The organism is Streptomyces thermoviolaceus (assembly GCF_045209695.1).
Taxonomy (GTDB): domain Bacteria; phylum Actinomycetota; class Actinomycetes; order Streptomycetales; family Streptomycetaceae; genus Streptomyces; species Streptomyces thermoviolaceus.
Map to the genome: position 1 here is coordinate 3,069,376 of NZ_CP109280.1, position 57,671 is coordinate 3,127,046.

The 57,671-nt window shown below is 70.0% G+C and carries 50 protein-coding genes and 1 pseudogene (2 of these 51 only partly in view); 23 read left to right on the forward strand and 28 right to left on the reverse strand.

What is annotated here, in order from left to right:
• From gyrA to dnaA, 7 genes are all read right to left on the reverse strand, one after another.
• A protein-coding gene (gyrA, locus tag OG899_RS13430; protein ID WP_125496676.1) for a DNA gyrase subunit A crosses the window boundary here: on the reverse strand, positions 1 to 1,817 show its 5' portion. Its footprint begins 790 nt before the window's first position; 1,817 of the gene's 2,607 nt are visible here — the first part of the coding sequence; its start codon is at positions 1,815 to 1,817; its stop codon lies beyond the left edge, outside the window.
• Between the two features lie 42 nt (positions 1,818 to 1,859).
• Entirely contained in the window at positions 1,860 to 3,938 is a 2,079-nt protein-coding gene (gene gyrB / locus OG899_RS13435; protein WP_125496677.1) for a DNA topoisomerase (ATP-hydrolyzing) subunit B, read from the reverse strand.
• Positions 3,939 to 4,327: 389 nt separating this feature from the next.
• The gene (locus OG899_RS13440) at positions 4,328 to 4,909 is read right to left on the reverse strand and encodes a DUF721 domain-containing protein (protein ID WP_189427938.1); all 582 of its coding nucleotides are present in this window, start codon (positions 4,907 to 4,909) and stop codon (positions 4,328 to 4,330) included.
• On the reverse strand, positions 4,906 to 6,027 hold the full coding sequence (gene recF / locus OG899_RS13445; protein ID WP_125496679.1) for a DNA replication/repair protein RecF: 1,122 nt from the start codon (positions 6,025 to 6,027) through the stop codon (positions 4,906 to 4,908). Before recF ends, OG899_RS13440 begins: the two co-directional genes overlap by 4 nt.
• A gap of 80 nt (positions 6,028 to 6,107) precedes the next feature.
• Complete coding sequence (gene gnd, locus OG899_RS13450) at positions 6,108 to 6,986, reverse strand: phosphogluconate dehydrogenase (NAD(+)-dependent, decarboxylating) (protein WP_125496680.1); 879 nt, start codon at positions 6,984 to 6,986, stop codon at positions 6,108 to 6,110.
• 171 nt (positions 6,987 to 7,157) lie between these two features.
• Entirely contained in the window at positions 7,158 to 8,288 is a 1,131-nt protein-coding gene (gene dnaN, locus OG899_RS13455) for a DNA polymerase III subunit beta (RefSeq protein ID WP_125496681.1), read from the reverse strand.
• A 1,290-nt stretch (positions 8,289 to 9,578) separates the two neighbouring features.
• A complete protein-coding gene (gene dnaA, locus OG899_RS13460) occupies positions 9,579 to 11,618 on the reverse strand; it encodes a chromosomal replication initiator protein DnaA (RefSeq protein ID WP_168131841.1) in 2,040 nt (679 codons plus the stop codon).
• Between the two features lie 364 nt (positions 11,619 to 11,982).
• On the opposite strand from dnaA, the gene rpmH reads away from it, so the two are divergent.
• From rpmH to OG899_RS13505, 9 genes are all read left to right on the forward strand, one after another.
• Positions 11,983 to 12,120, forward strand: coding sequence for a 50S ribosomal protein L34 (gene rpmH / locus OG899_RS13465; RefSeq protein WP_003956500.1), 138 nt, complete (start codon positions 11,983 to 11,985; stop codon positions 12,118 to 12,120).
• 21 nt (positions 12,121 to 12,141) lie between these two features.
• Complete coding sequence (rnpA, locus tag OG899_RS13470) at positions 12,142 to 12,513, forward strand: ribonuclease P protein component (RefSeq protein WP_125496683.1); 372 nt, start codon at positions 12,142 to 12,144, stop codon at positions 12,511 to 12,513.
• The gene (yidD, locus tag OG899_RS13475) at positions 12,510 to 12,863 is read left to right on the forward strand and encodes a membrane protein insertion efficiency factor YidD (protein WP_406311042.1); all 354 of its coding nucleotides are present in this window, start codon (positions 12,510 to 12,512) and stop codon (positions 12,861 to 12,863) included. Before rnpA ends, yidD begins: the two co-directional genes overlap by 4 nt.
• A 3-nt stretch (positions 12,864 to 12,866) precedes the next feature.
• A complete protein-coding gene (gene yidC, locus OG899_RS13480; protein ID WP_125496685.1) occupies positions 12,867 to 14,147 on the forward strand; it encodes a membrane protein insertase YidC in 1,281 nt (426 codons plus the stop codon).
• Positions 14,148 to 14,162: 15 nt separating this feature from the next.
• Complete coding sequence (locus OG899_RS13485) at positions 14,163 to 14,675, forward strand: R3H domain-containing nucleic acid-binding protein (protein WP_125496686.1); 513 nt, start codon at positions 14,163 to 14,165, stop codon at positions 14,673 to 14,675.
• A 121-nt stretch (positions 14,676 to 14,796) separates the two neighbouring features.
• A complete protein-coding gene (rsmG, locus tag OG899_RS13490; protein ID WP_168131840.1) occupies positions 14,797 to 15,513 on the forward strand; it encodes a 16S rRNA (guanine(527)-N(7))-methyltransferase RsmG in 717 nt (238 codons plus the stop codon).
• 265 nt (positions 15,514 to 15,778) lie between these two features.
• Positions 15,779 to 16,846 carry a ParA family protein gene (locus tag OG899_RS13495; protein WP_125496688.1) on the forward strand — a complete coding sequence of 356 codons (1,068 nt, stop codon included), beginning with the start codon at positions 15,779 to 15,781 and terminating at the stop codon, positions 16,844 to 16,846.
• Entirely contained in the window at positions 16,843 to 17,940 is a 1,098-nt protein-coding gene (locus tag OG899_RS13500) for a ParB/RepB/Spo0J family partition protein (RefSeq protein WP_125496689.1), read from the forward strand. Before OG899_RS13495 ends, OG899_RS13500 begins: the two co-directional genes overlap by 4 nt.
• A 219-nt stretch (positions 17,941 to 18,159) precedes the next feature.
• Positions 18,160 to 18,777 (forward strand): GNAT family N-acetyltransferase, encoded by a 618-nt coding sequence (locus tag OG899_RS13505; protein ID WP_125496690.1) that lies wholly within the window; start codon positions 18,160 to 18,162, stop codon positions 18,775 to 18,777.
• A gap of 141 nt (positions 18,778 to 18,918) precedes the next feature.
• Here OG899_RS13505 and trxA read toward each other — a convergent pair whose 3' ends face one another.
• The 7 genes from trxA to OG899_RS13540 form a co-directional block, all read right to left on the reverse strand.
• Entirely contained in the window at positions 18,919 to 19,251 is a 333-nt protein-coding gene (gene trxA, locus OG899_RS13510; RefSeq protein WP_168131839.1) for a thioredoxin, read from the reverse strand.
• A gap of 44 nt (positions 19,252 to 19,295) precedes the next feature.
• A complete protein-coding gene (gene trxB, locus OG899_RS13515; RefSeq protein ID WP_125496692.1) occupies positions 19,296 to 20,267 on the reverse strand; it encodes a thioredoxin-disulfide reductase in 972 nt (323 codons plus the stop codon).
• Positions 20,268 to 20,590: 323 nt separating this feature from the next.
• Complete coding sequence (locus OG899_RS13520; protein ID WP_168131838.1) at positions 20,591 to 21,535, reverse strand: hypothetical protein; 945 nt, start codon at positions 21,533 to 21,535, stop codon at positions 20,591 to 20,593.
• Positions 21,532 to 22,272: an RNA polymerase sigma factor SigM gene (gene sigM, locus OG899_RS13525; protein ID WP_168131837.1), complete on the reverse strand. Its 741-nt coding sequence runs from the start codon at positions 22,270 to 22,272 to the stop codon at positions 21,532 to 21,534. The genes OG899_RS13520 and sigM overlap by 4 nt, the downstream gene beginning before the upstream one ends.
• A gap of 23 nt (positions 22,273 to 22,295) precedes the next feature.
• A complete protein-coding gene (locus OG899_RS13530; protein ID WP_125496695.1) occupies positions 22,296 to 24,026 on the reverse strand; it encodes a protein kinase family protein in 1,731 nt (576 codons plus the stop codon).
• A gap of 125 nt (positions 24,027 to 24,151) precedes the next feature.
• Positions 24,152 to 26,608, reverse strand: coding sequence for a murein biosynthesis integral membrane protein MurJ (gene murJ / locus OG899_RS13535; protein WP_168131836.1), 2,457 nt, complete (start codon positions 26,606 to 26,608; stop codon positions 24,152 to 24,154).
• Positions 26,609 to 26,653: 45 nt separating this feature from the next.
• Entirely contained in the window at positions 26,654 to 29,131 is a 2,478-nt protein-coding gene (locus OG899_RS13540; protein ID WP_125496697.1) for a DUF6049 family protein, read from the reverse strand.
• Positions 29,132 to 29,493: 362 nt separating this feature from the next.
• On the opposite strand from OG899_RS13540, the gene OG899_RS13545 reads away from it, so the two are divergent.
• Positions 29,494 to 30,936 (forward strand): CCA tRNA nucleotidyltransferase, encoded by a 1,443-nt coding sequence (locus OG899_RS13545; RefSeq protein WP_125496698.1) that lies wholly within the window; start codon positions 29,494 to 29,496, stop codon positions 30,934 to 30,936.
• Positions 30,937 to 31,062: 126 nt separating this feature from the next.
• Here the strand turns inward: OG899_RS13545 and OG899_RS13550 are convergent, their stop codons facing one another.
• From OG899_RS13550 to OG899_RS13560, 3 genes are all read right to left on the reverse strand, one after another.
• Positions 31,063 to 32,337, reverse strand: coding sequence for an MFS transporter (locus OG899_RS13550; protein WP_168131835.1), 1,275 nt, complete (start codon positions 32,335 to 32,337; stop codon positions 31,063 to 31,065).
• A gap of 84 nt (positions 32,338 to 32,421) precedes the next feature.
• The gene (locus tag OG899_RS13555) at positions 32,422 to 33,504 is read right to left on the reverse strand and encodes an inositol-3-phosphate synthase (RefSeq protein WP_125496700.1); all 1,083 of its coding nucleotides are present in this window, start codon (positions 33,502 to 33,504) and stop codon (positions 32,422 to 32,424) included.
• Positions 33,505 to 33,548: 44 nt separating this feature from the next.
• Positions 33,549 to 34,232 carry a PadR family transcriptional regulator gene (locus OG899_RS13560; protein WP_125496701.1) on the reverse strand — a complete coding sequence of 228 codons (684 nt, stop codon included), beginning with the start codon at positions 34,230 to 34,232 and terminating at the stop codon, positions 33,549 to 33,551.
• A 399-nt stretch (positions 34,233 to 34,631) separates the two neighbouring features.
• On the opposite strand from OG899_RS13560, the gene OG899_RS13565 reads away from it, so the two are divergent.
• Positions 34,632 to 37,301 carry a transglycosylase domain-containing protein gene (locus OG899_RS13565; protein WP_125496702.1) on the forward strand — a complete coding sequence of 890 codons (2,670 nt, stop codon included), beginning with the start codon at positions 34,632 to 34,634 and terminating at the stop codon, positions 37,299 to 37,301.
• Between the two features lie 129 nt (positions 37,302 to 37,430).
• A complete protein-coding gene (locus OG899_RS13570) occupies positions 37,431 to 38,957 on the forward strand; it encodes a glycosyltransferase family 87 protein (protein WP_125496703.1) in 1,527 nt (508 codons plus the stop codon).
• A 106-nt stretch (positions 38,958 to 39,063) separates the two neighbouring features.
• On the opposite strand, the gene OG899_RS13575 is transcribed toward OG899_RS13570, so the two are convergent.
• The 3 genes from OG899_RS13575 to OG899_RS13585 form a co-directional block, all read right to left on the reverse strand.
• On the reverse strand, positions 39,064 to 40,095 hold the full coding sequence (locus OG899_RS13575) for an alanine racemase (protein WP_125496704.1): 1,032 nt from the start codon (positions 40,093 to 40,095) through the stop codon (positions 39,064 to 39,066).
• A gap of 82 nt (positions 40,096 to 40,177) precedes the next feature.
• On the reverse strand, positions 40,178 to 41,299 hold the full coding sequence (gene femX / locus OG899_RS13580) for a peptidoglycan bridge formation glycyltransferase FemX (RefSeq protein WP_125496705.1): 1,122 nt from the start codon (positions 41,297 to 41,299) through the stop codon (positions 40,178 to 40,180).
• A gap of 145 nt (positions 41,300 to 41,444) precedes the next feature.
• Positions 41,445 to 41,765 carry a hypothetical protein gene (locus tag OG899_RS13585; protein ID WP_125496706.1) on the reverse strand — a complete coding sequence of 107 codons (321 nt, stop codon included), beginning with the start codon at positions 41,763 to 41,765 and terminating at the stop codon, positions 41,445 to 41,447.
• A 266-nt stretch (positions 41,766 to 42,031) separates the two neighbouring features.
• On the opposite strand from OG899_RS13585, the gene rpsF reads away from it, so the two are divergent.
• The 4 genes from rpsF (at position 42,032) to rplI (ending at position 43,733) form a co-directional block, all read left to right on the forward strand.
• Complete coding sequence (rpsF, locus tag OG899_RS13590; RefSeq protein ID WP_125496707.1) at positions 42,032 to 42,322, forward strand: 30S ribosomal protein S6; 291 nt, start codon at positions 42,032 to 42,034, stop codon at positions 42,320 to 42,322.
• An 80-nt stretch (positions 42,323 to 42,402) separates the two neighbouring features.
• A complete protein-coding gene (locus tag OG899_RS13595; RefSeq protein WP_125496708.1) occupies positions 42,403 to 42,951 on the forward strand; it encodes a single-stranded DNA-binding protein in 549 nt (182 codons plus the stop codon).
• Positions 42,952 to 43,031: 80 nt separating this feature from the next.
• Positions 43,032 to 43,268 (forward strand): 30S ribosomal protein S18, encoded by a 237-nt coding sequence (gene rpsR / locus OG899_RS13600; RefSeq protein WP_003949403.1) that lies wholly within the window; start codon positions 43,032 to 43,034, stop codon positions 43,266 to 43,268.
• An 18-nt stretch (positions 43,269 to 43,286) separates the two neighbouring features.
• Entirely contained in the window at positions 43,287 to 43,733 is a 447-nt protein-coding gene (gene rplI / locus OG899_RS13605; RefSeq protein ID WP_125496709.1) for a 50S ribosomal protein L9, read from the forward strand.
• A 266-nt stretch (positions 43,734 to 43,999) separates the two neighbouring features.
• Here rplI and OG899_RS13610 read toward each other — a convergent pair whose 3' ends face one another.
• Positions 44,000 to 45,337, reverse strand: a complete 1,338-nt coding sequence (locus OG899_RS13610) for an MATE family efflux transporter (RefSeq protein WP_125496710.1) — start codon at positions 45,335 to 45,337, stop codon at positions 44,000 to 44,002.
• Positions 45,338 to 45,798: 461 nt separating this feature from the next.
• On the opposite strand from OG899_RS13610, the gene dnaB reads away from it, so the two are divergent.
• From dnaB to OG899_RS13625, 3 genes and pseudogenes are all read left to right on the forward strand, one after another.
• Positions 45,799 to 47,274, forward strand: a complete 1,476-nt coding sequence (gene dnaB, locus OG899_RS13615) for a replicative DNA helicase (RefSeq protein WP_168131834.1) — start codon at positions 45,799 to 45,801, stop codon at positions 47,272 to 47,274.
• A 22-nt stretch (positions 47,275 to 47,296) separates the two neighbouring features.
• Positions 47,297 to 47,419 (forward strand): annotated as a pseudogene (locus OG899_RS13620) (alpha/beta hydrolase); the annotation flags it as partial.
• 172 nt (positions 47,420 to 47,591) lie between these two features.
• Positions 47,592 to 48,977 carry a serine hydrolase gene (locus tag OG899_RS13625; RefSeq protein ID WP_168131833.1) on the forward strand — a complete coding sequence of 462 codons (1,386 nt, stop codon included), beginning with the start codon at positions 47,592 to 47,594 and terminating at the stop codon, positions 48,975 to 48,977.
• Positions 48,978 to 49,036: 59 nt separating this feature from the next.
• Here the strand turns inward: OG899_RS13625 and OG899_RS13630 are convergent, their stop codons facing one another.
• The 6 genes from OG899_RS13630 to OG899_RS13655 form a co-directional block, all read right to left on the reverse strand.
• Positions 49,037 to 49,492 (reverse strand): GNAT family N-acetyltransferase, encoded by a 456-nt coding sequence (locus tag OG899_RS13630; RefSeq protein ID WP_125496713.1) that lies wholly within the window; start codon positions 49,490 to 49,492, stop codon positions 49,037 to 49,039.
• A gap of 50 nt (positions 49,493 to 49,542) precedes the next feature.
• Positions 49,543 to 50,034 (reverse strand): MarR family winged helix-turn-helix transcriptional regulator, encoded by a 492-nt coding sequence (locus OG899_RS13635; protein WP_125496714.1) that lies wholly within the window; start codon positions 50,032 to 50,034, stop codon positions 49,543 to 49,545.
• A gap of 298 nt (positions 50,035 to 50,332) precedes the next feature.
• Complete coding sequence (locus OG899_RS13640; RefSeq protein WP_125496715.1) at positions 50,333 to 51,199, reverse strand: GNAT family N-acetyltransferase; 867 nt, start codon at positions 51,197 to 51,199, stop codon at positions 50,333 to 50,335.
• 183 nt (positions 51,200 to 51,382) lie between these two features.
• Positions 51,383 to 51,865, reverse strand: a complete 483-nt coding sequence (locus OG899_RS13645; protein ID WP_168131832.1) for an NUDIX domain-containing protein — start codon at positions 51,863 to 51,865, stop codon at positions 51,383 to 51,385.
• A gap of 87 nt (positions 51,866 to 51,952) precedes the next feature.
• Positions 51,953 to 52,858, reverse strand: a complete 906-nt coding sequence (locus OG899_RS13650) for a LysR family transcriptional regulator (protein ID WP_125496717.1) — start codon at positions 52,856 to 52,858, stop codon at positions 51,953 to 51,955.
• 232 nt (positions 52,859 to 53,090) lie between these two features.
• Entirely contained in the window at positions 53,091 to 54,269 is a 1,179-nt protein-coding gene (locus OG899_RS13655; protein WP_125496718.1) for a cystathionine gamma-lyase, read from the reverse strand.
• A gap of 312 nt (positions 54,270 to 54,581) precedes the next feature.
• Between OG899_RS13655 and OG899_RS13660 the strand changes: the two genes are divergently transcribed.
• The 4 genes from OG899_RS13660 (at position 54,582) to OG899_RS13675 (ending at position 56,930) form a co-directional block, all read left to right on the forward strand.
• Positions 54,582 to 54,899 carry a cupin domain-containing protein gene (locus OG899_RS13660; RefSeq protein WP_168131831.1) on the forward strand — a complete coding sequence of 106 codons (318 nt, stop codon included), beginning with the start codon at positions 54,582 to 54,584 and terminating at the stop codon, positions 54,897 to 54,899.
• Positions 54,900 to 55,079: 180 nt separating this feature from the next.
• Positions 55,080 to 55,292 carry a DUF5326 family protein gene (locus OG899_RS13665; protein WP_125496720.1) on the forward strand — a complete coding sequence of 71 codons (213 nt, stop codon included), beginning with the start codon at positions 55,080 to 55,082 and terminating at the stop codon, positions 55,290 to 55,292.
• A gap of 364 nt (positions 55,293 to 55,656) precedes the next feature.
• Positions 55,657 to 56,394, forward strand: a complete 738-nt coding sequence (locus OG899_RS13670) for an IclR family transcriptional regulator (protein ID WP_125496756.1) — start codon at positions 55,657 to 55,659, stop codon at positions 56,392 to 56,394.
• Positions 56,395 to 56,492: 98 nt separating this feature from the next.
• Positions 56,493 to 56,930 carry an SsgA family sporulation/cell division regulator gene (locus OG899_RS13675; RefSeq protein ID WP_125496721.1) on the forward strand — a complete coding sequence of 146 codons (438 nt, stop codon included), beginning with the start codon at positions 56,493 to 56,495 and terminating at the stop codon, positions 56,928 to 56,930.
• A 96-nt stretch (positions 56,931 to 57,026) separates the two neighbouring features.
• On the opposite strand, the gene OG899_RS13680 is transcribed toward OG899_RS13675, so the two are convergent.
• A protein-coding gene (locus OG899_RS13680) for a YibE/F family protein (protein WP_125496722.1) crosses the window boundary here: on the reverse strand, positions 57,027 to 57,671 show its 3' end. 852 nt of this gene lie beyond the right edge of the window; only the last 645 of its 1,497 coding nucleotides appear in the window; its start codon lies off the right edge, out of view — the gene reads right to left on this strand; its stop codon occupies positions 57,027 to 57,029.

Here is a 57,671-nt window from a genome sequence, read left to right on the forward strand (position 1 = left end):
TTCGCCACGTGCTGGCCGCGCGCGTCCCGGCCGCCCTCGGGCAGCTCGTAGGCCTTCGCCCGGTACACCCGGCCCTTGTTGGTGAAGAACAGCAGCCAGTGGTGCGTGGTGGAGACGAAGAAGTGGTCGACGATGTCGTCTTCCTTCAGCTTCGTCCCGCGGACGCCCTTGCCGCCGCGCTTCTGGGCCCGGTAGTCGTCGGTCCGGGTCCGCTTGATGTAGCCGCCGCGGGTGACCGTGACGACGATGTCCTCCTCGGCGATCAGGTCCTCGATGGACATGTCGCCCTCGTAGGGCACCAGCTTGGTCTTGCGGTCGTCGCCGTACTTCTCGACGAGCGCGGCCAGCTCCTCGCTGACGATGCCCCGCTGGCGGGCCGGGGAGGCCAGGATCTCGTTGTACTCGTCGATCTTGGCCTGGAGCTCGTCGTGCTCCTGGACGATCTTCTGGCGCTCCAGGGCGGCCAGCCGGCGCAGCTGCATCTCGAGGATGGCGTTGGCCTGGATGTCGTCGATGTCCAGCAGGCCCATCAGGCCGTCGCGCGCGACCTCGACGGTCTCGCTGCGCCGGATCAGCGCGATGACCTCGTCGATGGCGTCCAGGGCCTTGAGCAGGCCGCGCAGGATGTGGGCGCGCTCCTCGGCCTTGCGCAGCCGGAAGCGGGTCCGGCGGACGATGACCTCGATCTGGTGGCCCACCCAGTGCCGGATGAACGCGTCCAGCGACAGGGTGCGCGGCACGCCGTCGACCAGCGCCAGCATGTTGGCGCCGAAGTTGGTCTGCAGGTCGGTGTGCTTGTACAGGTTGTTCAGGACGACCTTGGCGACCGCGTCCCGCTTGAGGACGATCACCAGGCGCTGGCCGGTGCGGGAGGAGGTCTCGTCCCGCACGTCCGCGATGCCGGCGATCTTGCCGTCCTTGACCAGGTCGGCGATCTTCTGCGCGAGGTTGTCCGGGTTGACCTGGTAGGGCAGCTCGGTGACGACCAGGCACTGGCGGCCCTGGATCTCCTCGACCTCCACCACCGCGCGCATGGTGATGGAGCCGCGGCCCGTGCGGTAGGCCTCCTCGATGCCCTTGCGGCCCACGACCAGCGCACCGGTCGGGAAGTCCGGGCCCTTGATCCGCTCGATGAGCGCGTCCAGCAGCTCCTCGTGGGAGGCGTCCGGGTTCTCCAGGTACCACTGGGCGCCGGCGGCGACCTCGCGCAGGTTGTGCGGCGGGATGTTGGTCGCCATGCCGACCGCGATGCCCGCCGAGCCGTTGATCAGCAGGTTCGGGAAGCGGGAGGGCAGGACGGTCGGCTCCTGGGAGCGCCCGTCGTAGTTGTCCGTGAAGTCGACGGTCTCCTCGTCGATGTCACGGACCATCTCCATCGACAGCGGCGCCATCTTGCACTCGGTGTAGCGCATGGCCGCCGCCGGGTCGTTGCCCGGCGAACCGAAGTTGCCGTTGGAGTCGACGAGCGGCATCCGCATCGCCCAGGGCTGGGCGAGGCGGACCAGCGCGTCGTAGATGGAGGAGTCGCCGTGGGGGTGGTAGTTGCCCATGACGTCGCCGACCACGCGGGCGCACTTGTAGAAGCCGCGCTCGGGGCGGTAGCCGCCGTCGTACATGGCGTACAGCACCCGGCGGTGGACGGGCTTGAGACCGTCCCGGACGTCCGGCAGCGCACGCGAGACGATGACGGACATCGCGTAGTCGAGGTAGGAGCGCTGCATCTCCGTCTCGAGCCCGACGGGCTCGACGCGCAATGCGATGTCGCCGCCCTCGTCTTCCGGGTTCTGAGGCGTCACGGGAGTGTTCTCGTCGGCCATTGCTGGTGAGGATCCTTCCTGGTGCGGTCAGCTGAGACCGACTCAGATGTCGAGGAAGCGCACGTCCTTGGCGTTGCGCTGGATGAACTGGCGGCGGGCCTCCACGTCCTCGCCCATCAGCACCGAGAACAGGTCGTCGGCCTGGGCGGCGTCGTCGAGAGTGACCTGGCCGAGCACCCGGTGGTCCGGGTCCATGGTGGTCACCCGCAGCTCCTCGGCGTTCATCTCGCCGAGACCCTTGAAGCGCTGGATCGAGTCCTCCTTGATCCGCTTGCCGCGCTGGCGGCCCAGCTCGATCAGCGCGTCGCGCTCGCGGTCGGAGTACGCGTACTCGACGTCCTCCCGGCCCCACTTGATCTTGTACAGCGGGGGACGGGACAGGAACACGTGCCCGGCCTCCACCAGCGGCCGCATGAAGCGGAACAGGAAGGTCAGCAGCAGCGTGTTGATGTGCTGGCCGTCGACGTCGGCGTCCGCCATCAGGATGATCTTGTGGTAGCGGAGCTTGCTGATGTCGAAGTCCTCGTGCACACCGGTGCCGAACGCCGAGATCAGCGCCTGGATCTCCGCGTTCTGCAGGATCTTGTCGATGCGCGCCTTCTCGACATTGAGGATCTTGCCGCGGATCGGGAGGATCGCCTGGTACTGCGGGTTGCGGCCGGACTTGGCCGAGCCGCCCGCGGAGTCGCCCTCGACGATGAAGATCTCGCACTTGGACGGGTCGTTGGACTGGCAGTCGGCCAGCTTGCCCGGCAGCGACGCGGTCTCCAGCAGGCCCTTGCGGCGGGTCAGGTCGCGCGCCTTGCGCGCCGCGACGCGCGCGGTGGCCGCCTGGATGGCCTTGCGGACGATGTCCGCGGCCTCGTTCGGGTTGCGGTCCAGCCAGTCGGCGAGGTGCTCGTAGACCGCCTTCTGCACGAAGGTCTTGGCCTCCGTGTTGCCCAGCTTGGTCTTGGTCTGGCCCTCGAACTGCGGCTCGCTCAGCTTGACCGAGATGATCGCGGTCAGACCCTCGCGGATGTCGTCACCGGTGAGGTTGTCGTCCTTCTCCCGCAGCAGCTTCCGGTCGCGCGCGTACTTGTTGATCAGCGAGGTCAGCGCGGCGCGGAAGCCCTCCTCGTGGGTACCGCCCTCGTGGGTGTGGATGATGTTGGCGAACGAGTACACGCCCTCGCTGTAGCCGGTGTTCCACTGCATCGCGACCTCGAGGGACAGGCTCTTGTCCTTGTCCTCGGCCTCGAGGGCGATGACGGAGGGGTGCACCACCTCTCCCTTGCGGGAGTTGAGGTACTTCACGAAGTCGACGATGCCGCCCTCGTAGTGGTACGTGACCGACTTGACCTCGTCCTTCTGGTCGGCGCCCGCCTCGTCGGCGCCGCTGGTGGCCTTCGCCGACTCGCGCTCGTCGGTGAGCCGGATGGTCAGGCCCTTGTTGAGGAAGGCCATCTCCTGGAAACGCCGGGAGAGCGTCTCGAAGGAGTAGTCGGTGGTCTCGAAGATGTCCGGGTCGGCCCAGAAGGTGACCGAGGTGCCGGTCTCGTCCGTGGGCTCGTGGCGGGCCAGCGGGGCCGTGGGCACGCCCATCTTGTAGTCCTGCGTCCACCGGTAGCCGTCGGTCTTGACCTCGACGGACACCTTGGTCGACAGGGCGTTCACCACGGAGACGCCGACACCGTGCAGACCACCGGAGACCGCGTAGCCGCCCCCGCCGAACTTGCCGCCCGCGTGCAGCACGGTCAGCACGACCTCGACGGCCGGCTTGCCCTCGGAGGGGACGATGCCGACCGGGATGCCGCGGCCGTTGTCGACGACGCGGACCCCGCCGTCGGGCAGGATCGTCACGTCGATGGTGTCGGCATGCCCGGCCAGGGCCTCGTCGACGGAGTTGTCGACCACCTCGTAGACGAGGTGGTGCAGACCGCGCTCACCGGTGGAGCCGATGTACATGCCGGGTCGCTTGCGGACCGCGTCCAGCCCCTCGAGGACGGTGATGGCGCTGGCGTCGTACGAAGCCGCGGTGCCGCCCGCCGGGGCGGAACCGCTGACGTCGGCGTCGGTGGACGGGATGTTCTCGTTGGGGTTGCCGGAATCGGCCACGAAGCGCCCTTTCTGGCACAGCACGAGCCGAGCTCCGTGAGTGCCCCCTTTGGGGGAGAGTGCCGGAGCGGCTGCGGCATGGTGCGTTGGTCAGCCTTGATTCAGCGTTGCTCAGCTTTTCCCGGACGGTCCCCACGTTCGGGGCGGGATTGTCGTCCAGTCTACCGGTAGCGCTGACAGTGATGGGGGTTTGCGGGTCCCTGAGGCCGCATGTGCCGCCCTGAACCGGACTCGGGCGGGTCCCGATATGCGGATGGGGGTTCCAAGAGGCTCACAGCGGCACTCAGAGCTTCGAGCCGTCAACCCTTCGCTACCCACGGGTCAGGGGGTGTGCACACAGACGTACGGACAGGTCGCGCACCGCACAGGCAGGGGCGCGCACGGCCCTTCGTCACGGTGTGATGTGAAGTGTGTCACCCATAGGTGTCGCCGGGGCCCGTGCTGCCCGGAGCGCGCAGCGGGCCGTGGCGCCGGGGGGCTCCGCCGGGGTTGAGCACACGGATCATCCGCACCGTGCCGTGCCCGAGCGCCTCGTTGAGCCGGGCCACGAGCGAGGGGGCGAGCACCCGCAGCTGGGTCGCCCAGGCCGTGGAGTCGCACTGGACCGTCAGCACCCGCTCGTCCTCGTCGTAGCGCTGCGGCACACAGTGCTTGGCCAGATCGTCGCCGACGATCTGCGGCCAGCGCCCCATCACCCCGCCGACGGCGGCCGGGGTCTCCCAGCCCCGCTCGGTGATCAGCCGGTTGATCGCCGCGCCCAGCGCCATCGGTTCGCGGCCGTCGGTGCGCACCACGGGCCGCGATCCGGTGCGCCGCCCCCGCCGCTGGGACTGTGCCGCCTGGCCTCGTGCGCGGGCCGCCTCCTTGGCCGCGCGCAGCGCCACCCGTGCCAGGTCGACGCCGGAGGGGGTGGACGGCTGCGCGCCGGGCGGCGGGGACTGCCGGGGCACGGGGGCCGTGCCGCGCCGGCCCGCCGGATCCGCCTCGCCGCTCATACCCGCTCCACCGTCCCGCCGGACACCGCGAATCTGCTGCCGGCCAGCATCCGCGGCACGTCCTCGTCGACCGCCGCGGTCACCAGTACCTGTTCGCCGGGCGCGACCAGCTCGGCGAGCCGCTCGCGGCGCCGGGCGTCCAGCTCGGCGAAGACGTCGTCGAGGATCAGCACCGGCTCGTTGCCCTCCGCGCGCAGCAGGTCGTACGAGGCCAGCCGCAGGGCCAGGGCGAACGACCAGGACTCGCCGTGGGAGGCGTAACCCTTGGCGGGCAGCCGGCCGAGCTTGAGCACCAGGTCGTCGCGGTGCGGGCCGACGAGCGTGACGCCCCGTTCGATCTCCTGCTTGCGGACGTCCGTGAGCGCGGCCATCAGCTGGGCGTACAGGTCCTCGCGGGTGTGCGCCTCGCCGGGCGCGGACGGCTTGTACTCCAGGGCGACCGGGCCGCCCTGCGGGGCCAGCTGGTCGTAGGCCTTCGCGGCCAGCGGCTCGAGCGCGGTGATCAGATCCAGGCGCCGGGCGAGGAGTTCGGCGCCCGCCCGGGCCAGGTGCTGGTCCCAGACGTCCAGCGTGGACAGATCCAGCGTGCGGCCGCCGTGCCGGCGGGCCAGCGCCGCGGTCTTCAGCAGGGTGTTGCGCTGTTTCAGGACGCGTTCGTAGTCGGCCCTCACGCCCGCCATCCGCGGGGAGCGGGCCGTGATCAGCTCGTCCAGGAAGCGGCGCCGCTCGCCCGGGTCGCCCTTGACCAGGGCGAGGTCCTCGGGCGCGAACAGCACGGTGCGCACGATGCCCAGCACGTCGCGCGGTCTGACCTGGGAGGAGCGGTTGATGCGGGCGCGGTTGGCCTTGCCCGGGTTGAGTTCCAGTTCGACCAGCTGCTGCCGGTCGCCCTGCCTGACCTGCGCCCGGATCACCGCCCGCTCGGCTCCCATGCGGACCAGGGGGGCGTCGGAGGCGACCCGGTGGCTGCCGAGGGTGGCGAGATAGCCGACGGCCTCGACGAGGTTGGTCTTGCCCTGTCCGTTGGGACCGACGAAGGCGGTGACGCCCGGGCCGAGCGGGACCTCGGCCCGGGCGTAGGAACGGAAGTCGGCCAGCGACAGATGCGTCACGTGCATGGCTGGTGCCGGCCTCCTTGCGCGTCGTGGACCGTGCCGCACGGTCCGGTGGGACTGCTTGCCTGTGACGGCGGAGCCGCTCAGGCCTTCTTCTCGACGGCGTGGCCGCCGAACTGGTTGCGCAGCGCCGCGATCATCTTCATCTGCGGCGAGTCCTCCTGGCGGGAGGAGAAGCGCGCGAACAGCGAGGCGGTGATCGCGGGCAGCGGCACGGCGTTGTCGATGGCGGCCTCCACGGTCCACCGGCCCTCGCCGGAGTCCTGGGCGTAGCCGCGCAGGGCGTCGAGGTGCTCGTCCTCGTCGAGGGCGTTGACCGCGAGGTCGAGCAGCCAGGAGCGGATGACGGTGCCGCGCTGCCAGGAGCGGAAGATCTCCCGGACGTTGTCGACGCTGTCGACCTTCTCCAGCAGCTCCCAGCCCTCGGCGTAGGCCTGCATCATCGCGTACTCGATGCCGTTGTGGACCATCTTCGCGAAGTGGCCCGCGCCGACCTTGCCGGCGTGCACCGAGCCGAACTCGCCCTCCGGCTTGAGCGCGTCGAAGATCGGCTGCACCTTGGCGATGTGCTCGGCGTCACCGCCGTACATCAGGGCGTAGCCGTTCTCCAGGCCCCACACACCGCCGGAGACGCCGCAGTCGACGAAGCCTATGCCCTTGGCGGCCAGCTGCTCGGCGTGCTTCTCGTCGTCGGTCCAGCGGGAGTTGCCGCCGTCGACGACCACGTCACCGGGCTCGAGCAGCTCGGCGAGTTCGTCGATGGTCGACTGGGTCGGGGCACCGGCCGGCACCATCACCCAGACGACGCGCGGGCCCTGCAGCTTGTCCACGAGTTCCTTGAGGCTGTGGACGTCCGCGAGGTCCGGGTTGCGGTCGTATCCGATGACGGTGTGGCCCGCGCGGCGGATCCGCTCGCGCATGTTGCCGCCCATCTTGCCGAGGCCGACGAGACCGAGCTCCATCAGTTGTGTTCCTTAGTGGTGTCCGACGTGGCGTGAGGGCACATTCGTACCCGCGTCCGAGCCTAAACCCGGATCTTCACGCACATCCGTGGGCATAGGCGCTCAAACGCACACGCCCGAGGCCGTCGTGCGGTGGCCCCACGGGGGGTGAGGACCACCGCCGCGCAGGGCTCAGCCGCTCAGCCGCACCGGCATGATCAGGTACTTGTACGACTCGTCCGCCTCGGCGTCCACCGCCGGCTTGCCGTTGAGCAGCGCCGGCTTGGTGGAGGTGGTGAAGGACAGCTGGGCCACCGGGGAGTCGATGGCGCTCAGGCCGTCCAGCAGGAACGTCGGGTTGAAGGCGATCGAGATGTCGTCGCCGTCCAGCTGGGCGTCGATCCGCTCCACAGCCTGTGCGTCGTCGCTGCTTCCGGCCTCCAGCACCAGCACGCCCTGCTCGAAGCTCAGCCGCACCGGGGTGTTGCGCTCCGCGACCAGGGACACACGCTTGACGGCCTCGACGAACGGAGCGGTCTCGATGGTGGCCACCGAGTTGAACTCCGTCGGGAACAGCGTGCGGTACTTCGGCAGGTCGCCCTCGAGCAGGCGGGTGGTCGTCCGGCGCCCGGAGCCCTCGAAACCGATCAGGCCCTCGCCGGCGCCCGAGCCGGACAGCGCGAGCGTGACGCTGTCCCCGCCGGTCAGCGACTTGGCGGTGTCCAGCAGGGTCTTCGCCGGGACCAGGGCGACCGCGGAGGCGTCCGGGTTCTCCGGCTTCCACAGGAACTCCCGGACCGCGAAGCGGTAGCGGTCGGTGGAGGCCAGCGTCACGGTGTCGCCCTCGATCTCGATGCGGACACCGGTCAGGACGGGAAGCGTGTCGTCCCGGCCGGCCGCGATCGCGACCTGCTGCACCGCGGCGGAGAAGACCTCGCCGGGGACGGTGCCCGTGGCGTTCGGCATCTGCGGCAGGGCCGGGTACTCCTCCACCGGCAGGGTGTGGAGGGTGAACCGCGAGGAGCCGCAGACCACGGTCGCCCGCACCCCGTCGGTGGAGATCTCCACCGGGCGGTTGGGCAGCGCGCGGGAGATGTCGGCGAGCAGGCGGCCGGAGACCAGGACCGTGCCCTCCTCCTCGACCTCGGCCTCCACCGACACGCGCGCGGAGACCTCGTAGTCGAAGCTGGACAGGCTCAGCTGGCCGTCCTCGGCCTTGAGCAGCAGGCCGGCGAGGACAGGCGCCGGCGGACGGGCCGGGAGGCTGCGTGCCGCCCAGGCCACTGCCTCCGCGAGTACGTCGCGTTCCACCCGGATCTTCACCGTAAGCCGCCTCCTGCTGCTGTTGCCTTCGGGTGCTCCTGAGTCCTGTGCGGTGTCACCGCCCTACGGGACGGGAAGGACTCCCGGGACCAGTCTGACGTACCGCACCGACAGTAGGGGCCCGTCGCGGTCGGCTCGTCGCCCGGGGCAGCCGGGCTCGCGGCGGGCAGTTGTGCACAGGGCCCACCTCGAAACGAATCCCGCGCTCTCTCTCGTCGGGGGTAGTAGTAGGCCCTGTGGATACCGTGGATAACCACGTTTCCGCAGGTCGGCGCCGCGATTTTGTCCACGGACCCTGTGGGCGCCCGTCGTGGACAACTCGGGGGCTCTGTGGAGAACAGGAAGTTCTGCACATCCCACCCACAGGCCGAGGCGGGTTCTCCCCAGCTGCGTCCCCAGTTTTGCGCTCGTTTCCCACATCCCGGTCCGGCAGCTCCGTGTGACGGCTTTCACTCGACGCAGTGAGCGGGGGTGGCGTCTTGCCGAACAGTGGACAGGGGTGTGGAGAAGACGCCGATCGCTGGGGACAACCGCCCACAACCTGTGGGTCACCGGTGGACAACGTACGGCACGGACTGTGGACCGACCCGTCGTCCACAGCCTGTGGAAGGTGTTCGTCCACGAGTCCACAGGCCCGTGAGCTGGGAGGACGACTCTCGCACAGCACAGCTGTGGATGCTGATCGGGACAACTTCCCGGTCCCCAGCGTGTGGACGGAAAAAAGTCGCCGAATCTGTGGAGAAGAGCCGTAACCAAGCCGGTATTCGAACAGCGGGGCCGGCCGGGCCTGTTGGCGCGATCGGCTTGCCGGGGCCGGGACCGTGTGGCGGGGCTGCGGACGTGCTGAGGGCTGCGGACGTGCCAGAGGCTGTGGGCCGTGTGCCGGTGGACCGTGGGGCGCTGCCGGCCGGTTGGTCGCCGGACGGCGTGACGCGAGCTCGTCGGGTGCCGCCGGCCGCTTCCGGAGCGCGTGAGGTGGGGCGCGGGACACGGCCTTGTGGGGCGCTTCCCGGTTGCGTGGTGCGCGTCCGTGGACCGCCCGGGACGGCTGCCGGGCCGGCGCCGGCCCGGGTCCGGACCGTGTCCGCAACCCGGCCTGTGAGCCGCGCTCCCGGCCGTTGCGTGGCACGGGCCCGGGAACGGGACGATCCAGGGCTGCCCGCGGTACCGCTCCCGCCGCCCCCGGATACGCGCAGGGTGCCCCCGGATACGTGCAGGGTGCCTGCGGACACGCGAAGGGCGCCCGCGGGATCGCTCCCGGGGCGCCCTGCACATGCGCTGCGGCGGTCGTCAGCCGTTCTTGATCCGGTTCGTCAGCTCGGTGACCTGGTTGTAGATGGAGCGCCGCTCGGCCATCAGCGCGCGGATCTTGCGGTCGGCGTGCATGACGGTCGTGTGGTCGCGGCCGCCGAACTGAGCGCCGATCTTCGGCAGGGACAGGTCGGTCAGCTCCCGGCACAGGTACATCGCGATCTGCCGTGCCGTGACCAGCGCACGCCCGCGCGAGGTGCCGCACAGGTCCTCCACCGTCAGCCCGAAGTAGTCGGCGGTGGCTGCCATGATCGCCGTCGCCGTGATCTCCGGGGCGGTGTCCTCCCCGCCGGGGATCAGGTCCTTCAGGACGATCTCCGTCAGACCCAGGTCCACCGGCTGCCGGTTCAGCGACGCGAACGCCGTGACCCGGATCAGCGCGCCCTCCAGCTCGCGGATGTTGCGCGAGATGCGGGAGGCGATGAACTCCAGCACCTCCGGCGGGGCGTTCAGCTGCTCCTGCACCGCCTTCTTGCGCAGGATCGCGATGCGCGTCTCCAGCTCCGGCGGCTGGACGTCGGTGATCAGTCCCCACTCGAAGCGGTTGCGCAGCCGGTCCTCCAGCGTGACCAGCTGCTTGGGCGGCCGGTCACTGCTGAGCACGATCTGCTTGTTGGCGTTGTGCAGGGTGTTGAACGTGTGGAAGAACTCCTCCTGCGTCGACTCCTTGTCCGCGAGGAACTGGATGTCGTCGACGAGCAGGATGTCCATCTCGCGGTAGCGCTTGCGGAAGCTGTCGCCCTTGCCGTCGCGGATGGAGTTGATGAACTCGTTGGTGAACTCCTCCGAGCTGACGTACCGCACCCGCGTGCCCGGGTACAGGCTGCGCGCGTAGTGCCCGATGGCGTGCAGCAGGTGCGTCTTGCCGAGCCCGGACTCGCCGTAGATGAACAGCGGGTTGTACGCCTTCGCGGGAGCCTCGGCGACGGCGACCGCGGCCGCGTGCGCGAACCGGTTGGAGGCGCCGATCACGAACGTGTCGAACAGGTACTTCGGGTTCAGTCGCGCCGTCGGCTCGCCGGGATGGCCGCCCGAGGACGGCTGGCCGCCCGACGGGCCGTGGACACCCGCGCCCGAGCCGGCTGGCCCCGTCCGGTGCACGGGCCCCGAGCCGGCGGACGGCTCACGGCGCCCCGGCTCGTGCTGCTCGTAGTCGCGTGCCTCGTACTCGCGTGTCTCGAAGTCGCGTGTCTCGAAGTCCCGCTGCTCGTACTCGCCGCGGGCGGAGTCGTAGTCCGCGCGGGACGGGTCGTACGACGGGCGGTCCACCGGACGCGCACGGTAGTCCTGCGGTGCCGCGGTGTAGGAGTCCGCTCCGCTGCCGTACGCGTCCGCGGCGCCGTAGCCGTCGCGGGAGCCGTACGGGGGCTCCTGCGCGGGCTGGGCGTACGGGTCGCGTTCGGGGTAGCCGAGCCGACGCTGCTGCCAGCCGTAGTCGTCCTGGCCGTGGCGCGGCCAGGCACCGGGCTCGGTGCGCTGGTACTCGGCGTAGTCGGTGTACTCCGCGGGGTAGGCCGGGCGGGCGGTGGGCAGCGAGTCGCCGTCGGACGGGCCGGTGCGCGGCGGCGGCAGCTGCTCGCCGGGCGCGCCCGGATGCTGGTCGGCGCGGGAGGGGCGCGGGCTGTCGGACAGATGGTCGGCGCGGTGCCGGCCGTAGCCCTCGTAGCCGCCCTGACCGGTGGGCAGCTCCTGCTCCTCGTAGCGCGGCGCAGGGGTCGGCGAGGCAGGCGGGCGGGACTCGCCCACGGAGCTGTCGACGGTGATCGCGATCCGGATCGGCCGGCCGCACTCCCGGGTCAGGGTCTCGCTGACGACCGGGGCGAGGCGGCCTTCGAGCACGCCCTTGGCGAACTCGTTCGGCACGGCGAGCAGGGCGGTGTCCGCGACCAGCGCGAGCGGCTGGCACCGGCGGATCCAGTGTTCGTCCTTCGCCTCGACGCCCTGTCCGCGGCCCTCCCCGAGGAGCTGCTCCAGTACTCGCGGCCACACTGCGGCAAGATCGGCGGGTACGTCAGCCACAGGGCACGCTCTCTCACGGGTCCCACGAACGTGTGGTTCGGGACGGGTCGGGATGTAAACGGGGGACAGGAACGAATGGGAGTCCAGCCACGGTAGTCAGCGCGGCGGGTGCGGTTCAAGTTGTTGTCCCCAGCCTGTGGACAAGCCGGTCGCGAGCCGGGCTGGTTTGACCGGATGCCGCGAGCCCGCGTACCGTAACCAGGTCGAGTTGTCGATGGCTGCTGCCGCCTGCCTCCGAAGGGCACGGATCACGTCAGGTGATCGGGAAGCGGTGCACTCGGGCGTCACTGCGAGCTACTCGTGGGCGCACGGTGACAGCCAGGACGGCACCCCGCCACTACCGAACTTTTTCTGGAGCCCCCGAGTGAGCAAGCGCACCTTCCAGCCGAACAACCGTCGCCGCGCGAAGACCCACGGCTTCCGGCTGCGTATGCGCACCCGTGCCGGCCGCGCGATTCTCGCGTCCCGCCGGAGCAAGGGTCGCGCCCGTCTGTCCGCCTGATCCCGGTCAGGTCATGACGTCGTGCTGCCCACCGAGAACCGGCTGAGGCGGCGCGAAGACTTCGCGACCGCTGTACGACGAGGGCGCCGGGCAGGCCGCCCGCTCCTCGTCGTCCACCTTCGTTGCGGTGCCACGGACCCGCACGCGCCTGGGGAGAGCGCTCCTCGGCCGCGTGCGGGTTTCGTCGTGAGCAAGGCCGTGGGTGGCGCGGTCGTGCGCAATACCGTGAAGCGCAGACTTCGTCATCTGATGCGTGACCGGATCGGTCAGCTTCCCCCCGGTAGCCTGGTAGTCGTACGAGCGCTGCCCGGGGCGGGTGACGCCGACTCCGCACAGCTGGCCCGAGATCTGGATGCCGCCCTTCGACGACTGCTGGGAGGGGGCGCGCGATGAAGTACCCGCTGCTGGCGCTGATCAAGCTGTACCAGTGGACCATCAGCCTGTTGCTCGGGCCGGTGTGCAAGTACTACCCGTCGTGTTCCCACTACGGCTACACAGCCATCGACCGGCATGGTGCGATCAAGGGCACGGCGCTGACCGCCTGGCGCATCCTGCGGTGCAATCCGTGGTCGCTGGGCGGCGTGGACCATGTTCCGCCGCGCAAGCGCCCGCGGTGGCACGAACTGCTGCGCGACGCCTGGCGCGCACGCAAGGGCGGGCCCTCCGCCGCCGAACCGGCCACCGGCGGACTCGTTCCGTCGAGCCCGGCCGCGAAGACCTCGTCCCATGCCCAAGGAGCATGATTAGTGGACACGATTGCCAGCCTCTTCAGTTTCATCACCTGGCCCGTCTCCTGGATCATCGTCCAGTTCCACAAGGTGTACGGCGCCCTCTTCGGCGCCGACTCAGGGTGGGCGTGGGGCCTGTCCATCGTGTCCCTGGTGATCCTCATCCGCATCTGCCTGATCCCGCTCTTCGTGAAGCAGATCAAGGCGACGCGCGCGATGCAGACGCTCCAGCCGGAGATGAAGAAGATCCAGGAGCGCTACAAGAACGACCGGCAGCGTCAGTCCGAAGAGATGATGAAGCTGTACAAGGAGACGGGCACCAACCCGCTCTCCTCGTGCCTTCCCATCCTGGCGCAGTCGCCGTTCTTCTTCGCCCTGTATCACGTGCTCAACGCGATCGCGACCGGCAAGACCATCGGTGTCATCAACGAGCCGCTGCTCGCCAGCGCCCGTAACGCGCACATCGTCGGCGCCCCGCTGGCCGCGAAGTTCATGGACAGCTCCGACAAGGTCGCGGCTCTCGGCGCCTCGCTGACCGACGTCCGGATCGTCACCGCGGTCATGATCGTGCTGATGTCGGCCTCGCAGTTCTTCACGCAGCGCCAGCTGATGACGAAGAACGTCGACACCACGGTGAAGACGCCGTTCATGCAGCAGCAGAAGATGCTGATGTACGTCTTCCCGATCATGTTCGCCGTCTTCGGCATCAACTTCCCGGTCGGTGTCCTCGTCTACTGGCTGACCACCAACGTGTGGACCATGGGCCAGCAGATGTACATCATCCATAACAACCCGACCCCGGGGTCCAAGGCCCAGGCCGCCTACCTGGAGCGTCTGTACAAGCACGTCACGCAGCACGGCAAGACCCGCAACCGGCGTGAGCGTGCGATCGTCAAGGCGATCGTCGCCAAGGGCCGCGACCGCAACGAGTTCGAGCGCAAGTTCATCAACGGGCTGAACAAGGCCGGCCTGGCGGCCCAGGCCGACGGCACCGTGGTGAAGAGCGACGCGGCCGCCGTGGCCCAGGCCGCGGACGGAGCGACCACGACCGCGGCCCGGCGCCAGCAGCCCAAGCGGCTGACCAAGGCCCAGCGTCAGTCGGGCGGTGCGAAGGCCGCCGGCGGCGAGTCCGCTGCGTCCACCACAGCCACGTCCGACCGCCCCCAGGACGCCGCCGGCCAGAACGCCCAGAAGCCCGGGAACGGTGCCCGCAGCAAGGCCCAGTCCGGCCAGCGCAGCAGGGCCCAGTCCGGCCAGCGCAAGGGCCCGCAGCGGCCGAAGTCCCCGTCCAAGAAGTAAGAAGGAGCCCATCCCGTGACGGAAGGCACCACCTCCGCCGCTGCCGTGGATGCAGACACCCTGACCCGCCTGGAGCAGGAGGGCGACATCGCGGCGGACTACCTCGAGGGTCTGCTGGACATCGCCGATCTCGACGGCGACATCGACATGGACGTCGAGGGCGACCGCGCCTCCGTGTCGATCATCAGCGACACGGGCAGCCGCGACCTGCAGAAGCTGGTCGGCCGGGACGGCGAGGTGCTGGAGGCGCTGCAGGAGCTGACACGGCTGGCCGTGCACCGGGAGACCGGTGACCGCAGCCGTCTGATGCTGGACATCGCCGGCTACCGCGCCCGCAAGCGGGCCGAGCTGTCCGAGCTGGGCGCCAAGGTCGCGGCCGAGGTCAAGAGCACCGGCGAGGCCGTTCGGCTGAAGCCGATGACTCCGTTCGAGCGCAAGGTGGTGCACGACGCGGTCAAGGCCGCGGGCCTGCGCAGCGAGTCCGAGGGCGAGGAGCCGCAGCGCTTCGTCGTCGTGCTCCCCGCCTGAGCGGTACCCCAGTCCCTTCGGCCCCGTCTGTAGCGCAGGCGGGGCCGAAACTTTCTCATCAGCCTGATAGTTCTGAACGGTCGGCGCGGATGCGCTGATGCGGTACGGAAGGACGGTCCCCGTGACGGAGGCAGCTGAGCTTCCCCCTGCGCCCGAGCAGGCACGCGACGTATTCGGTGAGCGCTTCGCGGACGCGGTCCGGTACGCCGAGCTGCTGGCCGAGGCAGGAGTGCAGCGAGGGCTCATCGGCCCGCGGGAGGTGCCGCGCCTGTGGGAGCGGCACCTGCTGAACTGCGCCGTGCTCTCCGAGGTGGTGCCCGAGGGGGTGACGGTGTGCGACGTGGGCTCCGGTGCCGGCCTGCCGGGCATCCCCCTGGCCCTGGTCCGGGACGACCTGAAGATCACTCTCCTGGAGCCGCTGCTGCGCCGCACCAACTTCCTCACCGAGGTCGTCGAGCTGCTCGGGCTCGACCATGTGACCGTGGTACGAGGCCGGGCCGAAGAGGTCCTGGGCAAGCTGCCGCCGGTGCATGTGGTGACCGCCCGTGCCGTCGCGCCGCTGGACCGGCTGGCCACCTGGGGCATTCCCCTGCTGCGCCCGTACGGCGAGATGCTCGCGCTCAAGGGCGACACGGCCGAGCAGGAACTGAAGAGCGCCGCCACCGCGCTGAGCAAGCTCGGTGCGGTGGAGACGTCCATCCTGCATGTGGGCGAGGGAGTGGTGCAGCCCCTGTCCACCGTGGTGCGCGTCGAGGTCGGGGAGAGCCCCGGCGGTGTGCGCTTCGCGGCCAAGCGGGCGAAGGCCGCCCGGACGGGCCGCGCCCGGCGCCGCCGCTGACAACCCGCATCGGCGGCTCCTACTCCACACCAGCTGCCGAACTCGGGCAATACGGAGTGTCGCGACAGTTCGGCCACGGCTGCTGTGCATCGTGTTTCACGTGAAACGTCGCTCACTGTTGCACGGCATCATCAACCGTGGCCGCGCTGCGGCCCAACCACGTGACCGGAGGCCTCTCGGTTCACCGGGAGGGGGAACGGGGTTGTCCACAGAGCCGGTTTTCTCCACAGAACGACAGGCCTCACTGGTTCGCGACCCGGAAGGCGTGGGAGGCTCTGTCTGTCCCGAGCCTGAAGTCGAGGAGAGTGAATCCTTGCGGTCCGACGCCAACATCGCGGGACCGATGACCGATCCGGTCCCTGGTCCCCGTACCGAGTCGACGGGGGAGAACGTTTCACGTGAAACACCGCCTCCGATGGACGACACTCCGATCGGCCGAGCCGCCCACCTGGCGGTCGAGGCTCTGGGCCGCGCCGGCGAGGGGCTTCCGCGACCGGACCGGACACGCATCATCGTGGTCGCCAACCAGAAGGGCGGCGTCGGCAAGACGACGACCACCGTCAATCTCGCCGCGTCGCTGGCCCTGCACGGCAATCGTGTGCTGGTCATCGACCTCGATCCGCAGGGGAACGCGTCCACCGCACTGGGGATCGACCACCACGCCGAAGTCCCCTCGATCTACGACGTGTTGGTGGACAGCAAGCCGCTGCCCGAGATCGTTCAGCCCGTCAGGGACGTGGAAGGCCTCTTCTGCGCCCCCGCCACCATCGACCTCGCCGGTGCGGAGATCGAGCTGGTGTCCCTGGTGGCGCGGGAGAGTCGCCTGCAGCGAGCGATCAACGCCTATGAGCAGCCGCTGGACTACATCTTCATCGACTGCCCGCCCTCGCTGGGGCTGCTGACGGTCAATGCGCTGGTGGCCGGACAGGAAGTGCTCATCCCGATCCAGTGCGAGTACTACGCCCTGGAGGGCTTGGGGCAGCTGCTGCGCAACGTCGAGCTGGTGCGGGGCCACCTCAACCCCACACTCCATGTGTCGACCATTCTGCTCACCATGTACGACGGCCGGACCCGGCTGGCGGCCCAGGTGGCGGAAGAGGTGCGCGGTCACTTCGGTGACGAGGTGCTGCGGACGAGCATTCCGCGCTCCGTCCGTATCTCCGAGGCGCCCAGCTACGGGCAGACAGTGTTGACTTACGATCCTGGATCAAGCGGCGCTCTCTCCTATTTGGAGGCGGCGCGGGAAATCGCGCTGAGGGGTGTGGGGGTCAGCTATGACCACGCCCACCTCGGCGCACCGAGCGAATCGAACATGGTGGAGGGGATGCAGTGAGCGAGCGACGGAGGGGGTTGGGCCGTGGTCTGGGCGCACTGATCCCTCCTGCCCCAACCGGGGAGAAGGCGGCGGCTCAGGCGGCGCTGGGGGGTGCGGCCACCACCTCGCCCGCAGGTCCGCTGCTGACGGCGGAGCGCAGTGACCGTGGGGTGGCCGCCGCCAAGGTGGCCGGGCTGGCGCCGGTTTCACGTGAAACAGGGAGCAGCGCTGCGGGCATCCCGGCGCCTCCGATGGGCGCCCACTTCGCCGAGATCCCCCTCGACCAGATCACGGAAAACCCGCGTCAGCCCCGCAAGGTCTTCGACGAGGAGCCGCTGGCCGAGCTGGTCACCTCGGTCAAGGAAGTGGGTCTTCTTCAGCCCGTGGTCGTACGGCAGCTCGGGCCGGAGCGCTACGAGCTCATCATGGGCGAGCGCCGCTGGCGGGCCTGCCGCGAGGCGGGGTTCGAGAAGATCCCGGCGATCGTACGGGCCACCGACGACGACAAGATGCTGCTGGACGCCCTGCTGGAGAACCTCCACCGGGCCCAGCTGAATCCTCTGGAAGAGGCGGCCGCCTACGACCAGCTGCTGAAGGACTTCAACTGCACCCATGACGAGTTGGCCGACCGCATCGGCCGTTCCCGCCCGCAGGTCTCGAACACCCTGCGTCTGCTGAAGCTGCCGCCGGCGGTGCAGAGCCGGGTCGCTGCCGGTGTGCTGTCCGCCGGTCATGCCCGGGCGCTGCTGGCCGTGGAGGACCCGGAGGAGCAGGACCGGCTGGCCCGCCGGATCGTGGCGGAAGGGCTCTCGGTCCGGGCCGTCGAGGAGATCGTCCAGCTGATGGGGGGCGGCCCGCAGAAGGCATCGCGCACCAAGCGGCCACGTGCCGGCGCCCGGGTCTCCCCGGCCCTGGCGGAGCTCGCCACCCGGCTCTCCGACCGCTTCGACACCCGGGTGAAGGTCGACCTGGGTCAGAAGAAGGGAAAGATCACCGTCGAGTTCGCCTCCATGGAGGATCTGGAGCGCATTCTCAGCACGCTGGCTCCGGGAGAAGGGCCGGTGCTGCAGAAGAGCCTCGCGGAGGGCGCCACGGAGGAGACGGGCGGCTGAGACGTAGGTGAGCGTGCGGCTCCGGCTCGAGGCGGGCCACGACGCTCGGACGATGCGGGCCGTGTTCCGGTGTGTACGGGACACGGCCCGCTCTGTGCTGTGAGACGGTATCGAGGGCATCGCATCCGTGGTTACGATGCGACCGAGTCTGCTTTTTCCTCATTGTCGGCCGATGGCCGTTCGTGACGTTGCAGGCGAAGGAAGCGAGGAACAGCCTCCATGGGCCGCAAGCTCCTACCGCTCACACTCGACAACCTTCAAGACCTGCCCAAGCGTTGTCGTGCGTGCGTCTTCTGGGAACTCGATCCGGTCAGTGGTGAGGCCGCGGTGAAGGCGGGCACGCCGGCTCTGGAGAAGGAGGCCTGGATCTCGGCCGTTCTCCTGGACTGGGGGTCCTGTGGCCGGGTTGTCTATGTGGACGATGTTCCTGTGGGCTTCGTGCTCTACGCTCCCCCTGCCTATGTACCGCGGTCCACGGCGTTCCCCACGAGTCCGGTGTCCCCTGATGCGGTGCTGCTGATGACCGGGTTCATCATGCCGGGCTACCAGGGGCAGGGACTGGGCCGTGTCATGGTCCAGACGGTCGCCAAGGATCTACTGCGCAGGGGCTTCAAGGCGATCGAGGCGTTCGGGGACGCCCGGTGGACGGAGCCCGCGTGTGTGCTGCCGGCCGATCATCTGCTGGCGGTGGGATTCAAGACCGTCCGGCATCATCCCGCGCATCCGCGGCTGCGGCTGGAACTGCGGTCGACCCTCTCCTGGAAGGAAGACGTGGAGATGGCGATCGACCGGCTGTTGGGGGCGGTGCAGAAGGAACCGGCGCTCCGCCCTCTCTGACCGGTGCGACATCTCACCGAGGGCGACGGAGAAGAACTGCCGCTCGGCATCCGGACAGCAGCAGAAGGGGCCGACCCGAGTGGGTCGGCCCCTTCCTGTTTCACGTGAAACACGCGCCGCCGACTGCAACGGCGTGCGTCGTCACTCGGAGATGAAGTCCTCCAGGTCACGCAGAAGGGCAGCCTTCGACTTGGCACCGACGATGGTCTTGGCGACCTCGCCCTTCTGGTAGACGTTCAGCGTCGGGATCGACATGACGCCGTACTTCGCGGCCGTGGCCGGGTTCTCGTCGATGTTGAGCTTGACGACCTCGAGCTTGTCGCCGTGCTCGGCGGCGATCTGCTCCAGGGACGGGGCGATCTGGCGGCAGGGACCGCACCAGGAGGCCCAGAAGTCCACCAGGACGGGCTTGTCGCTCTTGAGGACGTCCTCCTCGAAGGAGGCGTCGGTCACGTTCTTCAGGGTGCCTGCCACGGCGGGCTCCTTCTGTGAATCGGGCGGTGGGATGGAAGAGAGTCTCAGACGGTGGTCTTCTCGGGCTCGGCCTGCTGCTCGGTGTCCGCGAGAGCGGCAAGGTAGCGCTCGGCGTCCAGAGCGGCGGAGCAACCGGTGCCGGCCGCGGTGATGGCCTGCCGGTAGGTGTGGTCGACAACATCACCGGCGGCAAAGACACCGGCGATGTTGGTGCGCGTGGACGGGGAGGCGACCTTCAGGTAGCCCTCCTCGTCGAGGTCGAGCTGCCCCTGGAAGAGCTCGGTCCGCGGGTCGTGGCCGATCGCGATGAACAGGCCGGTCACCGCCAGATCCGTCAGCTCCCCGGTCTTGACGTTGCGCAGCTTCAGCCCGGACAGTTTCTGGTCGCCCTGGATCTCGGCGACCTCGCTGTCCCAGATGAACTTGATCTTCGGGTCGGCGAAGGCGCGCTCCTGCATCGCCTTGGAGGCGCGCAGGGTGTCCCGGCGGTGGATGATCGTCACGGACTTGGCGAACCGGGAGAGGAAGGTGGCCTCCTCCATCGCGGTGTCGCCACCGCCGACCACGGCGATGTCCTGGTCCTTGAAGAAGAAGCCGTCACAGGTGGCGCACCAGGAGACACCGCGGCCCGACAGGGCGTCCTCGTTCGGCAGACCCAGCTTGCGGTACTGCGAGCCGGTGGCGACGATGACCGCCTTCGCCTTGTGCACCGTGCCGGAGGTGTCCGTGACCGTCTTGATCTCACCGGTCAGGTCGACGGAGACGATGTCGTCCGGAACGAGTTCGGCACCGAAGCGCTCGGCCTGGGCACGCATGTTGTCCATGAGCTCGGGACCCATGATGCCGTCGCGGAAGCCCGGGAAGTTCTCCACCTCGGTGGTGTTCATCAGCGCACCGCCGGCGGTGACGGCTCCTTCGAACACCAGCGGCTTCAGGGACGCACGGGCGGTGTAGAGCGCCGCCGTGTAGCCGGCAGGCCCGGAGCCGATGATGATCACGTTACGGACGTCGCTCACGGCTTGATTCCTCGTCTCTGGACGGTGTCCTACGGCCGGGGGAGCCTTACTCGTTGACTCTCACCCCACCCAACGGATCCTAAGGGGCCTGCATTCCCGGCGTGCCCGGACGCACCGGGAGACCACGGGGCCACCGGCGCAGCGGTGGGGAGACGACGCGGGCAGCCGGCCCCCGAGACGAGCGCGGCACGGGTGCGGGGGCGGCCGGCGGACCCGGCTGGCGGCACGCGGCCGATGCACGCTCCCTCGGCTGAGCACACCTCGGCGAGCGTCCACGGGCCGGGGTGCCCAGGGCCGGGAACGGTCCGTGGAGTCGGGCGTGCTCAGGGCCGGGGATAGGAGCGGGACAGCAGCACCGTGGCCGGGGCCGTGGGCTGTCGGACACAGGTCGCGTCGACGACGTAGGCGGTGACGCGGGCAGCATCGCCGGAGAGATCGGGCAGGACGACGAGATAGGCGTCCTTGCCGGCATAGGTCCCCTTCTCGGCGGCGAGCGGGCTGTCGGAGGTGCGGAGGCCCTCCCGGACGCATGCCGGGACCGAGGTCGTCGGGGCGCTCTTCAGCACCGTGGGGTGACCGGTCCCGGCCGCCCCTCCGGCGTCGGAGGACGTACCGAAGCCGTGCGGGGCCTCGGTGGCGTCTTGTGTCTGCTCCGCGGCGTCTTGTGTCTGCTCCGCCGGGCCGAGCAGCTCGGTCACCTGCTGCTCGAGCGTTCCTTCGGAGAAGGTGTCCGCAGAGGTGCTGGGTCGGTCCTGTGCCGCGGTGTGGGACTTCTTGTCGTCCTGCAGGGCGGCCAGCAGAGCGGAGGCGACCACCACGGCGGCCGCCGTGCAAGCGGTGGCGAGCATGCCGAACCTGCGCCGGGCGCGGGGTGTGCGGGACGTGCGGCCCGGCCCGGTGGCGGCGCCGATGGCACGGCCGGCCGGGCGATGAGCCCCCGGACGGGGCGCGGGACGGTCTGCCACCGGGCGGGCCGCCGCCGTTTCACGTGAAACATGCGCGCCGTCCTCCCGGCCGTCGGCCGTGCGCTCGGCGGCGAGGGCGGCGTCGATCCGGGCCGCGACGTCGTCGGGCATGCCCTCGGGCTCCGGAGCGGAGCCCAGCAGGCTCCGGATCTCCTCCAGCGAGGCACGGACGTCCGCACATGCGGTGCAGGCATCCAGATGTCGGCGCAGTTCCTGAGCCCGGTCGGGCGTCACGAGGCCCTCGGAGAGATCGGCGATCTCCGTGACGTCCGGGTGGTCTGCCGTGTCCGCCGTGGATGTCACGCTCGCCCACCTCCGCCCTTCGCAGCAGCTGGATCGTTCGGTCCCGGGGCCGGGGAGCCCAGGTCTGGTGCCGGCCTGGCGCGCCGGGTACCTGCCGATGGGACGGACGGCCCCGGTACCCGGTTCCCCTCCGCGTCCGGTTTCCCTGGCGCCCCCTGGCTCCCGGGCCTTAGATGACCGAGCAGCGGCAGCAGTCTGGCCCTGCCCCGGGCGCAGCGGCTCTTCACCGTACCGACGGGGACGCCGAGGATCCGGGCGGCCTCGGCGACGGGGTAGCCCTGCATGTCGACCAGCACCAGGGCGGCTCGCTGGTCGGGCGGGAGGGTGGCCAGCGCCTTCACGAGCTGCCGCTGCACATCGTTGCGCTCGGCGGGCGCGGACGCCGACTCGTGCGGCTCCAGCAGCTGCTCCAGACGCTCGGTGTCGTCCACCGGAGTGGTCTTCCGCGAGGCCGCCTTGCGGGCCCGGTCCAGGCAGGCGTTGACCGTGATCCGGTGCAGCCAGGTGGTGACCGCGGACTGCCCCCGGAAGGTGTGAGCGGCCCGGTAGGCGGAGACCAGAGCGTCCTGCACGGCGTCGGCGGCCTCCTCCCGGTCGCCCAGGGTCCGCAGGGCGACCGCCCAGAGACGGTCACGGTGGCGGCGTACCAGCTCACCGAAGGCGTCGGGGTCACCCGCGACATGGCGGGTCAGGAGGTCCTGGTCGCTCATGCCGCCGTAGGCGGTGCCGTCCGCCATCGCACCCCTCCCCCCGGTGACGGTCAGCTGGTGAGACTCGTGAACGTCACGTCGGTGATGGCCTGCTTGTAGCCGGCATCGGAGAACGCGCTCGGGTCCTCGCCCGAGTACGGCACGGCCGTGAGCCAGACCAGGACGTACCTCGTCTTCACCGGCTTGGTGACCTGGATGCTCGCCGACTTTCCGTTGGTCGTGACGCTGCCGATCTTCTGCATCGCCTCCAGGGACGGAGGCGTCAGGGAGTCGGCGGAGTACAGCTCGACGGTGGTGTGATCGCCGTTGTACCGCAGACCGATGGTCGCCGCGTCGACGTTCTTGGCGGAGCCGAGGTCGTAGACGATGCCCACGCCCGGCTTGTACGGCGCGAGCGTCGGGCCGTCGATGAACGTGTTGGTCTTCCAGTAGGTCGCGCTGTTGCCGTCGTAGGTCTTGCCCACATCACCGGGGTGCTGGGCTTCGCCCTTGGCGACGAACTCCTGCGCCCCCTGGATGGCAAGGGGCACCGTCTTGTGCTGGTCGTTGCTCTTGTCGCCGTCGTCCTGTGTCTGCGACTGGTTGTCCTTGTCCGGTCTGCCGCCGTGATCCATCAGGGCCTCGGCCAGCTGCCAGCTGCCCAGGCCCAGAGCAGCGATGAGCAGGGCGGAGACGGCCCACTTCAGGGCCTTGCCGGTGCGGCTCTGCAGCGGGGGTGGCGGGGCCGGGACCGGCGCCGCGACACCGGGCCGTGGCGTCGGACGGCCGTAGGTCCCCTGCTGGTGCGAAGTGCTCTGGTACTCCGGAGGCGCGGTGAACGCGGGCTCCGGAGGGCGGATGCGCGGCATCTCGCCGATCGCCTTCACCAGCTCCTCCGGCGTGGTGCACGGAGACTCGTGGCGGGAGGCGGTCGCACCGTCGTTGGCGAGGGCGCGCATGGCCAGTTCGGACAGCCCGCGGTGGACGCCGGCGCGCACCTGGTCGGGAGGGAGGAGGCCGACATCCTTGGGCAGGCCGGACAGCCCGTAGGCGTCGGTCTCGTACGGCCAGCGCTGGGTCAGTGCCGCGTACAGCAGGGCGCCGATGGCCTCGGTGTCGGTGCGCTGCGGGGTGTCGGAGCTGATGCCGCGCAGCGCGGCGTTCACGGCCAGACCGCGGATGCGCCACTGGCCCGTGGAGGTGCGCAGGACCGCGTTGGGGTTGAGCCGCAGATGGGCGAGACCCTCGCGGTGGGCGGCGGCCATGGCGGCGGAGACCTGGCTCACCATCTGGTAGGCGTCGTACGGTTCCAGCGGACCCGCGGACAGCAGCGTGGTCAGCTCGGTGGCGTCGGGCAGCCATTCATGGACGACGTAGACCAGGTCGTTCTCCTCGACGGCGTCGAGGACCTGGACGAAGCGAGGGTCGCCGAGCAGCGCGGAGGAACGGGCGGCGGCCAGCACGGAGCGGGCGCGTGCATGGTCCGCGGGCAGCACGTGCACACCGACGGCGCGGCGGAGCTTCTCGTCCACGGCACGCCAGCTGCTGAATCCCTCCAGGCGGGTGACGCACTCCTCCAGCCGGTAGCGTCTGGCGAGCTTGTGGCCGCTGTGCAGCTCGGGCGGCGTGGTCTTCCGGTCGGCAGCCCGGCTGTCGCTGCTGCCCTGCTCGTCGTCGCTGTCCGTGCCCCGCTTCCGGTTCTGGGCCACACCGTCGGCCGTGGCCAGGTCCGCCTGTGCGGTCAGCGGCTTGTCACCGCTGGTTTCTGCCACGTCGACGGCAGCCGTGCTCCGTTCCGCCACCGTCGCTCCTGCCTCCCCAAGTTCGCGTTCCCGCGCGCTGTCCGACGCCGAGACCAATTGTGCCCACAGTCCGCTGCTATGCACGACACGCAGCAACGGCGGAAGGTTGTGCGCCTACCCCCGTCTCAACGGCCCAGCCGTCCGCGGACCATGCCGACGAGCGAGTTCAGTTCCTCGATGCGCATCCGGCGGGCGGCGAGGAAGAAGATGACGAACAGCACGGCGCCGCCGGCGAGCAGCTCGGCGAACGAGCCGATCACACCCTGCCCCAGCGTGTGGTTGATGCCGTAGCAGGCGGCACCGCTGAGCGCGGCCGCCGGCACCGAGGCGATGCACAGCCGTGCGTACGTCCGGGTCACGCGCGCACCGTCGAGATCGCCGCCGAGCCGCTTGCGCAGCCGGGCCCAGGCGACGCCCACGCCGATGGCGTACGCGATTCCGTAGGAGAAGGCCATGCCGATGACCGCCCAGCGGGCCGGCAGCAGCAGGTAGCACAGGGCCGAGGCACCCGCGTTGACCGCGGCGATGATGACCGTGTTGTAGAACGGCGTCCGGGTGTCCTCGTAGGCGTAGAAGGCGCGCAGCACGACGTACTGCACGGAGTAGGGGATGAGGCCGAGGCCGAAGGCCATCAGCATGTAGCCCATGTTGACGGCCTCGCCGGTGCCCGAGGAGCCGAAGATCAGCGTGCAGATGGGGACACCGAGCGCGACGAACCCGAAGGCGACGGGCACGATGGCGACGGCCGTGGTGCGCAGGCCCTGGGAGATGTCGTCGCGGACGGCGCCGGCGTCGCCCTCGTGGGCGGAGCGGGAGATCCGCGGCAGCAGGGCCGCCATCAGGGAGACGGTGATGATCGCCTGCGGCAGGCCCCAGATCAGCTGGGCGTTGGCGTAGGCGGCGTAGCCGGTGCCGTCCACGGGCGAGTTCGTGGCCGCCGCCGTGGACAGCCGGGTCACCACGATGTTGCCGGCCTGGTTGGCGAGCACGAACAGCAGCGTCCACTTGGCCAGGGCCGCGGCCTTGCCGATCCCGTGCCCCCGCCAGTCGAAGCGCAGCCGCAGCCGGAAGCCGGTCTCCCGCAGGTACGGGAACATCGCCAGGGCCTGGACGACCAGGCCCAGCAGGATGCCCACGCCGAGCAGCCGCTGGCCCTCCGGCGGGATGGTCGACACCTTCATCCCGGACTCCGCGGCGCTGCCGTAGACCCAGATGAACATGCCGAGCGTGACGATGATGACGATGTTGTTCAGGACCGGGGTCCACATCATCGCGCCGAAGCGGTTCCGGGCGTTGAGGATCTGCCCCATCACCACATGGATGCCCATGAAGAAGATCGAGGGCATGAAGTAGCGGACGAAGGTGATGCCGACCTGGTTGGCGGACGGATCACCGGCCACGGACGGCGAGAGCAGCCTCACCAGCAGTGGTGCTGCCACGACCGCGAGGACGGTGAGCCCGCCCAGCACGACCATGACCAGGGTCAGCAGCCGGTTGGCGTAGGCCTCGCCGCCGTCGTCGTCGTCCTTCATCGCCCGGACGAGCTGGGGCACGAACACGGAGTTCAGGCCGCCGCCGACGGTCAGGATGTAGATCATCGTCGGCAGCTGGTAGGCGACCTGGAAGGTGTCGCCGAGCAGACCCACGCCGAGCGCGGAGACGATCATCGCCGACCGGATGAAACCGGTCACGCGGGAGACCAGCGTGCCGGCCGCCATCACGGCACTCGACTTCAGCAGCCCCGCGGCCTTGCCGCCCTTCTTCGCCGGCGCGGGCGCGGGCTCGTCGGTCGCCACGGACCCCGCTGCCGCCGTCTCGGCTCCCCCGCCGCCCGGAGCGTACGGGCCTGCCGCCTGCTGACCGGCCGCCGGGGCCGGTCCGGCACCGGCGTAGGCCGCTCCCGCCTGTGGCGAGGGGCCGTAGCCGTGCCCGGCGGCCGACTGGTAGCCGGCCTGGCGGGGGTCGTAGCCGTAGGGCTGCCCGGGGTCCTGGTAGCCGCTCGGCGCGCCCTGGGCACCCGTGCCGTACCGGGGATCCGCATAGCCGTCCGGCTGAGGTGCCGCGGGAACGTCCTGTTGCGCCGGGGAGGGGATGCCGCCCTGGCGGGAGTCCTGGTAGGAGCCCTGCTGGTCCCGGTAGAGATTGGCGAAGGCGTCCGGCTGGTGCTGCGCCTCGCCGGAGTGGCTGACGAGATCGTCCACGCCCACGTACTGGGTGGTGCGCGGATCGTCCCCGTACGGCAGGTACTGGGTGGCCGAGGACGGCTCCGGGGGCGGGGTACGGGCCCACACCCGCGGATCGGGTGCCTGCGGAGACTGCGGCGGCGGGTCGTACAGCGGCTGCTGCGCCGGGTACGCACCCGGGGCCGGCGGCGGGTGCGCGGCACGGTCGTACAGCGCCTCGCCGACCGGGTCCTGCGCGGTCAGGTCCTGTGCCCGGTAGGGGTCCTCGCCCAGGGCGTCCTGGACGTACGCGTCCGCCGGGGGCTGCGGCGCCTGGCCGTTCCCGGGCTGCGGCGCCGCACCGGGGTAGCCCTGGCTGCCCACGGCCCGGCCGCGGTCACCGTCGTACGGCGCGTTCATGCTTACCCCACCTCATCGTCCCGGGCCGCTGCGGCCACGACATGCTCAACGGTCCACTTTCTCACCCGTGCCGGACGGGGCGGCGTCACCTGCCGCGGTGTCCGGGGCCGGGTCACTCGGCTGCTCGGAGGCGTCCGTCCGGCTGCGGGGGCCCGACTCCTTCGAGAGACGTCCGGCGGTGGCGCCGGAGTTCTCCTGCCGCACCGCTTCCTGGGGGGCGCCGTGCTCTCCCTCAGGTGTCGCGGCCGTGCCGGACGCGTCTGCGTTGCCGGCACCGTCCCCGGCGTCGTCGCGGGCCTCCTCGAGGTCCTGGGCGCCCTCCGCTTCCTGCCGGGCGGCGGCGCGCTTGCGCTGGGTGTACATCCGGAAGCCGGCGAGGACGAGCAGCAGCACGCCGCCGCCGATGACCAGCATCACCGTGGCGGTGATCTCGGTGACCTTGACGTCGAAGGTGACCGGGGCGCCGTACTCCTGGCCGTCCTCGGTGTACAGCTGGGCGATCACCGCCACCGGGCCGTTGGCGTTGGCCGACGTGGTGAACTTCACGGACTGGCTGTGGCCGCCGGAGACGGAGATGGGCTGTTCCGCCCAGGCCTGCCCGCCGATCTTCAGACGGGTGGGGTTGGTCGACGTCAGCCGCAGCACCAGATGGTCGACGCCCTGCACCAGGTTGTTCTGTACGGTCACCGGGATGGTGGCGCTGTGCCCGGAGAGCTTGGTCTCCGACTTGTCGATCAGCTTGACCTCGTCGGAGAGGCTGTCGAGATACGTCTCCACGCCGTTGCGGAAGTGCGCCGCGGCGTCCCCACGGCCCCGCCAGGAGGTGGCCATCTCACGGTTCAGGGCCCGGCCGAACGGGGTGACGACCCGGGACGGGTAGGTGAGGACGACCTGGAACGTGTCGACCTTCCCCTGGGTCCGGGCGATCGCCGCGAAGGCGGAACGCGGCAGTTCCTGCTTGCGCAGCGACGACGGGTAGTGCGAGGCCGACGGAATCCGGTTGGTGGCCGCGGGATCCGGCTTGGCCTTGGCGGCCGCGGACAGGTTCTGGAACTCCGACCAGGTGCTGTGCTGCAGCGCGGTCAGCGCCTGCGCCATGGCCTGGGCCTGGCTCGCGCTGGGCATGCGCTGCGGGGCGACGACGATGCTGCGCTGCTTGCTCGTCTGGGCGGTGAGCTCCAGGCTCTGGGCGAGGAACCGCTGCACGGCGAGCGTGCGGGCCCCGGCGCTCGACAGATCGCCCTCGAACGCCGTCGACAGCTGGGCGTCGGCCACGATCGCCGTGGTGCCCCCGCCGATCGGACGGGCCGCGGACGGCGTGTACGTCAGGCCGCTGCTCTCCTTGAGGCTGTCGCTGCGGGCGATGACGGTGTCGGCACCCGCCGAGGTGGCGACCCGGATGATCGACGGGTCGACGGCGCCGTCCGCGGGCCAGGCGTAGTCCGTGGACGGTTTCACGTGCAGGATCGTCTCCACCGTCTCGGCGGCGACGTCGGTGGCGTTCTTCAGCTGGCTGAGCGAACCGGTGACGCTGGTGCCGTGGTGGGCGAGAGAAGCCAGGTCCGGGTCGCCGAACGGCAGCGCCACAACCTCCTTGCCGGCCACCGCCTGCTGCAGCTCGGCGAGCCACTGCTTGGCCTCGGCCTGGTGGGTGCCGGCGACGGGCGTGCTGTCGGCGTCGGTCTGGATGCGGTAGCTGCGGGTCATGGCATCGACGGATGCCAGCAGGTCCGGGTCGATCACCCAGGTGACGTCGAGGCTCTTGCCCAGCTCCAGCATCCGCTCCAGCCGGCCGCCGGGGGAGATCTCCCGGGCGAGGGTGTCGTCGAGGAACACCGGTGTCTGCTGGGCGCCGGGTCCGGTCTCCGCCGTCATGTGGACCGTGGACACCAGTGGCCACAGGAACGTCGTCTTCGTCCTGGTGTCCGCCCCGTCGGGCTGCCAGGGCAGGAACGTGTGCTGGATGCCCAGCACCTGCTCCCAGGGCTGGGAGGAGGTGCGGCCCGAGAGCGAGACGGAGAAGGCGTAGACCCCGTCCGCGCCGAGGTGCAGTTTGCCGACCGGCACGGAGAGGGTGAAGCGCTGAGAGACGCCGGGAGCCAGCTCGGGGAACTTCTGGGCGTACTTGTCGTCGATCTCGTTGCCGTCGACCGTCGGATCGAAGCCGGTGCGGTCGGCGACGTCGTCGATCGCGGAACGGGTGCTCAGACGCGATCCCACCCGCAGGCCCACATGGGCGTCGGTGATCGGCTGCTTGCCCTTGTTGGTCACCGTGCCCGAGACGGTCAGCGTGTCTCCGTCGGAGGGGGCACTCGGGCTGAGCGAGTCGAGGGACACGGCCACGGTGCGCGATCCGGAGGCGGCCTGAGCGGCACCCTGCCCCGCGGCCCGTGCCGTCGGGGCGGCCGACAGCTGGAGCAGACCGGCCAGCAGGGGCGCCCCGGCGAGCAGTGCACCTGCTCTGCGCAGCCAGCGACGGGCAGGTGAGGGACTGGTTCCCTGGAAATCTGCCGCCTCGGCCACGCGCTCGTCCGTCCCTCGTCGTCAGTGGTCGTCAGTCATGTGCGTCCAGGCATGGTAACGAGGCGCGCGGAGCGGAAGTGCCGCGGAGGCGGCCACATGATCAGCGGGTGGGACCGACTGCCCCGCATGTCCGCCCATCCGGGGATGCTGTGGGGTGCGTCACGACAAGACGGGCTCGCCCCGGTGCGTCGTCCTCTGCGGTTCCTGCCGCATCCGTGCCGATCCCGAGGGCAACAAGGACGGTCCCGAGGTGCAGGAAAGATCTCGGACGCGTGAGAAGAGGCGGGAGCCCTGGTGAGGAGAGGGCGAGCTGCTCGGGCGAGCGGACCCGGCCGGGGCCGGGCCACGTACCCTTTCCTGTTGTGCCGAACGCCAACGACAACACTTCCTCTGCCCTGAGCCAGGCGCAGCAGCGCGCGGTGAGCGAGCTGCTGCGGGTGGCGCCCGTCGCCGACGATCTCGCGCGCCGCTTCCAGGAAGCGGGGTTCTCCCTCGCCCTGGTGGGCGGCTCCGTCCGGGACGCGCTGCTCGGCCGGCTCGGCAATGACCTGGACTTCACCACGGACGCCCGCCCCGAGGACGTACTGAAGATCATGCGTCCCTGGGCGGACGCGGTGTGGGAGGTCGGGATCGCGTTCGGCACGGTGGGTGCCCAGAAGCACGGCTACCAGATCGAGGTGACCACCTACCGCTCCGAGGCCTACGACCGGACCTCGCGCAAGCCCGAGGTGTCCTACGGCGACTCCATCGAGGACGACCTGGTCCGGCGGGACTTCACCGTCAACGCGATGGCGCTGGCCCTGCCGGAGAAGAAGTTCATCGATCCGCATCGCGGTCTGGAGGACCTGGCCGCGCGGGTGCTGCGCACTCCCGGGACCCCCGAGGAGTCCTTCTCGGACGACCCGCTGCGCATGATGCGGGCCGCGCGCTTCGCCGCCCAGCTCGACTTCGAGGTGGCACCCGAGGTCGTCGCGGCGATGACGGAGATGGCCGGGCGCATCGAGATCGTCTCCGCCGAGCGGATCCGGGACGAGCTGAACAAGCTGCTCCTGTCGGCCCGGCCGCGCAAGGGCCTGACCCTGCTCGTCGACACCGGTCTCGCCGAGCGGGTGCTGCCCGAGCTGCCGGCCCTGCGCCTGGAGAGCGACGAGCACCACCGCCACAAGGACGTCTACGACCACACGCTGATCGTCCTCGAGCAGGCGATCGCGCTGGAGGACGACGGCCCCGACCTCACGCTGCGGCTGGCCGCGCTGCTGCACGACATCGGCAAGCCCCGCACCCGGCGCTTCGAGAAGGACGGCCGGGTCTCCTTCCACCACCACGAGGTGGTCGGCGCCAAGATGACCAAGAAGCGCCTGACGGCCCTGAAGTACCCCAATGAGGTGATCAAGGACGTCTCGCGCCTGGTTGAGCTGCATCTGCGTTTCCATGGCTACGGGACCGGTGAATGGACGGACTCCGCGGTCCGCCGCTATGTCCGCGACGCCGGGCCACTCCTGGAGCGGCTGCACAAGCTGACGCGCTCCGACTGCACCACCCGCAACAAGCGCAAGGCGGCCGCGCTCTCCCGGGCCTACGACAGCCTGGAGCAGCGCATCGCGCAGCTGAAGGAGCAGGAGGAGCTGGACGCCATCCGCCCGGACCTCGATGGCAACCAGATCATGGAGATCCTGGGCATCAAGCCGGGTCCGGCCGTCGGTCGCGCCTACAAGCACATGCTGGAGCTGCGCCTGGAGCACGGCCCGATGGAGCACGACGCGGCGGTGGCGGCCCTGAAGAAGTGGTGGGCCGAGCAGAGCTGAGACCGGCCGGTCAGGTCCTGTTTCACGTGAAACGGGACCGCGAGGGGGCGGTGTTTCACGTGAAACACCGCCCCTGTGCGTGTCCATGAAGCAGCGGACCGTGCCCGTCGCCGGGAACCGCTCTCCTCAGGTGACCCTTGACGGGCGAGAAGGCCGGCCCATCCCCGCAGCGACCACCGCATAGATCACAGCGACCATGACCACCAGCCAGGGTGAGCGGCCGTCCGGCGGCAGCATCAGAGCGGCTACCCCCGCAGCGCCCACGAAGGCGACGTTGAACAGCACGTCGTAGACGGAGAAGATCCGGCCGCGGAAACCGTCCTCGACCGTGGACTGCACGATCGTGTCCGTGGCGATCTTCGCCGCCTGGGTGGTCAGCCCCAGCACGAAGGCCGCGACCAGCAGCGGACCGGCGACGAACGGAAGACCCAGTGCGGGCTCCAGGACCGCGGCCGCGAGTGCGCAGACCACGATCCAGCGGACCGGGCCGAGCCGTCCGGCCGCCCACGGGGTGACCACGGCCGCGAGGAAGAACCCCGCCCCCGAGAGCGCCAGGGCCAGTCCGAGCAGACGCAGCCCCTCCTGGGTGCTGGAGGTCAGGCCGTAGCGGCAGAGCGTCAACAGCAGGACGGTCAGCGCGCCATAGCAGAAGCGCATCAGGGCCATGGCCGCCAGCGCCCGGGCGGCGATCCGGCGCGGTGGTTCCCGCAGATGCGCCACGCCCGCGATCAGCCCGCGTGCCGTACCGGTCAGGGCCGTACCGAGCGAGGGCCGCGCCGCCTCCCGGTCGGGGCCGAGCAGATCCGGCGCCATGAGCAGGGACACCAGGGCCGCGCACAGATACAGAACGGCGCCGAGCAGCACCACGGCCGCGTCGGGGTCCGCCCCGGCCAGGCGCAGGACGAAGGCGAGGCCGCCGCCCGCGAACGCGGCCAGTGAGCCCGCCGTCGGCGACAGGGAGTTCGCCATCACCAGCCGCTCGGCGTCGACCACGCGTGGCAGTGCGGCGGACAGCCCCGCCAGGACGAAGCGGTTCACCGCGGTGACGCAGAGCGCGGAGACATAGAAGAGCCGGTCCGGGACGGCGGCCGTCATCAGTACGGCTGTGGTGGCCGCCAGCAGCGCGCGCAGCAGATTGCCGTGGAGGAACACCTGGCGGCGCCGCCAGCGGTCCAGCAGCACACCGGCGAACGGGCCGACGAGCGAGTACGGCAGCAGCAGCACGGCCATCGCCGAGGCGATCGCGGCGGGCGACGTCTGTCTCTCCGGGGAGAAGACGACATAGGTGGCCAGTCCCACCTGGTAGACGCCGTCGGCTCCCTGGGAGAGCAGCCGTATCGCGAGCAGCCGCCGGAAGTCCCGGATGCGGAGCAGCGTGCGCAGATCACGGACGACGGCCATGCGGCCCACCCTCACATACGGGAGGGCTCCCGCGGCGACCGCCGCGGGAGCCCTCCCGGCCCTGGCAGGAGCGTTCGGCGCGGCTCAGCGCTCGACCTCGCCGCGGATGAACTTCTCGACGTTCTCGCGGGCCTCGTCGTCGAAGTACTGGACCGGCGGGGACTTCATGAAGTAGGAGGAGGCGGACAGCACGGGGCCGCCGATGCCGCGGTCCTTGGCGATCTTCGCGGCACGCAGGGCGTCGATGATGACACCGGCGGAGTTCGGGGAGTCCCAGACCTCGAGCTTGTACTCCAGGTTCAGCGGGACGTCACCGAAGGCGCGGCCCTCCAGGCGGACATACGCCCACTTGCGGTCGTCCAGCCAGGCCACGTAGTCGGACGGGCCGATGTGGACGTTCTTCTCGCCCAGGTCCCGGTCGGGGATCTGAGAGGTGACGGCCTGCGTCTTGGAGATCTTCTTGGACTCCAGGCGCTCGCGCTCGAGCATGTTCTTGAAGTCCATGTTGCCGCCGACGTTCAGCTGCATCGTGCGGTCCAGGATGACGCCCCGGTCCTCGAACAGCTTGGCCAGGACGCGGTGCGTGATGGTGGCGCCGACCTGCGACTTGATGTCGTCACCGACGATCGGCACGCCCGCCTCGGTGAACTTGTCGGCCCACTCCTTGGTGCCGGCGATGAAGACCGGCAGGGCGTTGACGAAGGCGACCTTGGCGTCGATGGCGCACTGGGCGTAGAACTTCGCCGCCTCCTCGGAGCCGACCGGAAGGTAGCAGACGAGGACGTCGACCTTCTTGTCCTTCAGGACCTGGACGACGTCGACCGGCTCCTCGGCGGACTCCTCGATGGTGGCGCGGTAGTACTTGCCGAGGCCGTCGAGGGTGTGGCCGCGCTGGACCGTCACACCGGTGCGGGGAACGTCGCAGATCTTGATGGTGTTGTTCTCCGACGCGCCGATGGCGTCCGCGAGATCCAGGCCGACCTTCTTCGCGTCGACGTCGAAGGCGGCGACGAACTCGATGTCCCGCACGTGGTAGTCACCGAACTGCACGTGCATCAGGCCCGGGACCTTGGACGCCGGGTCGGCGTCCTTGTAGTACTCGACGCCCTGCACCAGCGATGCGGCGCAGTTGCCCACGCCGACGATGGCTACGCGAACCGAACCCATTCCGGTTGCTCCCTGTGTGTGTTCTCGGTGAAGCCCGACGGGCCTCACGTGGCGGTGTCGCCGGGCGTATCCGGACGGGGGGAGTCCCCCGTCCGTGGCAGGCCGCCCGACGCTCCCTGTGTGGTGTCGAGCGGAGCGGTCCTCCCGGAGCCGGACCCTCTCAGGTCCCGGCCCGCCCGCTCGCTCTCGATGAGCTCGTTCAGCCAGCGCACTTCGCGCTCCACGGACTCCATCCCGTGGCGCTGGAGCTCGAGGGTGTAGTCGTCGAGGCGCTCCCGGGTGCGTGCGAGGGAGGCACGCATCTTCTCCAGGCGCTCCTCCAGCCGGCTGCGACGCCCCTCCAGCACGCGCATCCGCACATCCCGCGACGTCTGCCCGAAGAAGGCGAACCGTGCGGCGAAGTGCTCGTCGTCGTAGGTGTCGGGGCCGGTCTGGGAGAGCAGGTCCTCGAAGTGCTTCTTACCTTCCGCCGTCAGCCGGTAGACGATCTTGGCGCGGCGCCCCGCAAGAGGAGCGGCCGGGGCGTCCTCGCCGGCGCTGTCCCTCTCCTCCGCCAACCAGCCGTTGGCGACCAGCGTCTTGAGGCAGGGGTAGAGCGTCCCGTAGCTGAAGGCGCGGAAGACACCCAGTGACGTATTGAGTCGTTTGCGCAGCTCGTAGCCGTGCATCGGGGATTCGCGGAGCAGACCGAGTACGGCGAACTCAAGGATTCCGGAACGCCGGCCCACTGTCGCCTCCTCTCTGCCGCGACCCGGGACCGGTGGATGCCGCTCCGGGAGCCGTGACGGTCTTTATCTCGTGCTGATGTATCGACTCGATACATCTCGACGATAGAGGTGCCCCACGCGTGCGACAAGAGGGGACATGGTGAACGGGATCACATCACTGTTGCGGTGGTGGCAAGTTGCCTGATTTGGGGTGAACTTCGAGGCACGGCGTGTTGTGGCGGTGCGTAGTCTGTGCGCCATGCAAACCGCCGGGAACCGAGTGACGCCTGGGGATGTCCTCGTCCCTGGTGTCGTACGGGTGGATGCGCGACCGACCTCACCTGTACGTCGGGGGGACCGGAAACCAGCCGCCGTTTCCAGGCGCGCACGGATGCGCCTGCCCGAGGAGTACATCGTTCGATGAGCGAGCACCGTCGCAAACCGCCGCAGCCGCAAGGAGGCGGACGAGCCGCGGCCCGGCGCGGCCACTCGGCCGGCCGCCGCGCGGCACCGCGAGGCGCCCACGGATCCCCCGCCGACTCCTACGGGTCCACGTCCTATGGATCGGGCTCGTACGGACCGGGAGGCGAGGCACGCCCGTACGGCGGACGTGCCGCTGCCCGGCGAGCGGCACAAAAAAGCGGTGGTCGGCGCAGAGCGGCGGGTCCTGGTGGCCCCAATCGATCCCGTGGGCGCGGTCGTGCTGCACCTCCGGGACGCAAGCGGTTCATCGACTACCCGCGGTCCGGCAAGTACGGCTGGCAGCGCTGGATGCCGTCGTGGAAGCTGGTCGCCGGGTTGTTCGTCGGCATCGTCGGCAGCCTGGTCGCGGTGGCCGGACTCGGGTACGCGACGGTGCAGGTGCCGGACGTCGCCAAGACCGCCCAGGCGCAGAACAACGTCTACTACTGGTCCGACGGTTCCGAAATGGTCCGGACCGGTGGTGAGATCAACCGCCAGATCCTGAACATCTCCGACATTCCCAAGGACATGCAGAATGCGGTGATCTCTCAGGAGAACAAGACCTTCTGGGACGACAGCGGTGTCGACCTCAAAGGCATCGCCCGGGCCCTGGTCAACATGGCGCGGGGCGGACAGACCCAGGGTGGTTCCACCATCACCCAGCAGTACGTCAAGAACGCCATGCTGAACGACCAGTCGCAGACGATTTCCCGCAAGTTCAAGGAGATCTTCGTCGCGATCAAGGTGGGCACCAAGGTCCCGAAGAGGGACATCATGGCCGGCTACCTCAACACCTCGTACTACGGACGCGGCGCCTACGGTATTCAGGCCGCCTCGCGTGCGTACTTCAACAAGGACGCCAAGGATCTCAACGCCGGCGAGTGCGCGTTCCTCGCGGCCATGCTCAAGGGCGCCACCTACTACGACCCTGCCGGTGCGACCTCCATCGACCCGGGGGCCACGCCCGAGGCGAACGAGAAGCGCGCCTTCGCACAGATGCAGGACACGCTCGACAAGATGGTCGAGTACGGCTACCTGAGTTCAACCGAGCGGGCCAAGTACACGACCCTGCCGAAGTGGCAGAACCCGCGTTCCAACACGCAGCTCAGCGGCCAGATCGGCTACCTCGTCGACCTCGCCAAGGCCTACATCATCAACAACACGCACATCACCGCGGACGAGCTGCAGCAGGGCGGCTACCAGATCCACACCACCTTCGACAAGAAGAAGGTCGAGGAGCTGGAGAAGTCCGTCAAGGAGATCCGACAGGAGAACATCAAGCCCGACGAGCGGCCGGAAACCGACACCCACGTCCAGTTCGGCGGCGCCTCCGTGGACCCGAAGACGGGCGCCATCGTGGCGATCTACGGCGGTGAGGACGCCACCAAGCACTTCACCAACAACGCCGACGCCACCGGTGCGCAGGTCGGCTCGACGTTCAAGCCGTTCGTGCTGGCGGCGGCCATGCGCGACGGCGTGCGCAACCCGCACCTGGGGCCGACGCAGGGTCCCGAGGAGCGCACCCCGGTGTCCGTCAAGAGCCGCTACAGCGGCAAGAACCTGCTCAAGATCAAGAATTACGACGGCACCGTCTGGACGAACGAGAAGGGCGAGGAGTGGCTGCAGCGCAATGACGGCAACGAGTCGATCGGTGAGCCGCCGGACTTCATGGTCGACCTGCGCGAGGCCATGCGGCAGTCCGTGAACTCCGCCTTCGTCCAGCTGGGCATGGATGTGGGCCTGGACAAGGTCAAGCAGGCGGCGCTCGACGCCGGACTGCTCAAGAGCAGCCTGACCGGCACCACCTACCCGTCCTTCTCCATCGGTATCTCCGACCCGAGCGCCATCCGGATGGCGGCGGCCTACGCCACCTTCGCCGCCAGCGGCAAGCAGAACGACCCCTATTCGGTCGAGAAGGTCGTGAACCAGGACGGCACGGTCTACACGCACGAGAGCAAGCCGAAGCAGGCCTTCACCGCCGCGGTGGCCGACAACGTCACCGATGTGCTGAAGACCGTGGTCGACAAGGGAACCGGTACCAATGCGCGGCTGCCCGGGCGTCAGGTGGCCGGCAAGACCGGTACCACGGACGGCAACAAGTCCGCGTGGTTCGTGGGGTACACCCCGCAGCTGTCCACCGCGATCAGCATGTTCCGCCTCGACGACGACGCGAACAACAAGCAGCGCACGTTCCTCGAGATGTACGGAACCGGTGGCCAGGAGAAGATCCACGGCGCCTCGTTCCCTGCCGAGATCTGGCACGACTACATGGAGCAGGCACTCAAGGGCGAGCCGGCCGTGCCGTTCCCGACGCCGCAGCCCATCGGCAAGGTCATCAACGGCGAGCCTTCGCCCACTCCGACCCCGTCGGCCTCCACGAGCCCGTCGCCGTCGCCCTCGGTGACGCCGTCGCCCAGCGCGACGGAGACCTCTCCGTCGCCCACGCCGACCGAGTCGCACTGCGGCTTCTTCGGCTGCCCCGACGACGGCGGTCAGACCGGTGACAACGAGGGCAACGGCGGCGCGGACGGCGGCTTCCCGACGCCCACCCCCACCGAGTCCGACACCGACGGACAGGGCAACAGCCGTGGCAACGGCAATGGAGGCTGGTTCGGAGGCCGCGACTAGCGGACGCGGCTTTCCGGACCCGCCTTGACGGGAACCTCACCCATCGCGGTTTCACGTGAAACGTGGGCCGTCGCACCGACCGTGCGGCGGCCCACACGTATTCCCGGCCGGGTACGGCAGGATGGCGGCATGCCACGTGCTGAATCGACGCAAGCGAGCGTGCACCAGCCCGACCCCGGCCCGGTCAGGCCGACCCAGGAGGACCCGGTCGCCGCGGCCGGCAGCGAGCTGATCGGCGGCCCCGTCGGCCGGTTCGCTCTCCTCGGGACATCGTGGTGGACCCCGATACGGGTCGTCGCGCTCGTCGCGATCGGCATGTTCGCGCTGGGCCTGGTCCAGAAGGCACCGTGCTACCACAGCGCCTGGTTCTTCGGTGCCAGCTCGCAGTACACCAAGGCCTGCTACTCGGACATCCCGCACCTGTACCAGGGGCGCGGCTTCGCCGACGGCCTGGTGCCCTACTTCGACCGGCTCCCCGGCGACATGCCGTACCTGGAGTACCCGGTGCTGACGGGCCTCTTCATGGAGGTCGCCTCCTGGCTCACCCCGCACAGCGGCAGCATGCAGCACCAAGAGCGGTGGTACTGGATGGTCAACGCCGGGATGCTCATGGTGTGCGCCTCCGTCATCGCCGTCTGCGTGGTGCGCACGCACGCCCGGCGGCCCTGGGACGGCCTGCTGGTCGCCCTGGCGCCGGCCTTCGCCCTCACCGCGACCATCAACTGGGACCTGCTGGCCGTCGCCCTGACGGCGGCCGCGATGCTGATGTGGTCACGGGGCCGCTCCCTCGCCTTCGGTGTCCTGCTGGGCCTCGCCACAGCGGCCAAGCTCTACCCGGTCCTGCTGCTCGCCCCGCTGCTCTTCCTGTGCTGGCGTGCGGGCCGATGGCGGGAGTACGGCCGTGCCCTCGCCGGTGCCGTCGTCGCCTGGCTGGTGGTGAATCTGCCGGTGCTGGCCTTCGCCCAGGAGGGCTGGTGGCAGTTCTACCGGTTCAGCCATGACCGGGGCGTGGACTTCGGTTCGTTCTGGCTGATCTGGGCGCAGAACTCCAGCAATCCGCCCAGCACCGACTTCGTGAACACCACCGCCTCGCTCCTGGTGGTGCTCTGCTTCCTGGGCATCGCGGCCCTGGCGCTGACCGCGCCGCGCCGGCCGCGCTTCGCCCAGCTGGCCTTCCTCGCCGTGGCGGTCTTCATCCTCACCAACAAGGTCTATTCGCCGCAGTACGTGCTGTGGCTGGTGCCGCTGGCCGTGCTGGCCCGTCCCAAGTGGCGGGACTTCCTGATCTGGCAGGCCTGCGAGGTGGTGTACTACCTCGGCATCTGGATGTACCTCGCGTACACCACCAGCGGAGACGCGCACAAGGGACTGCCGGTCGACGGCTACCACTGGGCGATCGCCGCGCACCTGGCCGGGACGCTCTATCTGTGCGCCGTGGTCGTCCGCGACATCCTGCGCCCGGACCGGGACGTGGTGCGCCGTGCCGGGGACGACGATCCCTCGGGCGGTGTCCTGGACGGTGCCGCGGACGTGTTCGTCCTCGGCCGTGCGGCCCGGCCCGCGGCCCCCGCAGCGCCGGGCGATGTGCCGCAGGTGCGGTGGGGCGGCGGAGCGGCGCCCGGCGGAGTGGCGTCCGCGGGGGACCGTCCGGTCTGAGCGGGCGACGCATCACGCATCGAAGGCCGCATCCGGCAGCGTGCGCCGGGTGCGGCCTTCGTATGGGTGCCGGAGGCTCTCGGGCGGGGAGCCTCCGGCCGCGCGGTCAGCGGTCCACGAGACGGTCGAACTGCGTGGTGGTGTGCCGCAGATGGGCCACCAGCTCGTCGCCGACCTTGGGTTCCGGGGCGTCCGCCGGGATGAAGAGGATGGAGACCTGCATGTGCGGCGGCTCGGCGAACCAGCGCTGCTTGCCGGCCCAGACGAACGGCGACAGATTCCGGTTCACGGTGGCCAGGCCGGCCCGGGCGACCCCCTTGGCCCGCGGCATGACGCCGTGCAGCGCCTTCGGCGCCTCCAGGCCCACACCGTGGGACGTGCCGCCCGCCACCACGACCAGGAACCCGTCGGAGGGGGCCTTCTGCTGCCGGTAGCCGAAGCGGTCGCCCTTGGACACCCGGGTGACGTCCAGCACCGCGCCGCGGTACTCGGTGGCCTCGTGGTCGCCGAGCCACAGCCGCGTGCCGATCCGGGCGCGGAACCGGGTCTGCGGGAACTGCTGCTGCAGGCGGGCCAGTTCCTCGGTCTTGAGGTGGCTGACGAACATGGTGTGCAGCGGGAGCCGGGCCGCCCGCAGCCGGTCCATCCAGCCGATGACCTCCTCCACGGCGTCCGAGCCGTCGGTACGGTCCAGCGGCAGGTGGATGGCGAAGCCCTCCAGGCGCACGTTCTCGATGGCGGCGTGCAGCTGCGGCAGGTCCTGCTCGGTGACCCCGTGCCGCTTCATCGAGGACATCACCTCGATGACGACCCGCGCCCCCACCAGGCCGTACACGCCGTCGACCGACGACACCGAGCGGATCACCCGGTCCGGCAGCGGCACCGGCTCCTCGCCACGCCGGTAGGGCGTGAGCACGAGCAGATCGCCGCTGAACCAGTCCTTGATGCGCGCGGCCTCGTACGTCGTGCCGACGGCGAGGATGTCCGCACCCAGGCGGGTGACCTCCTCCGCCAGCCGCTCGTGTCCGAAGCCGTAGCCGTTGCCCTTGCAGACCGGGACCAGTCCCGGGAACTGCTCCTGCACGTGCTTGTGGTGCGCCCGCCAGCGCGCGGTGTCGACATAGAGCGTGAGCGCCATGGCCGGACCGGAACCTTTCTCGTGGCTGCGGTGTGTCAGAAGTAGGGATGAGGTCGACGGAGTCGAAGCGGGAAATGCGAGGTCAGCGGCGGGACATGTAAATGTCCAGCGCCTTGTGGAGCAGCTTGTTCAGCGGGAAGTCCCACTCGCCGAGATACTCGGCGGCCTGCCCACCGGTGCCGACCTTGAACTGGATCAGACCGAAGAGGTGGTCGGACTCGTCCAGCGTGTCGGAGATGCCCCGCAGGTCGTAGACGGTGGCGCCGAGCGCATAGGCGTCGCGCAGCATCCGCCACTGCATGGCGTTCGAGGGCCGGACCTCACGGCCGATGTTGTCGGAGGCGCCGTAGGAGTACCACACGTGGCCGCCGACGATCAGCATCGTCGCCGCGGCCAGGTTCACGCCGTTGTGCCGCGCGAAGTACAGCCGCATGCGGTTGGGGTCCTCGGTGTTCAGCGCCGTCCACATGCGCTGGAAGTACGACAGCGGGCGGGGCCGGAAGTGGTCGCGCACGGCCGTGATCTCGTACAGCCGCTGCCACTCCTCCAGGTCGTGGTAGCCGCCCTGGACGACCTCCACGCCGGCCTTCTCCGCCTTCTTGATGTTGCGGCGCCACAGCTGGTTGAAGTTCTTGTGCACCTCTTCCAGGGAACGGTTGGCCAGCGGCACCTGGAAGACGTAGCGCGGCTGGACGTCACCGAAGCCGGCACCGCCGTCCTCGCCCTGCTGCCAGCCCATCCGGCGCAGCTTGTCGGCGACCTCGAAGGCACGGGGCTCGATGAAGTCGGCCTCCATGTCCCGCAGGCGCTTGACGTCCGGGTTCTGGATGCCCTTCTTAATGGTGTCCGCGTTCCAGCGGCGGATGATCACCGGCGGGCCCATCTTCACCGAGAAGGCGCCCTGCCGCTTCAGGTGCGCCAGCATCGGCTGGATCCAGTCGTCGAGGTTCGGTGCGAACCAGTTGATGACCGGACCCTCGGGCAGATAGGCGAGATAGCGCTTGATCTTGGGCAGCTGCCGGTAGAGGACGAGGCCGACACCGACCAGCTCACCCGTACGGTCGTCGAACCACCCCAGGTTCTCCGAGCGCCATTCCGCCTTGACGTCCGCCCACGCCGGGACCTGCATGTGGCTCGCCGCCGGCAGGCTCTGGATGTAGGCCAGATGCTGCTCTCGACTGATGGTCCTCAGGGTCAGGCTCATTCGGGGCGCTCCTCGGGCTGGCGTGTCCCCATGGATCAGGGGCTCCGGCTCTCGGCAGAGCCTACTGCGCCTGTGATGCGGGCCGGTTGGGCCTGGGCCAACCGGCCCTGTGAAGGAGCACCCGCGGCCGCCCGGGGCGGTGCGCTCAGCCGCCGACGAACCCCGAGGTGAGATCGCTGTGCGCGAGGCCGAGGAAGAGGCCGATCGCGGAGGCGCCGAGGCCGAGAACCAGGCCGAAGCGCTCACGTGTGGTCACCGAGATGAACTGGCCGTATCCGCCGGCCACGACGCCGACGATTCCGGTGCAGACGGTCAGCAGATGGAGCCCCGGGAAAGCGGCGGTGATGAGGGAGACCAGGCCGAGGAGCACGGTCACGGCCAGCAGTGCGTCCGGCAGCGGGTGGGGCTTGCCGTCGGTGGCCAGCAGACCGCTGCGCTGTTTGACGGGGCGCATCATCTGAGCCATGGCGGGACCTCCTGTCCGAGGCGATGGGCACTTCGCCCTGCATCACCCGATGTGTACAAATTGTGTCCCCTCAGGCCCGGATTTCAACCGTACGGCGGTTGCCGGGTAGTCTGTAGCTTCTGCACTGGTGCCCGTCGTCCGGTACGGCCGAGTGGACCCCTCTGTCAGTGGGGCCTGGTTTACTCGGTGACACCGGTGCCAACGCATCATGACCCTCCTGCCACGGAACGACCGTGGCCGCTGAGTCCAAAGGAGGTGGGTTCCACATGCGTCACTACGAGGTGATGGTCATCCTCGACCCCGATCTCGAGGAGCGCGCTGTCTCCCCGCTGATCGAGAGCTTCCTCTCCGTCGTCCGTGACGGTGGCGGGAAGATCGAGAAGGTCGACACCTGGGGTCGTCGTCGTCTCGCGTACGAGATCAAGAAGAAGCCCGAGGGCATCTACTCGGTCATCGACCTGCAGGCCGAGCCTGCGGTCGTCAAGGAGCTCGACCGCCAGATGAACCTGAACGAGTCGGTCCTCCGGACCAAGGTCCTCCGTCCCGAGACCCACTGAGCCTCTCCGCTCAGCCGGCCTCGGGATTCGAGTAGCAGCACGCACCAGCAGCCAGCAGCACACCCGCCGAGAGGTTCCCCATGGCAGGCGAGACCGTCATCACGGTCGTCGGCAATCTCGTCGACGACCCCGAGCTGCGCTTCACCCCCTCGGGTGCGGCGGTCGCGAGGTTCCGCGTCGCATCCACGCCCCGCACCTTCGACCGCCAGACGAACGAGTGGAAGGACGGCGAGAGCCTCTTTCTGACCTGCTCGGTCTGGCGTCAGGCGGCGGAGAACGTCGCCGAGTCGCTTCAGCGAGGCACGCGCGTCATCGTGCAGGGCCGGCTGAAGCAGCGGTCCTACGAGGACCGTGAGGGCGTCAAGCGCACGGTCTACGAGCTGGACGTCGACGAGGTCGGCGCCAGCCTCCGCAATGCCACGGCCAAGATCACCAAGACCGGCGGTCGTGGTGGCCAGGGCGGCTACGGCGGCGGTCAGCCTGGTGGCGGCTGGGGCGGCGGCCCGCAGGGCGGTGCTCCCGCCGACGACCCGTGGGCGACCGGCGCTCCCGCCGGTGGCAACCAGGGCGGCGGCTGGGGCGGCGGCCCGCAGGGCGGCGGCGGCTACTCGGACGAGCCCCCCTTCTAGTCCGTCGTTCCGGTCCTCGGACCGGAACGGGGCGAGGGCGGGTCGTTACCCAGACTTCTTGATCACACAGGAGAAACACCATGGCGAAGCCGCCTGTGCGCAAGCCCAAGAAGAAGGTCTGCGCATTCTGCAAGGACAAGGTCACGTACGTGGACTACAAGGACACGAACATGCTGCGGAAGTTCATCTCCGACCGCGGCAAGATCCGTGCCCGCCGCGTGACCGGCAACTGCACGCAGCACCAGCGTGACGTCGCCACGGCCGTGAAGAACAGCCGTGAGATGGCGCTGCTGCCCTACACCTCCACCGCGCGCTAAGGGAAGGGTGAGTCACTCATGAAGATCATCCTTACCCACGAGGTCTCCGGCCTCGGCGCCGCGGGCGACATCGTCGACGTCAAGGACGGTTACGCTCGCAACTACCTGATCCCGCGGAAGCTCGCGATCCGCTGGACCAAGGGTGGCGAGAAGGACGTCGAGCAGATCCGTCGTGCTCGCAAGATCCACGAGATCCAGACCATCGAGCAGGCCAACGAGATCAAGGCCCAGCTCGAGGGTGTGAAGGTCCGCCTGGCCGTCCGCTCCGGCGAGTCCGGCCGTCTCTTCGGTTCCGTCACCCCGGCCGACATCGCTTCGGCCATCAAGGAGGCCGGCGGTCCCGAGGTCGACAAGCGCCGCATCGAGCTGGGTGCGCCGATCAAGACCCTGGGCGCCCACGAGACGTCCGTGCGTCTGCACCCCGAGGTTGCCGCCAAGGTCAACATCGAGGTCGTCGCGGCCTGATCGTCGCGTTCGGCAGCGTCAGCTGGGAAAGGGCCGTACCCGCTTCCGTCGGGTACGGCCCTTTCGCGTGCGGTCCGTCTCGGCGAGGCGAGGAACGGTGCGCGACCCCGCCGCCCGAGGGAGCCGGCGGTGGTGTGCCGGTATGCCGGGACGGTGAGCTGCCCCCACGGTCTCGTTTCACGTGAAACGGCTGCTTCGGGGCACACAGCACCGCGTTTCGTCTTCCGCGTCTCGCCACGACCCTGGCGAGACGCGCCCGTAGCTCCTCAGCGCGTCGCCCCGGTCACCACCCAACGGCCGGAGCGGGACCGCAGCCACAATGTCAGCAGCCGCACCGCCATCATCAGCGTCATCGCGCCCCACAGTGCGGTGAGCCCTCCGCCGATCCATGGCACCGCCAATGCGGCCGGGGTGAACACCGCCAGAGTGATCAGCATGGCCCAGGCCAGATAGGGGCCGTCCCCGGCACCCATGAGTACACCGTCGAGGACATAGACGACCCCGCAGATCGGCTGGGCGAGGGCCACCACCAGCAAGGCCGGCAGCGCGGTGGACGTGACGGCGGAGTCGTCGGTGAACAGGGGAAGGAACACCGGCCGGGTGACGATCACCAGCAGGCCGAGGACCACACCGACCGCGATGCCCCACTGGACCATGCGACGGCAGGCCTGCCGGGCGCCGTCGGCGTCCTCGGCCCCCAGATAGCGGCCGATGATGGCCTGCCCGGCGATCGCGATCGCGTCCAGGGCGAAGGCCAGCAGGCTCCACAGCGACAGGATGATCTGGTGGGCGGCGACGTCGGCGTCGCCGAGGCGGGCCGCGACGGCCGTCGCGATCATCAGGATGGCCCGCAGGGACAGCGTCCGCACGAGCAGGGGTGCCCCGGCCTGTGCGGAGGCCTTGATGCCGGCGGCGTCCGGGCGCAGCGAGGCTCCGTGTCTCCGGGCTCCGCGCACGACCACGGTGAGGTAGACCGCGGCCATCCCGCACTGGGCGATCACGGTGCCCCAGGCAGATCCCGCGATGCCGAGACCGGCGCCGTAGACCAGGCCCGCGTTGAGCGCGGCATTGGTGACGAACCCCGCGACGGCGACCGCGAGCGGTGTCCTGGTGTCCTGCAGTCCGCGCAGCACACCTGTGGCGGCCAGGACGATGAGCATCGCCGGGATGCCCAGGGCGGAGATGCGCAGATAGGTGGTGGCGTACGGAGCGGCGGTCGGCGAGGCGCCGAAGAGTTCCACCAGGGCGGGGGCGGTGGGCAGGACGACCACGATCACCGCCGCGCCGAGCAGCAGGGCCAGCCAGATGCCGTCCATGCCCTGCTGGATGGCGGCTTTGAGGTCGCCCGCTCCGACGCGGCGGGCCACGGCGGCCGTGGTGGCGTAGGCGAGAAAGACGAAGACACTGACGGCGGTGGTCAGCAGGGCGGAGGCGACTCCGAGTCCGGCGAGCTGTGCCGTGCCGAGATGACCGACGATGGCGCTGTCGGCCATGACGAAGAGCGGCTCGGCGACCAGCGCGCCGAAGGCCGGGAGAGCCAGGGCGATGATCTCTCGGTCGTGCCGCCGCCGGGAGGCCGTGGGGCGTGCGGGGGCCTGTGTCATGGGCGTCAATCCAATCATCCACAGGTAAGGAATGCAAAGCCCATGCGCACCTTACTTTCCGTCTCATGCCGTGCACATGCGCCCACCGTTCGCAGCGATTGTGGGCCGAGGGGGGAAGTTTTTCTTCTGCACAGCCCGTGGATGGCAAAAGCCCAGGTCGGAGGGGTCTTTCCCGGGGAGCCGCGGTCTTGTTCACAGCGCTGTCCACCATGTCGTGCACAGGTTTCGCGGAGTTGTCCACAGCATCAGGCCAGTCGTCCACATGGCCTGTGGATAACCAGATTGGCTGACGGTGCCCGGGGGCCTACCGTGGTCCGGCGCCCGCTCTGTTCGACACCGGCTGGTGCACCCGCACGACATGACGCCGGGAACCGGAGTGAGGCTTCTCGGTCTGTCAGTGCCGTGCCGTAGAAAGAACGCGCACGGCGAGGTCCGCTCGGCGGACGGGAGGAGGTCGCTCGGTGAGCATGTCCGAGCCCCTGGACAGCCCGTGGGCCGACAGCGGACCCGGCGACCGTCTGCCCGCCTCCCGTCGGCGCCCCGATGCCGGCCGCCGTGAGGAACAGCACGAGCGCGGCCGGGAGGACGACCGGTGGGACGGCGCGGGGTCGTCGTTCGAGCGTGTCCCTCCGCAGGACCTCGAGGCGGAGCAGTCGGTCCTCGGCGGCATGCTGCTGTCGAAGGAGGCCATCGCCGACGTCGTCGAGATCCTCAAGGGCCACGACTTCTACAAGCCCGCCCACGAGACGATCTACCAGGCCATCCTCGACGTCTACGCACGCGGCGAGCCCGCCGACCCCATCACCATCGCCGCCGAGCTGACCAAACGCGGCGAGATCAACCGTGTGGGGGGCGCCTCCTATCTGCACTCCCTCGTGCAGGCCGTGCCCACGGCGGCCAACGCCGCCTACTACGCGGAGATCGTGCACGACCGGGCGGTGCTGCGCCGCCTGGTGGAGGCCGGTACGCGGATCACACAGATGGGGTACGCCGCGGACGACGACGTCGACGAGATCGTCAACCGCGCCCAGGCCGAGATCTATGCGGTCACCGAGCAGCGCACCAGCGAGGACTACCTGCCGCTCGGCGACATCATGGAGGGTGCCCTCGACGAGATCGAGGCGATCGGCTCGCGCAGCGGCGAGATGACCGGTGTCCCCACCGGTTTCACCGACTTTGACGCGCTGACCAATGGCCTGCACCCCGGTCAGATGATCGTCATCGCCGCCCGCCCCGCCATGGGCAAGTCCACCCTCGCGCTGGACTTCGCCCGGACGGCGGCGATCAAGCACAACCTGCCGAGCATCATCTTCTCGCTGGAGATGGGCCGCAACGAGATCGCGATGCGCCTGCTGTCCGCCGAGGCCCGCGTCGCTCTGCACCACATGCGCTCGGGCACGATGACCGACGACGACTGGACCCGGCTGGCCCGCCGGATGCCGGACGTCTCGGCGGCTCCGCTCTACATCGACGACTCCCCGAACCTGTCGATGATGGAGATCCGCGCCAAGTGCCGCCGCCTGAAGCAGCGCAACGACCTCAAACTGGTCGTCATCGACTACCTCCAGCTGATGCAGTCGGGCAGCACCCGGCGGGCCGAGAGCCGTCAGCAGGAGGTCTCGGAGATGTCCCGGAACCTCAAGCTGCTCGCCAAGGAGCTGGAGATTCCGGTCATCGCGCTCTCCCAGCTCAACCGCGGTCCCGAGCAGCGCACCGACAAGAAGCCGATGGTGTCCGACCTGCGTGAGTCCGGCTCCATCGAGCAGGACGCCGACATGGTCATCCTGCTGCACCGCGAGGACGCCTACGAGAAGGAGTCCCCGCGGGCCGGCGAGGCCGACCTGATCGTCGCCAAGCACCGCAACGGCCCCACGGCGACGATCACGGTCGCCTTCCAGGGGCACTACTCGCGGTTCGTGGACATGGCCCAGACCTGACCCGGGGTGTGCCGGGGCGCCGGCGGACCGGCTTGTGCTCGCGTGCGGAGAGGACTCACGCGGCGAGCTGCCCTACTGTCCGGCCGCCTTCCTGGCCGAGTGTCTGGGCGCGCGGCTGACGCACTTCCCCGGCGGGCACTCCTGACTGACCACACACCCCACCGATTTCGGGAACACCGATTTCGGAAAACATCTGCTGATGGTCTTTCAGTCCTGACTGCCCCTGCCGTGCGGTTTCACGCGGGTGGTGGGCCGCGCGGCGGCCGAGCGGTGAAATGGGCTCGACGGGGTGCGGTCCCACCCGATGGACTGGGGGAATGACATCACGTGAGGATGAGTTGCTGCCCGGCACCCGCCGGGCCCTGTCGCACCGGATCGCCGTGGCCCAGGCCGAGGGGCGGGCGCCGTCGCTCGTCGCCGCGGTGGTACGGGACGGACAGACGGTCTGGCACGGTGCCCGTGCGGGGGTCGGCGGCCACGTCCCCGACGAGACCACCCAGTACCGCATCGGATCGATCACCAAGACCTTCACCGCCGTACTCGTCATGCGGCTGCGGGACGAGGGCGTCCTCGACCTCGGGGACCCGCTGGAGAAGCACCTGCCGGGAACCGGTGCCGGAGAGGCCACGATCGCCGACCTGCTGTCGCACACCGGCGGCCTGGCCGCCGAGTCACCCGCACCCTGGTGGGAGCGCACCCCCGGGTCCTTGCGGCCGGAGCTGGCCGACGTCCTGGGGGACGATCCGTTGCGGCACCCGGTCGGCCGGCGGTTCCACTACTCGAATCCCGGCTACACCGTGCTCGGAGCACTGGTGGAGAAGCTGCGCGGCGCGGCCTGGGAGGACGTCCTCCGGCGCGAGGTGCTCGACCCGCTGGGGCTGACGCGCACGAGCAGCCGTCCCACGGCACCGCATGCGGCCGGCTGGGCGGTGCACCCCTGGGCCGATGTGCTGCTGCCCGAGCCCGCCGAGGACCTCGGCCGGATGGCTCCCGCCGGGCAGTTGTGGTCCACCACGGGCGACCTCGCCCGGTTCGCCGCCTTCCTCGCCCGGGGTGACGAGCGGGTGCTGAGCGACGCGTCCCTGCGGGAGATGCGGACCCCGGCGGCTCCGCCCGAGGCCGCGGACGTGACGACGGGGTACGCCTACGGTCTGGGGCTGGAACTGCGGCGGTCGGACGAGCGGCTCCTGGTGGGCCACTCCGGGTCCCTGCCGGGCTTCGTCGCGTCGCTCACCCTCGCCCTGGACGACGATGTGGCCGCCGTGGTGCTGGCCAACTGCACCTCCGGTGTGCCGGTGGTGGCGGTGGGGGCCGATCTGGTCCGGATCGTCGCCGAGGCCGAACCGCGCATCCCGGAGCCCTGGCGGCCGCTGCGGGAGGTCGATCCGTCCGTGCTGGAGCTGGCCGGGCCGTGGTACTGGGGCACGCACGCGTTCGGGCTGCGGCTGACCGCCGACGGGTTGGTCTCGCTGGAGCCGCTGTCCGGAGTCGGCCGGCGTTCCCGGTTCCGGCCGAACGGGGACGGGACCTGGACGGGACTGGAGGGCTACTACGCCGGCGAGGTGCTGCGACCGGTGCGGCGCGCGGACGGTTCCGTGGACCACCTGGACCTCGGGTCGTTCGTGTTCACCCGGCAGCCGTACGACCCCGATGCGGCGGTGCCCGGCGGCGTCGACCCCGAGGGATGGCGGGGCCTCGCGTAGGCCAGGACGCCGGACGAAGGAGGCCGGGGCCTGTTTCACGTGAAACAGGCCCCGTGCCGTCAGCGCAGCGGAAGCTTGAAGCCCACGTGGGACGCCTCGAAGCCGAGCCGCTCGTAGAAGCGGTGCGCGTCCCTGCGTGTGCTGTCGGACGTCAGCTGCACCAGCCGGCACCCCAGACGGCGGGATTCTTCGATGGCCCACTCGACGAGCCGTGTGCCCAGGCCGTCCCCTCGGGCGTCGGCGTGGATGCGCACGGCCTCGATGATCGACCGGGTGGCACCTCGCCGTGACAGGCCGGGGACGACCGTCAGTTGCAGGGTGCCGACGACGCGGCCGTCGCGGACGGCGACGACCAGGTGCTGGTTCGGGTCCGTGCGGATCCGTTCGAAGGCTGCCAGGTACGGTGCAAGATCGTCCGGCGACTCCCGCTGCGCGCCCAGTGGGTCGTCCGCGAGGAGGGCGACGATGGCGGCGACGTCGTCGGCGACGGCCCGCCGTATGTCGAGATAGCTCATGGGCGCACCCTAGGGACTTCTCCCGGGGAGCACACCGGGTTCGGGGACCCTCAGGACGCCACAGCGGTGGACGGACGATCCTGGACGGCCGGGGTCTTCAGGGACTCCACGGCTCGGACCAGAGGTTCCAGTTCCGGGTTCTTCGCGGCCTCGTCGAGTGCCTCGCGCAGCGCGGCGTCGTTGGTGGGCCGGGCCTCTTCCAGCAGGGCGAGACCGGCCTCCGTGACATTGGTGTAGATACCGCGGCGGTCGGTGGGGCACAGATAGCGCTCCAGCAGCCCGCGGTCCTCGAGCCGGGTGACGAGACGAGTGGTGGCGCTCTGACTCAGGACGACCGCGTCGGCGACCTGCTTCATCTGCAGATGACCGCCGTCGCCGTCGTGCTGGCGGCTCAGCACGTCGAGCAGAGAGTACTCGCGGACGCTCAGGCGGTGCTTGGACTGCAGAGCGCGCTCGATGTGCGCCTCGATCTTCCCGTGCAGCAGGGAGAGGGCGCACCAGCCCTGGGCGAGGGCGGTGAGCTCGGGGTCCGTCGCTGTCATGAGCGTTTCCTCCATCCCGGGGGCTGCATCCAGAGTAAGGCAGGGTGCAAGAGACGGCGTCTGCTTCCATTCCGCGTGCGCAAGCAGCGACGCGGCAGATCGGGCGAGCGACGGTGGGCGAGGCATGCGCGGCAGTGGCGTCCGGTCCTTCGCGGGCGGGTCCCGGCGTGGCCGGACGGCCCGGCGGTGGACCCGTACGGACCGGCCCGGACAGCAGAACGGGACCCGAGGCGATACGGGTGACGCCTCAGGCCCCGTCCGCCGTCCCAGCGGGGACGACGGCGCTCGGACGCGCTGTTCAGCCGGCCGCCACGGTCAGCGGGGCGAACCGGCGGGTCCAGTCCCCCGGCAGCTCAGGTGTGCCGTGAGCCATCACCGCCTGGACGGAGACCGAGGCCAGGCCGCGCTGCTTCAGCCAGGCGAGCAGTTCGGCGTGGCGGACGTCGATGTCGGTGCGCAGCGGCCGGTCCGTACGGGTGGCGAGGAAGGAGACCAGGGCCTTCGCCGTCTCGGTGTCCCGTGCGATGAGCGGCCCGACGACCTGGGTGTCCGTGTTCGGCCAGGCCCCGGCATAGCCGATGAGTTCCCCCCGGTCCTCGGCGACGCAGAGATGGTCGGTGAAGGCGGGCAGCCGGGTGATGACCGGGGTGCGGTCGGCCCCGAAGACCTCTCCGTCCAGCCGGAGGATGCGCGGCAGGTCCTCCGCGGTGGCCGCGCGGGTGGTGATGCGTGCGGGCCCTTCTTCTTGTTGGAAGGTCCCGGAGACCGTCTCGGCGCTGCCGATGGCCTTGAAGCCGACCTTTTCGTAGAGAGGGCGGCCGTTCTCCGTCGCATACAGGGTCAGCGGGGTGGTGCCCGCCGTCGACAGGACGTGACGCATCAGCCGGCGGCCGATGCCCTGCCGTTCGTGCCGTTCGGCGACGAGGACCATGCCGATGGCAGCCAGCTCGGTGCGCCCCGGAGGGCCGTAGGGGGTGACGACACAGGCGGCGACCAGACCTCCGGCGGGGTCGTCGATGCCGTATCCGTTGCCGGCGGTCAGGAGGAAGCTCCACTTGTGTTCGTCGCGGAGCCACCCCCGGCTCTCGGACAGGTCGGCGCAGGCGGGCAGATCCCGCAGCGTCAGGCGGCGGATGGGCAGATCGGCAGGGGAAGGAGTCGACACGCAGGTCAGGCTGTCCGACCGGCCGGGCCGGCGTCCACTTCACCAGGCCGGACGGACGTGCTTTTGGCCACGCCGTCGCGGCCCGCCGGACCGGCGGACGGGGCCGTCCACATGTGCCGGAGCCGGGCAGCAGGGGGCTCGGGCCTCGCCCATGGTCCGGTCACGGGGAGCGCCGGTCACGGGTCAGCCGAGATCGGCGGCGTGCAGGGCACGGACGCCCTCGATGTTCGCGTCCAGGTAGTGCCGCAGCGACACCGGCACCAGATGGACGGAGGCGATCCCGACCCGGGTGAACGGCACACGGACGATCTCGTACTCGCCGGAGGGCTCCTCCATCTCGGGGCCGTGCCGGAGCGAGGCATCCATCGACTCCAGCCGGCAGACGAAGAAGAACTGCACCTTCACCCCGGTGGCACCGCCGTCCACGCCGATGTGCTCCACGGTGTCCAGGAAACAGGGCACCACATCGGTGATCGTCGCGCCCAGTTCCTCGTGTACTTCACGGCGGAGTGCGTCGACGAGAGTCGCATCGCCCGGCTCGACTCCCCCACCAGGAGTGACCCAGTAGGGATCCACACCCGGTTTGGTGCGCTTGATCAGGATCAGGTCGTCGCCGTCGAGGAGAACGGCTCGGGCGGTGCGCTTGACCACGGGGCGGACGGTCATGCGTGAAATGTGGCCCGCGTGGTTCCACGTGAAACCTTGTGCGCCGTCACCTCACGGGAGCCTTCCCGTACCGCTCCACGAGAAGGATCAGCACCAGTCGGCTGCCGCCCGCAGCAGCCACTCATGGGCACGGGCGATGTTCGGCATGGCCAGGGTCCCGGTGCGTACCACCAGGAAGTAGGTGCGCAGCGGCGGGACCGGCGGGTCGTGCAGCGTCACCAGGTGCCCCTGCTTCAAGGCGTCGGTGCACAGATAGCGGGGCAGTACCGCGAGCCCGGCACCGGACGCCGCACAGGCGAGGACCGCGCGCAGGTCGGGAACGATCACGGCACCGGACGCGGTCGGCTGGGTGTCGAAGACCGAGGCCCAATAGCGGGACACGAACGGGAGCGACTCGTGGACCTCCACCACGGGGACGCTCTCCAGGGCCTGAACGTCCTGGTGAGCCAGGGGCACGGTGCCGAGCTGCTCGGCCCAGCGTGGTGCCGCGACCAGGACATGCTCCTCGTCGCACAGCGGCGACGCCGTGAACAGTCCGCCCCGTGGCCGTGCCGTGCTGATGGCCAGGTCGTGGTGCCCGGCGGACAGCCCCTCCAGGACTTCCTCGGCGTTCCCGAAGGACGCCCGCAGAGCGAACCCCTGGCCGTCCTCGCCGGTCAGTTGCGTGAGGGCGGGCAGGGCCCGTTCGGTGGTGAACTCGGGCGGTCCCGCCAGGTGCAGCGAACGCAAGGAGGACTCGTCGTCGAGTCCGGACTCGGCGATCTCCACCAGGGCATCCAGATGAGGCGCGGCCTTGTGGGCCAGCTCGTCCCCGACGGAGGTGGGGGTCACACCGCGCGCCTGGCGCAGGAACAAGGGGCGGCCCAGTTGTCTTTCGAGCGTCCGGATCTGGGAGGTGACGGCCGGCTGGGACAGGCCCAGCAGGGCAGCCGCGCGGGTGAAGGAGCCCGCCCGGTGGACGGTCACGAACGTGCGCAGCAACGCCAGATCCACGGCGCGTCCTCCCCTCCCGGCGCTCTCCGTCCGGCCGACCGCGTGCCAACTATAAATATGTCGATAGGCCTCTGTCGCTTCTGTGATTGGACACTGACAGCGAGTCAATTAGCCTAGGTCACACGGTTCTTCGCGCGCGCTGAACCGAAGGCGGTCCGAGCCGCGAGGGGGGAGGCTCGGACCGCCGTCGTCGCCTGTCCGGGCACCGGTGAGGCGCGCCCCCGGCACGTGATCAGCCGGCCGACTCCTCCAGGGCCCGCAGCACGTCCGCCACCAGATCCTCGGGGTCCTCGACGCCCACGGAGAGCCGGATGAAGCCCTCCGGCACCGCGTCCCCGCCCCACCGGCCGCGCCGTTCCGCCGTGGAGCGCACCCCGCCGAAGCTCGTCGCGTCGTCCACCAGCCGCAGTGCGCCGAGGAAGCGCTCGGCGCGTTCCCGCGTGGGCAGCGTGAAGGACACCACGCAGCCGAAGCGGCGCATCTGCTGCGTGGCGACAGCGTGCGAGGGGTCGTCCGGCAGCCCCGGGTACCGCAGGCCGGTCACCTCCGGGTGCGCCCGCAGCGCCTCGGCCAGGGCGAGCGCGGTGGCGGCCTGCTGGTCCACGCGCAGCTGCAGCGTGGCGATCGAACGGTGCGCGAGCCAGGCCTCCATCGGGCCGGGAATCGCGCCCACGATCTTGCGCCAGCGGCGCACCCCCGCCATGGCCTCGTCGTTCCGGCCGGTCACATAGCCCAGCAGGATGTCGCCGTGACCGCTGAGCTGCTTGGTGCCGCTGGCCACCGCGAAGTCCGCGCCCAGCTCCAACGGTCGCTGCCCCAGGGGGGTCGCCAGGGTGTTGTCGACGGCGACCAGGGTGCCCTGCGCATGGGCCGCCTCGGTCAGACGGCGTATGTCGCACACGTCGAGCCCGGGGTTGGAGGGGGACTCGATCCACAGCAGCCGGGCGCCCTCGAGCACCTCCAGCTGGGCGTCGCCGCCGGTCGGCGCGGTGCGCACCTCGATGCCGTAGGCCTCCAGCTGGGCCTTCACCAGGGGCAGCGCCTGGTAGCCGTCGTCCGGCAGGACGACCGCGTCCCCGGCACGCAGCTGCGAGAAGAGCACGGAGGAGATGGCCGCCATCCCGGACGCGAACACCAGTGTCTCGACGTCCTCGCGCCCCGGGGCCTCCAGCTCGGTGATGGCCTGCTCCAGCAGGGTCCAGGTCGGGTTCTCGTCCCGGCCGTAGGTGTACGGGCCCGTCGGCTCGCCGGGCAGATGGAAATGGGCGGCGAACACCGGGCCGGGCAGGGTCGGCTCGTACTTGACCGGGTCGGGCAGTCCGGCCCGCACCGCGCGGGTGCCGTCCCCGGTCGCGGCCGGCCCGTCGGCTCCGTGCGTGTTCACCGTGCCGTCAGCGGCGGAAGCGCTCATGCAGCCCGTCCCTTCATGTGCTGTCGTACTGCGGCCGGGCAGGCCGGGCCGCCGGTCCACCCTCTCAGGAAACCGCAGGACACCGCGACGCCCCCTGTGCGAGACGCCCGGGCCGGGGCGGGTGCGGCCGGGGTGCCGGGGTGCCCGACGACGCCGGGGTGGTCGGGGGTGCCGTCCGCGGGGCGGACACCCCGCCCATCGGCCGTGCGGGAGACCGCTGCCGGTACCCCGCGTCCATGGTCGTCTTGACTGGACGATCCGTCCTGTGTCTGATCGTGGGGATCGAATCGGCGACGAGTACGGGCGAGGACGATGAAGGCTTTCCGGCTGGACGAGCTGGACGCGGAGCGCGCCGCCAACCAGGGCGCCTACCTGCAGTTCCTGCGGGAACGGAACATGTCGGTCGGTCTCTACGCGCTCAACGCGGCCGAGCACGACCCGCAGAAGCCGCACAACCAGGACGAGGTCTACTTCGTCGTCAGCGGCCGCGCCCTGATCACGGTCGGCTCGGAGACCACCCAGGTGGCACGGGGCAGTGTCGTCTACGTCCCGGCCCAGGTGCCCCACAAGTTCCACCACATCAGCGAGGATCTGCGCGTCCTGGTGGTGTTCTCTCCGCCGGAAGCCTGACGTCCGTCTCCGGGTTCCCTAGGGGAAGGGTCAGGGGAGGACAAGGGATGCGGCGCCCACGCGAGGCCCGCTGACGGCCCTAGCATCGACAGCGGACAGAAATGGCCCCGACGCACAGCAGCATCGGGGCACCGACGTCAATTCCGGCGCAGGGCCGGCCGAGAGGACAGGGACGGGGCAATGCGAGCAATCTTCGCGGGACTGCCGTGGTGGGTGAAGTGGATCGCGGTGCCGGCCATCGCCCTGATCGTCTTCGGCGGCCTGATCGCGACCGTGGTGGGCTTCGTGATCGGGCTGCTGTTCAAGCTGCTGATCTTCGTGGCCCTGGTCGGCGGGCTGATCTACATCGTGCGCAAGTTCATGGCGGGCTCGTCCTCGCGCGGCGACTGGTGAGGACGCCGGTGCGCCGGTGACGGCGGTGGACGTCACGCGTCACCGGGTCCCTCGCGGGAGGGAAGTTTCGACGCGGCGCCACCGTGGGCGGCGACGGGCGGATAGGGTCCCGGCATCGACGCGGGGGCAGGCCCCCGCGGGCAGGCGATCCCCACCCGTGTCTCCCCGCACGGGCTGCCCCCTCGCGCTACGGGAGTGACCCTTGGCCACGGTTGACACCGCACCCGCAGAATCGCACGCGCCCCTTGCTCCCCGGGTGCCGTCCCCTTCCACGGCACTGCCCGCGCAGCCCCGATCCGGCGGCCCGGTGGAGCGGCCCGGTGGCAGACCGGCCCAGCCGCGGCACGCGCCGTCGTCCCAGACCCTGATCGGCTCCGTCCAGCGGGCGATGCGGCTGCTGGAGACCGTCGCGGAGCACGAGCACGGAGCCCCCGCCAAACAGCTCGCGCGAAAGACCGGGCTCGCCCTGCCCACCGCCTACCATCTGCTGCGCACCCTGGTGCACGAGGGCTACCTCTACCGCGAGCGGGGGCTGTTCTTCCTCGGAGAAGCGGCCGAGCGGCTCAGCAGCAGCGGTGCGGAGCAGAAACGTCGCAGCACGATCGCCCACACCCTCGCACAATGGCGCGATCTGATCGGTGTACCGCTCTACTACGCGCGGTACCGGGACGGCGAGATCGACATCCTGTGCGTGTCCGAGACACCCGGCAATCCGGCCGTGCACGAATGGGCCGACTTCCGTGAGACCGGACACGCGCACGCGATCGGGCAGTGCCTGCTGTTCCAGCTCGACGAGGACGCCCGCCGCGACCACCTGGACCGCTATCCCGTGCAGTCGCTCACCCGGTACACGGTGCGGGACGCCGCTACGCTGCTGCGGCGCCTGGAACGGGTCGGACGCATGGAACCGGTGACGGAGCGGCAGGAATACGTCCTGGGCACCGTCTGTGCGGCCGTGCCCCTCACCATCGGGGACGCGGCGGCGACCATCGCCCTGTCGCTCCCCGCCCGCCAGAGCGACCGGCTGCTGCCCGCCGCACGGCAGCTGCAGCGCGAGATGGGACGACGCGTCGGCTCCCTCGCACTGGCTATCAGTATCTGAAAACTCACTCCTTGTGATCTGCCATATACGTTCAGCAAGATGCCACCAGTGTCACGAGGATGATTCCCGGCCAGTCGACGGCAGATGACGGGGTAGCGATGCGCGAGTCCGTACAAGCAGAGGTCATGATGAGCCTTCTCGTGTCCGAGGAGCTCTCCTTCCGCATTCCGGTGGAGCTGCGGTACGAGACCAGCGATCCCTATGCCGTGCGGCTCACCTTCCACTTGCCCGGCGACGCCCCGGTGACCTGGGTCTTCGGACGCGAGCTGCTGATCGACGGAGTGGGTACCCCGTGCGGGGACGGGGACGTGCGGATCTCGCCCGCGGACGGCGACTCCCTGAACGAGGTGCTGATCCGGCTGCAGGTCGGCAACGACCGCGCGTTGTTCCGTTCCTCCACCGCGCCCCTGGTGGCGTTCCTGGACCGTACGGACAAGCTGGTGCCGCTGGGCCAGGAAGGCGCACTCGCCGACTTCGACGCCCACCTCGACGAGGCCCTGGACCGGATCCTGGCCGAGGAACAGAGCGCGGGCTGAAGCGTTTCCCCACGGGGCGGCGCGCAGGCGTAACGCTTCACCGCGCGCCCCCGGGGCACGGGCGGAGGGCCGGCCGCGCAGCCGGACGCCACGGGATCACCGCTTGCGCCGCCTGCCCCGTCCGCCGCGTGCCGGCGCGGGCACCCCTGGCCCGGCCACCTGCGGCCTCCGCCTCGTGACCCGGTCCGGCCGGTCGGCGGCGACCACCACCGCGGCCAGGGCGGTGGTGACGGGCACCGAAGCGACCAGGCCGATCGACCCGACCAGCGTGCGGACGATCTCCTCCGCCACCAGTTCGCTGTTGGCGACGGTCCCGATGCTGCTGCCGGCGACCGAGAACAGCAGCAGCAGAGGCAGCGCCGCGCCCGCGTACGCCAGCACCAGGGTGTTGACGACCGATGCGATGTGGTCGCGCCCGATGCGGATCCCGGCCCGGTACAGCCCGCGCCACCCCATGGACGGATTGGCCTCGTGCAGTTCCCAGACCGCCGACGTCTGGGTCACCGTCACATCGTCCAAGACGCCGAGCGAGCCGATGATGACGCCGGCGAGCAGCAGGCCGCTCATGTCGATCGACGGATACAGGCCGTGGATGAGCCCGGTGTTGTCGTCCGTATTGCCGGTCAGCGCTGCCCAGCCGATGAACAGCGACCCCAGCGCGCCGGTGAGCACCAGGGACACCAGCGTGCCCAGCACGGCCACCGAGGTGCGGGCCGACAGGCCGTGACACAGATACAGGGC

Coding starts and splice junctions, on each gene's coding strand:
- OG899_RS13440 (WP_189427938.1), bottom strand. CDS start 4,909: ATGAGCGGCGAGGCGGATCCGGCGGGCCGGCGCGGCACGGCCCCCGTG.
- recF (WP_125496679.1), bottom strand. CDS start 6,027: ATGCACGTGACGCATCTGTCGCTGGCCGACTTCCGTTCCTACGCCCGG.
- gnd (WP_125496680.1), bottom strand. CDS start 6,986: ATGGAGCTCGGTCTCGTCGGCCTCGGCAAGATGGGCGGCAACATGCGC.
- yidD (WP_406311042.1), top strand. CDS start 12,510: ATGAAGTACCCGCTGCTGGCGCTGATCAAGCTGTACCAGTGGACCATC.
- OG899_RS13505 (WP_125496690.1), top strand. CDS start 18,160: ATGGGCCGCAAGCTCCTACCGCTCACACTCGACAACCTTCAAGACCTG.
- sigM (WP_168131837.1), bottom strand. CDS start 22,272: ATGGCGGACGGCACCGCCTACGGCGGCATGAGCGACCAGGACCTCCTG.
- murJ (WP_168131836.1), bottom strand. CDS start 26,608: ATGAACGCGCCGTACGACGGTGACCGCGGCCGGGCCGTGGGCAGCCAG.
- OG899_RS13550 (WP_168131835.1), bottom strand. CDS start 32,337: ATGGCCGTCGTCCGTGATCTGCGCACGCTGCTCCGCATCCGGGACTTC.
- OG899_RS13555 (WP_125496700.1), bottom strand. CDS start 33,504: ATGGGTTCGGTTCGCGTAGCCATCGTCGGCGTGGGCAACTGCGCCGCA.
- OG899_RS13565 (WP_125496702.1), top strand. CDS start 34,632: ATGAGCGAGCACCGTCGCAAACCGCCGCAGCCGCAAGGAGGCGGACGA.
- OG899_RS13570 (WP_125496703.1), top strand. CDS start 37,431: ATGCCACGTGCTGAATCGACGCAAGCGAGCGTGCACCAGCCCGACCCC.
- OG899_RS13575 (WP_125496704.1), bottom strand. CDS start 40,095: ATGGCGCTCACGCTCTATGTCGACACCGCGCGCTGGCGGGCGCACCAC.
- femX (WP_125496705.1), bottom strand. CDS start 41,299: ATGAGCCTGACCCTGAGGACCATCAGTCGAGAGCAGCATCTGGCCTAC.
- OG899_RS13585 (WP_125496706.1), bottom strand. CDS start 41,765: ATGGCTCAGATGATGCGCCCCGTCAAACAGCGCAGCGGTCTGCTGGCC.
- rpsF (WP_125496707.1), top strand. CDS start 42,032: ATGCGTCACTACGAGGTGATGGTCATCCTCGACCCCGATCTCGAGGAG.
- OG899_RS13595 (WP_125496708.1), top strand. CDS start 42,403: ATGGCAGGCGAGACCGTCATCACGGTCGTCGGCAATCTCGTCGACGAC.
- rpsR (WP_003949403.1), top strand. CDS start 43,032: ATGGCGAAGCCGCCTGTGCGCAAGCCCAAGAAGAAGGTCTGCGCATTC.
- rplI (WP_125496709.1), top strand. CDS start 43,287: ATGAAGATCATCCTTACCCACGAGGTCTCCGGCCTCGGCGCCGCGGGC.
- OG899_RS13610 (WP_125496710.1), bottom strand. CDS start 45,337: ATGACACAGGCCCCCGCACGCCCCACGGCCTCCCGGCGGCGGCACGAC.
- OG899_RS13625 (WP_168131833.1), top strand. CDS start 47,592: ATGACATCACGTGAGGATGAGTTGCTGCCCGGCACCCGCCGGGCCCTG.
- OG899_RS13630 (WP_125496713.1), bottom strand. CDS start 49,492: ATGAGCTATCTCGACATACGGCGGGCCGTCGCCGACGACGTCGCCGCC.
- OG899_RS13635 (WP_125496714.1), bottom strand. CDS start 50,034: ATGACAGCGACGGACCCCGAGCTCACCGCCCTCGCCCAGGGCTGGTGC.
- OG899_RS13645 (WP_168131832.1), bottom strand. CDS start 51,865: ATGACCGTCCGCCCCGTGGTCAAGCGCACCGCCCGAGCCGTTCTCCTC.
- OG899_RS13655 (WP_125496718.1), bottom strand. CDS start 54,269: ATGAGCGCTTCCGCCGCTGACGGCACGGTGAACACGCACGGAGCCGAC.
- OG899_RS13660 (WP_168131831.1), top strand. CDS start 54,582: ATGAAGGCTTTCCGGCTGGACGAGCTGGACGCGGAGCGCGCCGCCAAC.
- OG899_RS13665 (WP_125496720.1), top strand. CDS start 55,080: ATGCGAGCAATCTTCGCGGGACTGCCGTGGTGGGTGAAGTGGATCGCG.
- OG899_RS13675 (WP_125496721.1), top strand. CDS start 56,493: ATGCGCGAGTCCGTACAAGCAGAGGTCATGATGAGCCTTCTCGTGTCC.